Below are 57,671 nucleotides of genomic sequence, written 5' to 3' on the forward strand. Positions count from 1 at the left end.
TGGCGCCGCCGCATCGCGAATAAGCGCCCTACCCCGCCGGGCCATCCGCCAGCATCTCCATCCCACTATCACCCCGCCCCCAGCCCTAAAACACCACCGCCCCTCCCCATCACATGCTTGATGCGAACCGGCACGGCATCAGATGCCTGATGCTTCGCTTCGGCGCGCGGTGAACGTCTCTGTCCGGTTGACGCGGCAAGGACGCGGGTCCTAGGCGAAGGCATTGAAAGCAGGAGAAGGGCCATGGCAGAATTGGACAAGAAGCAGGAATCCGGTGTCGCCTTCATCACCGGCGTCATGGGCGAAGCGTTTGGGACAGCATTTCGCGATGCGGCCGAAGCCGACCGCTTTTCATCCGACATCACGCGAATGGCCGCCGGTTGGGCCTTTCACGACGCCTGGCAACATGACGGCATCACGCGCAAGGAAAAGAGTATCACGATCATTTCGGCCCTGATCGCGTCGCGTCAGCCGCTTGAACTCAAGAACCATGTCAAGATCGGCATAGCGAACGGCCTTACGGCAAAGGAGCTCGAGGGGATCCTGGTTCAACTGACACCCTATGTCGGTTTTCCCTGCATCGCATCGGCACAAACTGCGGTGATCGAGGCGATGCGCGAGGCAGGCGTTTCGCCCGACGGCGTCGAGACGTCCGAAGAACGCGGGCTCCTCTGAGCAAGCCATGGCGTCGCTAGCTCCTGGCAGCCCGCATTTCTCGGGCCTCACGCTTTCGCTGGAGCATAGCCTGCCAGCTGTGATCGCGCATGTGGCGCGCCGGCACGAGGACCGGACGTTCATCGTTGAGGCGGACGGCAGCCGCACCAGCTTTGGAGCCTTCGAAGTGCAGGTGGCCCGGCTCTCTGCAGCACTTGTTGCGCATGGCATCGAACATGGAGACCGCGTCGCGATCTGGGCGCCAAACGGCCGCGAATGGATCGTCGCAGCGAGTGCGATCGAAAGCATCGGCGCGATCCTCGTCCCGATCAACACGCGCTTCAAAGGGCGCGAGGCCGGCTTCGCCTTATCGAAGACGCGCGCAAGCGCGCTGTTCACGGTCGGCGAATTCCTCGGCAACAACTACACTGCAATGCTTCGCGAGGCTTGCGGCGACGCGCTCGGCGACACGCCCTGCGCCGGTCTTCCCGCGCTCCGCCATATCGTCGAAATGGATGGCGACGCTTTCGAGACGTTCCAGGCGACCCGGTCCGACCCATCCGTGGTCGCGGCGCGGATGGCGGCGGTTCGCCCACAGGATATCGCCGATATTCTTTTCACCAGCGGCACCACCGGCGAGCCGAAAGGCGCGATGCACAACCATGGCCAGGCGCTTTGGATGCCGGCGGTCTGGAACGAGGCCAATGACCTGCGGGCCGGCGACCGCATGGTGATCGTCAATCCCTTCTTCCACAGTTTTGGATACCGGTCGGGGTGGGTCTCCGCGCTCATCGCCGGCATTACCGTCTATCCAATCGCGTCATTCGATGCTGCCAATCTACTTGCCTTGATCGATCGGGAAGCCATTAGCGTTCTCATGGGTCCTCCGACCATCTTCTTTTCGCTGATGGAACATCCCGGTTTCGCCGATCATGATCTGTCATCGCTTCGCGTCGGGCATACCGGCGCCGCCAATGTGCCGGTCGATTTGATCCGCGCCGCGCGCGAGCAATTCGGTTTCGAAATCTTCCTCACCAGCTTCGGACAGACCGAGTCGACAGCGCTCGTGACCGTTAACCGGCCGGGCGATAGTTTCGAGACGATCGCCAAGACCGTCGGCCTTCCCCTGCCCGGCGTCGAACTTCGGATTTCCAGGAGTGATGGAGGCCAGGCGCCGCAGGGCGAAAGCGGCGAACTGCTGGTTCGCGGCCCGAACGTGATGCAGGGTTACTTCGAAGAGCCAGAGCAGACCGCGGCGACGATCGATGCTGAAGGATGGCTCCACACGGGAGATGTCGCCTGCATCGGCGTAGATGGCAGACTGCGGATCCTCGACCGGCTCAAGGATGTGGTCATCGTCGGAGGCTTCAACGCCTATCCCGCAGAAATCGAAAACATGCTCCGGCAGCACCCCGCGATCGCCGACGCTGCAGTCCTCGCCTGGCCCGACGAACGCATGGGTGAGGTTTGCGCTGCGGTCGTCATTCTTGCGCCGGGCGCCGACCTGTCGCTCGCAGAATTATCGGCCTGGAGCCGGGAGCAGATGGCGAACTACAAGGTGCCGCGCCATTTGTTCATGGTCTCGGAATTCCCGCGGACGCCGCTTGGGAAGGTACAGAAATTTGCCCTGCGCGAGCAATTGGCCGATATCTGAGAATGGGCGTGCGCGCCGACCTGCAGCACAAAGGAACATTGCCCGGCGGGTCGCGCCTTCGGCGCGAGAAGCGAGGCTGAGGAAGCTTCGTCGATCGACGCGTGGCCGTCCTCGTTCTGCTACAGGAAAGCGCGAGTGACGGCACGCCGGGCTAGGGCAGCAATTTCTCGAGCTCGTGCTGCGCCGCGGCCGCGCCAAAGCGTGCCGTATAGGCTGTGTTGACTTGTTCGGTTTGGAACCGGACCTCATTGATCATGAAGATGAAAAGACCCCAGACGATCGACCGCCTGTAATCGAGCCAGGCGTCTTCGCGATCCAGTCGCGGGCCGCCGTGCGTCTCGAGCTGTCCAAGATAATATTCCAGGAGTTCGCGTTCCCAACGCGCCCGGTCCTCAGGTGTGAGGGCACAAACGATATGATAGGCGATTTCGTGGTGCCATGCGGTGCGCGCGACCTGCGCATCGAAGAAACCCGGGGTTCCGTCTTCGGCAATATAGAGATTTCCAAGATGCGTATCGCCATGGATGAGGCAGTGCGGCTGCTCCGCCTGAATTTCCCCAAGCCTCCGCAGTGCCGTTTCCATCCAGACACGATCCCGAAAACGCTCTGGCACCGCCGCGGCGCGCGGGAGAGCCATATAATGTTCCCAGATTTCGGGCTGCAGATAGGTCTTCATATAGTCGAGACCCCACGTATCGAAGCGGCTTGCGATATCGGACCAGCGTCCGCCAGGCTGGAAATGCCCCGTCTCCCAGGTGGCGGCGTGATACGCTGCCATCCCGTCAAGCCTCCGGGCGATCTGTTCGAAGCTCTGCGGCACGAGCGGATCGCAAAACTCGAGCCCCGGACGCTTCAAATCCTCCAATATCACGATGGACTGGTGCGAGCCCGGGTCGGAACCCGCGAAATGGCACAGCGGCGTCACCATCGGGATCAGGGGCGCGATGTCGGCGTAAAAACGCGCTTCGTTTGCGTACATTGCCGCAAGGCCGGGGCTATGGTCCTCAAATCCGCCCTTCACGATCAACGTCGGGCCGAGTGCCTCGCGTCCCGGCCCCTCGCATTCGATGCGGACCCGGACTTTCGTCGATGTTCCGAAAAGAACTGCGACAGTCTGCGCGTGCGTCACGATGAGGCCCGGATACTGCTCGCGGAGCGCGGCGCCGAGCCAGCCGGCGTCGATATCACAAATGCGCAAAGGCAGCGGTAGCGCCGGCGCCGTCGATCTCGTCATGAGGGAAATCCTCCAAAAGAAAGGGCCCGAACGTCCCCCAAAACGTTCGAGCCCTGACTTCGGCGCTGCCGGCGAAAGTCCCGCGTTGCCCCCGGGACTATCCCGATACGAAGATCAGAATTTATATCCGACCTCGATGCCGTACATCCGCGGCTCGCCATACACGCTGCTCTGGAAACCCAGCCCTTCCGCGATCAGGCCAAGGACGCCCGTCCGGTAGGTTTCGTCGAGCAGATTGTTGGCGAAAATCGCGACACGCGCGCCCGAACCGCCAATGTTGCCCAGTTCTGCCCGGACATTGACGAGCGAATAAGCCGGCTGCAGGCCCTCGACCTCGAAATCGTCCAGGAAGATCTTGCTACGCCAGGTGTAGTTGAACGTGAAGTTCAGCTCTCCAATCTTCGGATCGAGCGGCGGCGTGATCGTCGCGGTGGCGCCAGCCTGGTGCTTCGGGACGCCGCGCTGGGCGATTTCCGGGCCCAAGGTCGAGGTTGCGCTGCCCGCGAGGATCTTGACCTTGGTGAGCGAGTAGAAGCCGGTCAACGAGAAATTGTCGGTGCTGAACGTCGCTTCGAATTCGCCGCCCTGGTTACGCTGCTTGGCCGTATTGTCGATGATCGTGAACACATTCCCGTTCACGAACGTCGCGCGCTGCTTCTGCACGTCGCTACCGTCCTGGCGGAAGATCGCGGTGCTGGTGGTAAGCCGTCCCGCGCCAAGCCGGGTGTTAGTCTTGAGGCCGATTTCATATTCGTCGACGAACTCGGGAAGGAACGGCTGCAGCGTCACGAAGCTCGTAGCGCGGGTCGAGAAGCCACCGGCGCGAAAGCCATGCCGGAACGAAGCGTAGGTCGTGATCTCGGGGCTCGGCTCCCACTGCACCGTCGCGTCATAGGTCAACTCCTTGAACGATTTGCTGTTCGTGAAGCTGCAATCGGCGAAAGCTACGGTCTGGACGCCGGCGGTCGCGGCATCCGTGTCGAAGCTGCAGCGGCCGATGCTGCCATCGGGGTTGGGCCGGTTCGGCTGGCTCGGCGATACGGTGATCTTGCGCTTGTCATAATTGTAGCGAAGACCGCCCGAAACGCTGAACTGGTCGGTGATATCAAAGGTGCCGGCGATAAAGGCTGCCGCGGTACGCGAATAGCCGACCCCGGGGTTCGCGGTCACGAACAGGGTTGCGTCGGTCGTGCGGGCATTGAGGCCGGCGCCGACGATATTGAGTTCGGGGAGCGTATTCGCAAGCGAGCCGTCCCTTCCCTTTTCCTCGAAGTAGAAGGCGCCGAGGATGAAATCGAGACGGTTTTCGAATGCCTGGCCCTGGAGCTGCAGTTCTTCGCTGATGTTACGCGTCTTGGAGAATTGGAATGGCGTGATCAGGAAAGCCGGAATACCGTCATAATCCTGCACCATTTCGCGGCTCTGCTCACGATATCCGAAGATATTCTTGAGGGTGAGCGCGTCCGAGAGTTCGATCGTCGTCTTGTTTGTGATACCCCAATTCTCGATCTCTTCGCGCGGACCGCCAAAGACATCGAGATTGCCGCCGTCACCCGCGCCGATATTGAGCGTGAAGCGGCGCTCGCGGAAAAGACGGAGCGCCTCGGCGGCTTGCGCCGGGACATTGGCATCGATGCGCCCGCCCAAACGAAGGCCCTCATAATTGCTGATGACCGACGGCAGGCGTATGGCCGTCAGGAAAGCAGCCGTGCCCTTTTCTTTCGACTTGTAATAGTCGCCTATGGTCAGCGAGCTGATGCCGTCGCGCGGTTCCCAAAGGATCGACCCGCGGATCGTGTCGAAATTCTGGTTGTCGAGGCGCAGGCCCGAGACATCGCGCGCCCAGCCGTCGCGCTTGTGCGTGAGGCCGGCGATGCGAACGGCAAGCGTGTCGCCCAGCGGCACATTGACCATGCCGTACAGGTCCATCATGTCGTAATTGCCATACTGGCCGCGGATTTCGCCTTTGAATACGCCAAGCTCTGGGTGGGCAGGTTCGACGAGAACGGCGCCACCGGTCATGTTGCGGCCGAACAGGGTGCCCTGCACGCCCTTCAGGACCTGGACCGATTGAATGTCATAAAGGCTCTTGCCGAAGCCATAGGGGCGCGGCTGCACGACTTCCGCAAAATAAGTCCCGACCGGAGGATCGGTGAAAAGCTGCGTTTCTTGCGTGCGCTGTCCGCGAAGCGAAAAGGCGACGGTGTTGCGCTGGCTTTGCGAGCTTGTGATCGAGAGCGACGGGGTGCGATATTGCAGCCCCTGAATGTCGGTGACGCCCGACCGCTCTAGGCTCTCACCAGAGATGGCAGAGACCGAAATCGGCACGTCCTGAAGGGCTTCTTCACGACGGCGAGCCGTCACGATGATCTCGCCGCTGTTATCGCTCGTCGCCTCGTCGGCGGTCGGAGCAGTCTCTTGGGCGTGCGCGGGAACGGCAAAGCCGACCAGCGCGCAGGTGGTGATCAGAAATGAACGATAGGCCATGAGCATCCCTCCATGAACGACAATCAGACGGCGATGCTCTCGGGTCGGCATCGTCCGCGTCGTGCGTCAGCTACCGCCATTTCGGTGCGGACAAAATAGCGCGGACCCAAAGTGGCGCGTCTCATCAGATACGCGATGATTCCACTGCCGATCGGACGGATTCCGCTACGATAACGTGGCTGGCAGCAGGATTTTCAGCGTCTGTGTGCACGCCGGTTGCCCCGCTTCGCCAAACTTCGAGCGGCTGCCCGGACCGGGGAGCGGCTCGCGCGTTACTGTCGGGATCAAAAGGATCTCCTACGCCCGGCGGCGGCCGATTGCCGCTGCGGTCCTGTCATGCGAAAAGGCTGTCCGCAAAACGATCGACATGATCATTGAGGTCACCATATTGCTTTTCCAGCACCATCAGCCGGCGGAAATAATGGCTGATCGCATATTCGTCGGTAAGCCCGTAACCGCCATGGACCTGAATGCCGCTGCGCGACACAAGTTGGCTGGCTTCGCCGATGACAATGCGCGCCGCGGACAGAGCTGCTTTGATGTCGGCGTCGGCATTCGCCAACGCATGGTAAAGCATCGAACGCGCCTGGTGCCCCGCGACGAACATCTCGGCCATCATATGCTGGATCGCCTGGAACGAGCCGATCGCCACGCCGAACTGCTTGCGCTCCTTCACATAAGCGCCGCAAATCTCGATCGCGGCTTCCATCGCACCGACAGCCTGCGCCATCAGCGCGATCGACGCCCGGTCGATCGCGTCGGCGAGAATATCAGCCGCCCGATTGCCCCCGGCCAGCAGCGCCGAGGCCGGCAGCGAGACGTCGCTAAAGCCAATGTCGGCGGCGCGCGTGCCGTCGATCAGTGGATAGGCGGATATTGCGACGCCCTCACCATCGGCGGGCACGAGAAAAAGGCCAAAGCCAGGCTCGTCCTCAAGTTTCGCACATACAATGACATTCGATGCGCTCGGAGCATCGAGAACGAGAAGCTTGTCGCCAGACAGGCGGTATCCATCGCCGGAGCGAACCGCCTTCGAAAGCACCGCATCGGCCCCCTCGTCCGCGAGCGCACCGAAACCCGCTTCCTGATAGGCGACCGCCAGCCGCGTCTCGCCGCTGGCCAGGTCGCCGAGCAGCGCCGCCGCACTTGCATTTTCGGACGTTTCGCGAAGGATGTGCCCCGCGAGAACCACCGAGCTTGCGTAGGGTTCGGTTGCCAGAGCGCGGCCCAGGGCGATGTTGAGCAGCGCAACATCCTCGATCGTGCCGTCGAGACCTCCCGCTTCCTCGGGCAAGGGCAGCGCCAGCCAGCCGAGTTCGGCGAACTGCGCCCAGCGCGCGTCATCGAAACCAAGCGCACCATGCCGTTGGTCGCGCCAATATTCGACGCCAGCGCCTTCGGCGAGAAGCCGTTCGGCGCTGTCGAGCAACATGGTCTGAATATCGGACTTGGCAAAATCCATTTCGCAAATTCCTGTCAGAGTCCGAAGGCGAGCTTCGCCAGAATATTCTTCTGCACTTGTTTCGACCCGCCATAGATGGTGGCTGCGCGGTTGATCAGCGCAACGGTGGTACGGCCCGGAACATAATCGGGCCACGCCTCGGTCGGCGCGGGCGGCGGTGTCGGTGCGCTGTCGAAAAAGCGGAGAGATTTCTGGCCGAGGAGATCGGCCTGAAGCATCGTGACCTCCTGCTGCAGTTCGGAGCCACGGATCTTGAGCACGGACGCGGCCGCTGCCTCGGGCGTCGCGAGCTCTTCATGCGCGAGGACGCGCAGCACCGACCATTCGAGGGCAATGAGATCGGCTTCGATGCGCGCAATCCGTGCACGGATCGCCGGGTCCTCGCAGGCGGGCTTCCCGCCACGCAATTCTCCGCGCGCGATATCCTTGGCACGCGCAAGTTCGCGCTTGCTCCAGTAGATGAAGCTCGATGTCGTTCGTTCGTGCTCGAGCAGGAACTTGGCGTAGGTCCATCCCATTCCCGCCTCGCCCACCAACTGGTCGGCCGGCACTTCGACATTGTCGAGAAAGACTTCGCACAGATGGGCTTCCCCGTTGATCTGCGGAATCTGCCGGACCGTGATGCCGGGCGTGTCCATCTTGATAACCAGGAACGAGATGCCGCGTTGCGGCTTGACGCTCTTGTCGGTGCGGACGAGGAAAAAGCCCCAGTCGGCGTGCGCCGCGCCGCTTGTCCAGATTTTCTGGCCATTCACGATATAGGTATCACCGACGAGATCGGCGGATGTGCGCAGCGATGCAAGATCGGATCCCGAGCCCGGCTCCGAAAAACCCTGTGCCCACATTGTTCCGCCTTCGCGGATCATCGGCAGGAAACGCTCTTTCAGATAGTCGGAGCCATAGGTGTAGATTACGGGGCCGAGCATATGCGTGCCGCCCCAGTCGAATTCAGGGGCGTCGAGGGCGTATAGTTCCTCGTTGAAAATGAACAATTGCATCGGGGTCCAACCGCACCCGCCATGCTCGACCGGCCAGTGTGGCACCGACCGGCCATGCTCGTTCAGAATGCGCATCCATTCGAGCAAGTCGTCGACGTCGGCATTATTGGCGACCTTGCGGCGTTGCCGCTCGCGCATATCGGCAGGAAGGACGTCGAGCAAAAAGGCGCGGATTTCCTCGCGGAACGTCTCAAGCTCTGGCTCCAGTCGCAGGCGCATCTCACGGCTCCCTAAAGGACTATCGGTAAAGTCTGAAGGTCGTCATGGCTTCAGCCGCACGGCCGCGCAAGGCGCGCCGCTCTCCCATCACCAATGCGATGCCTTGCCGCGATGCCGAGTTCTTGCCGCGCGTTAGCGCGCCGAGGCAAGAACGAGGTCGGATCCCTTCTCGGCGATCATCACGGTAGCGGCATGCGTGTTGCCCGAGACCACGTTGGGCATCACCGACGCGTCGATGACGCGCAGGCCCTCGACGCCGTTGACCTTTAGCTCGGCAGAGACGACGGCGTCAGGGCCGCTTCCCATCGCGCAAGTACTTGCCTGATGATAGCCGGTCGAGCCACTGGCGCGCGCGAATGCCAGCAATTCATCGTCGCTCTCGAGCGACGCGCCAGGCGTCAGCTCATGGTCGTAATAGGGAGCGAGTGCGGGGCTCGACAGGACGCGCCGCGACCAGCGCAGTCCGGCAACCTGCGCGCGCTGATCGGCGGCCTCGGCAAGAAAGTTCGGCCGGATCGAGGGCGCGTCGCGAAAGCTGGACGACTTGATATGGATCGATCCGCGAGACTGGGGCCGCATCACATAGCCGCCCACTGTCATGCCCGGCTCGCGCTCCATCACCATGACACCATTCTTGGCCAGCCCGTCAAAGTCGACCGTTGCCGGGGAGGCAAAAAATTGAAGATCGGGAAGATCAAGGGCCGGATCCGACTTCAGGAAGGCCGTAAGGTTCGAGCCGCCGAGGCTGAGCAATCCAGACCGTGAGAAGGCGAAGCGCGCGATCTGGCCCGCGAGACGTAGACCGCGCGACATTTCGTTGAATCCCGCAGTGCCCGGTTTCATGCGGGCGCGGATCATCGTGGCATAATGGTCCTGAAGATTCTCGCCGACCCGCGGCCGGTCCACAACCACGTCGATGCCGAGCTCGCGTAGCAGCCGAGCATCGCCGATCCCCGACAGTTCGAGGAGCTGCGGCGAATTGATGGCTCCACCTGCAAGAATGACCTCGCGCCGGGCCCGGGCCACAGCGCGCTGGCCACCGCAATAATATTCTACTCCGATTGCGCGGCCCTGCTCGATGAGGACCCGCGATGCATGCGCCCCGGTAATCACCTGGACATTGGGCCGTTTCATCGCCGGATGCAGATAGGCGGCGGCGGCCGACACCCGGAGTCCGTCCCGCGCGTTCAGCCGCACGCGTGCCACGCCTTCGCGCGTCGTGCCGTTGATGTCGGTGCTGACGGGAGCGCCAGCTTCTTCGAACGCCTGCGTCATGACATCCAGCATGGGGTGTTTCATCGGAATATCGCTGATATCGAGGCGGGCATCGTTGGCATCGTCCGGCTCGCCATTCACCCCCTCGCCATGTTGACGTTCGATCTTCCGGAAATAGCGCTCGGCCTCTTCCCAGCCCCATCCAGCAAGACCGAGTTGGCGCCAGCCGTCATAATCCTCGGGCAAGCCGCGAACCCAAAGCATACCGTTGATCGACGAAGAGCCGCCAAGTATCTTGCCGCGCGGAAATGCGTGCTGACGCCCGTCACTGCCGGGGTCGGGTTCGGTCATATAGTTCCAATTGACGCGCGGGTCCTTGAGCATCTTGGTGAAACCCGCGGGAAGGTAGATGTTGATATTGCTGATGGCCTGAGCGGGATTGAGCAACTGTCGCGACGGGCGATCGTCGACCCCTGCCTCGATTACGAGGACCTTGTACCTGCCATCGGCGCTCAGACGGTTCGCGAGCACGCATCCCGCTGAGCCTGCGCCAACGATCACGAAGTCGGCCTCGACAGCGGCGCTGGCGCCCACATTGTTTTCCGTCATGCCTAGAACTCCTCCACGAGGCTTTTCTTTACTGCCCTTGCGAAGAACAATGATTCTTGCGTTGCGCAAGGGAGAACATCACCCTTGTGATGGCTTCGCGCGGGTCGTCGAAATTAGGGCCGTTCGCGCGCTATGAGACCCCAACATAAGGAAATGGGATTGGGATGACGGAAATCTTCTCGCTTCACGGGCGAACCGCCCTCGTCACCGGCGCGTCGCGCGGCCTCGGCCGCGCCATCGCGCTGGGTCTTGCCGATGCCGGCGCCAAACTGATTGTCGCCGCCCGCGATGCGGGGCTGCTCGAGGAAGTCGCCGATCTGATCCGCTCGCGCGGGGGTGAAGCGCGGACCCTCGCATTCGACCTCTCGGACCTGGTATCCGTCCAGGAAGCGGCCAACAGTCTGGCTGCGGACGGAGCGACGGTCGACATCCTCGTCAACAATGGCGCGATCGGCGGCTGGAGCCCGCTCCACAGTTCGACGCTCGACGACTGGGAGACGATGTTCGATATCAATGTGTCGTCCATGTACCTCCTCTGCCGCGAGCTCTCCAAGGGGATGGCCGAGCGGCGCTGGGGCCGCATCATCAACTTCGCGTCCTATGTCGCCGGCACGGGAAGACCGAATCTTGCTGCCTATACCGCCAGCAAGCACGCCGTGCTCGGACTGACACGCGCGATTGCGGCTGATCTCGCACCATATGGCGTGACGTGCAACGCGATCGCGCCCGGCTTCTTCGACACCGACATGGCGGCGCCGACCGTCGGCCATCCGCAGCGCGCGAAAATCTTTCGCGACGCGATCGCGCTGGGCCGTTTCGGCGACCCGTCAGAAATCGTCGGCCCCGTCCAATTCCTTGCCTCGGCGGCCGCGGGCTATGTGACCGGCGCCATGCTTCCCGTCGATGGCGGCGTCGCGAACATACTTTCGCTTCCCGTCGTCGTCGACACCTGACCCCTCCCCTCCTGCAGACCAAAGGACAAGTCCATGGCCGCCTCGCTTCTCAATCTCGCCAGCCCCGACCGGCTCTTCATCGGCGGCGAATGGGCACTGCCCACGGGCGGCGAACCGATCGCCATCATTTCACCCTCTTCCGAGGAATTGATCGGCCATGTCGCCGGCGCGACGACGGCCGACATGGATCGCGCCCTCGCGGCCGCGCGCCACGCATTCGACAACGGCCCATGGCCGCGGATGAGCGGCGCGGAACGGGCACCCTATATTCGCCGGATCGCCGAAGAGATGGGCAAGCGCGCCGATGATTTCGCGCGGGCGTGGAGCCTTCAGGTTGGAATGCCTTACGCGCAGACGACGATGACGGCGCCATATATGGGGGGCTATTTCAACTATTATGCCGATCTTGCCGAGCAGGGGTTCGAGGAGGTCCGCCCCTCGATGACCGGAGAGCATGCGATCGTCGTACGCGAGGCCGTGGGCGTCGTCGTTGCGATCGTGCCCTGGAACGCGCCGCTGGCTACGCTCGCGCTGAAGGTCGCCCCTGCCCTCGCGGCCGGTTGCACGGTGATCGCCAAGCCCTCGCCCGAAACGCCCTTAGAGGCCCTCATCCTTGCCGAATGTATCGCGGCAGCGGGCGTGCCCGACGGCGTTTTTTCGGTACTGACCGCCGACCGCGACGTCTCGGACTATCTGATCCGCCAGCCCGGCGTCGACAAGGTGAGCTTTACGGGCTCCACCGCTGCAGGCCTGCACATCGCCTCGATCGTCAGCGCCCGAAGCGGGCGGATCACTACAGAATTGGGCGGCAAGTCGGCCGCAATCATTCTCGACGACGCCGACGTTGGAACCGTCATCGGCGGAATCATGCCGAACCTTGTTGGCCTGTGCGGGCAGCAGTGCGCCGCGTTCAGCCGCATCATTGTCCCGCAATCGCTCAAGAGCCAGGTCACCGAAGCGCTCGGCGCCGCGATGGGGCATGTCGCGGTCGGCGACCCGTTCAGCGAAGCGACCCAAATGGGACCCCTCGTCACCAGCAAACAGCGCGATCGCGTCCTTGGATACATCGAGAGAGGCAAAGCCGCTGGCGCGCGCCTGGTCGTAGGCGGTGCGCGACCTGCTCACCTCGACAAGGGTTGGTTTGTCGAACCGACGCTGTTCGCCGACGCCGACAATAATATGGAAATCGCGCGCGAGGAAATCTTCGGTCCGGTGGGCACGATCATAAGCTACTCGACCGAAGAGGAAGCCATCGCGATCGCCAACGACAGCGATTATGGCTTGTCGGGCGGCGTCTTTACACAGGATCCGGACCGGGCGTATGCGGTGGCACGCCGCGTCCGAACGGGCAATTTCGGCCATAACGGGCGAGTGATCGACTTCTCGGTCCCCTATGGCGGTTTTAAGAAGTCCGGCGTCGGGCGCGAGGGCGGCGTCGAGGGACTTCACAGCTTTACCGAGGTCAAAGCGATCTTCATGGCGGCGTTGCCCCGTCATCTGGAACCATGAGCGGGCCGGACGCGATCCGGCCGGACGACTGGCCCGAGAATTACGGGCCGGCCTCCGCCTGGTGGGCCGTCGCCGTGTTCATGATCTTCCAGATCGTCTCGATGATCGACCGGCAGGTCATGTCGGTTCTGATACCCGAAATGCGCGCCGACCTGGGCCTGAACGATTTCCAGATCAGCCTTGTTCAGGGCCTGGCCTTTGCGCTCTTTTATGGCGTGATGGGACTGGTGATCGGCGGTCTGGTCGACCGCTACTCGCGCCGCAAGATCATGTTCGCCGGGATCGTGGTCTGGTCGATCGCAGCCGCAGGCACAGGTCTTGCCCGAAACTATATGCAGCTTTTCGCGGGCCGCCTCCTGGTCGGAGCCGGCGAAGCGGCGATATCGCCCGCGGCCCAGTCGATGCTATCCGGCATTTTTCCGCGCAACCGGCTCACCACCCCGATCGCCTGCGTTACCGTCGCGGGAGCACTCGGCATATCGATAAGCTACGCGCTCGGCGGCTATCTGCTCGAGCTGTTTACCGCGCAGCCTCTCGGCGGGCTGTTCGCCGAGCTTGCGCCCTGGCGCCAGGTCCTTGTGGTTACCGGGCTCCCCGGTGTCCTGATCGCCTTCCTCGCCTTCACGGTGCGAACGCCGGTGCGCAAGCGCGATGCGCCCGACACGCGGCAGGGCGCAAGCTGGGGGCACTTCTTCGCATTTGTCCGCGTGCACAAGAAGCCGGTGATAGGCCTCGTCGTCGGATCGGGCCTCATGGCGCTCGCCATCCAGGGATCGATGATCTGGACGCCAACCTATGCGCGGCGGGTACTGGGAATGGGCGCCGGCGACGTCGGCGGCGGCATGTCGATCGCGGTCGCGTTCGGGAGCGTCGTCGGCGGGCTCGCGTTCGGTCTCTTGATGGACCGGCTCTACTCGCGCGGAATAAGGGATGCTTCGCTTCGCCTCGCCGCGACCTTCGGGCTGATCATTCCGCCGATCGTGGCAGCGGCAATTGCCTATGGCGATCCCACCTATCTTTTTGCCTCTTTCGCATTGATGATGTTCACCATGGGCGCGACATTCGGCCCCATCATGGCCGCCATCCAGATGCTCGCGCCGCCCGAGATGCGCGGCCGCTTCGCGGCGCTCGCGGTCTTGTCATCCAATTTCTTCGGGTATGCCGCGGGACCAATGCTGATCGGCTTTCTAACCGACTATGTGTTCGCCGATCCGATGAAAATCGGGTTGTCGATGATTTGCTGCCTTTTGCTCGCCGGCCCGGCGGCCACGATGCTGTTCTGGTCTGCCCGTCGCGGCTTTCTCGAAAGGCTTGGCGATGCGGCGTAGCGCGACAGGCATCGGGACATCCCGCGCGAGCCCGCGCCTGAATTCCAAAGGATGGATGAGATGACGACGACGATACCAGCCCTCCTGCGGGACGCAGCGCGCCGCTTCGGCGACCGCGCCGCGCTTTCTTCGCAGGCCGATGGCCCGATCAGCTACCGCGAACTCGACCGGCAGGCGGATCTCGTAACGCGCGCCCTGATGGCCGACGGTGCACTTCCCGGGGATCGCGCAGCGATCTGGGCACCGAATATGTGGGAATGGGTCGCGGCCGCGGTCGGAATACAGCGCGCAGGGGGCGTGATGGTGCCGCTCAACACGCGCCTCAAGGGCAACGAAGTTGCTGACATCGTGCGGCGCGGAGGCATCAACCGCCTTTTCCTGATCGGCACCTTCCTTGATCGCTCCTACCCTAAGATGCTTCGCGACGAGCCGATGCCCGGCTTGAAACGCAGGATCATTTTGCGCGCCGCGCCGGGGGAAGCTGGGCCCGGCGAGCAGGGATGGGACGATTTTCTCGAGAAAGCGGCTGAAACCGACGAGGCGGCGCTTGCCGAGCGCGAAGCTGGGGTGACCCCCGCTAGCATCGCCGACATCATGTTCACATCGGGGACGACAGGGACACCGAAAGGAGCCGTATTCGACCACCGGCGATCGCTCGGCGGTGGCCGGGCGTGGGCGGAGATTTCGGGCCAGACGCCCGACGACCGCTACTGCGTTTTCGGACCTTTCTCACATAATGCGTCCTATAAGGCTGGCTGGGTCGCGGGCTTGATGACCGGAAGCACGATCTACTGGCCCGAGGCCTATGACGCTGTTTCCATTCTCGACCTGATCGCGAACAACCGGATCAGCGTCATGCCCGCGCCGCCGACGGTGTTCCAGGAGGTGATGAACCATCCCAACTGGCAGGACTGGGATATTTCTAGTTATCGGTTCCTGTCGACCGGCGCGACGGTCGTGCCGATCGAGCTCATGAAACAGCTGCGCCGCGAGACCGCAATCGAGGTTATCTCGACCGGCTATGGCATGACCGAGTGCTGCGGGTCGGCGACGCACACACGCCCCGACGATCCTCTCGAACGGGTCGCCTTTACCGTGGGCACCCCCATTACTGGCACAGAGATCATGATCGCTGGCTCCGATGGTCGGCCCGCCGAGGCGGGCGCGCAGGGCGAGGTCCTCATTCGCGACGACAAGCTTTTGATTCAATATCTCGACAATCCCGAAGCGAGCGCATCCGCGTTCGACGCCGATGGCTGGCTCCGGTCGGGGGACGTCGGCTTCCTCGATACCGACGGATATCTGAAGCTGACGGACCGGCTGAAAGACATGTATATCGTGGGCGGCTTCAACGTATATCCCGCCGAGATCGAGAAGCAGCTGAGCGGACTGCCCGGCATTTACCAGTCAGCGATCGTGGGGGTACCCGACCAGCGTCTTGGCGAAGTGGGTCATGCCTTCATCGTGCGGGCTCCGGGCTCGACCGTGACGAGCGACGAGATCGTCGCCTGGAGCAAGGTCAACCTCGCAAATTACAAGGTTCCCCGGGGGGTGACCTTCGTCGACGCCTTGCCGATGAATTCGACCGGGAAGGTCATCAAATTCGCGCTTCGCGAAATGCTGAGATCGGCATGAAACACGGCTCCTCGCGCTATCCGAGTGGACACCCGCGATGACTGTCACTCCCTTTCACATTGCTGTTCCCGACCAGGTCCTCGACCGGATTTCGCGCAAGCTTGCCGATGCCCGCCTTGGCTATGCGCCAGAGGATGCCGATCCCTGGGCGCATGGCATGAGTGCCGACTATCTTGGCGACTTCGTCGATTACTGGCGAGCGAGCTACAATTGGCGCGAGCAGGAAGAGGCGCTCAACGCCTGGCCGCAATTCAAAGCCGAGATCGACGGCATCCAGATACATTTTTATCATATCCGTGGTCGCGGTGACCGCCCCAAGCCGATCCTCCTCACCCATGGCTGGCCAGGCTCGGTGGCAGAGTTCCAGGTCGTCATGCCGTTGCTGGCAGGCGAGGGCTTCAGCCTGGTCGTCCCCTCGCTACCGGGTTTCGGCTGGTCGGGGCGTCCCGCGAAGCCGATCGGACCTGTGGCTGTCGCCTCGCTCTGGCGCCGGCTGATGACCGATGTTCTCGGCTATGAACATTTTTTCGCGCAAGGCGGCGATTTCGGTTCAGCCGTCACTGTGCAGCTCGCATTGAACCACCCCGACGTCGTCGACGCGATCCACCTCAATTTTTTCATGCCGCCGCAACCTGGTGCGGACGCCGACGCCGCGCTCCTCGAATATTGGGGCAAGGTTCGCCAGACGATGGAGGCGGAGAGCGGTTATCATCACGAACAGGCGACCAAGCCTCAGACGATCGGGCTCGCGCTCCACGACAATCCGGTCGGATGGGCGGCATGGGTCTTGGAGAAATTTCATGGCTGGGGAGACACCGGCGGCAACATCGAAAGCCGTTTCTCCAAGGACCATCTCATCACCAATTTGATGACCTATCTGGTGAGCGACACGATCATCTCGTCGTTCTGGATGTATTATGCATCCGGGCGCGAGCCGCGCACAACTGGCCCGGTGACGGTGCCCACCGCCCTCGCCCGCTTCCCGGCGGAATTTTATCCGATGCCCGACCGCGCGCTCGCCGAGCGGCAATATGCCGTGGCACAGTGGACCGAGATGAAGTCGGGTGGACATTTTGCGGCCATGGAAGAGCCCGAGGCTTTCGCGGAGGACGTCATCGCCTTTTTCAAAAGTCGCTGAGTGCGTCCGATTGTTCAATATGATTGAAGAGAGCATAGAGAAATTGCCCGATTATCCGGTGGGGCCAAGCTGATATGCCTTATGGGCTCGCGGACAACGACGGTCCGGAGCCAAGGAGAGGAACTGGACATGACCACCAACGCTTCCGTTCGCGAGCGCATCACCACCCGCCCACTGGCGGAAAAATTCGGCGCCCAAATCATCGGCTTGGACCTTTCACGGGAGCTCGACGACGCCGAGATCGAGCGCGTGCGCTCGATCTGGACGGAGGCCGGCATCGTGCTTGTGCGCAATCCCCATCATGACGATGAGGCTCAAATGCGGCTCAGCCGCGTTTTCGGCGAGCTGGAAGCCGCAGCGACCGCGGATCTCAACGACCCGATCAACAAGTTCATGATGAGCCTCGCCTATGATCCTGAAAATCCGACGGCGCGCCCCGCGCCCTTTTACAATGTTGACGGCATCGACCGCGCGGGTTGGCTAGGATGGCACTGGGACCAGTCCTTCATGCCGACGATCGTTCGCGGTGCCGTGCTCCGGATGACGGTCCCGGCGAGCGAAATGGGCGAAACCGGATTCATCGACGCGATCGGTGCTTATGACCGCCTTTCCGACGCCTGGAAGCAACGGATCGAAAACCTCGAAGTTGTTTACGAATTCAACCCCGATTTTTGCTCGGGACAGTTCGGCTTCCCCAAGGATATCCGACGGCTCGACATGCCCGTTAAAGGTTCGAGCTACGACTTTCCCCCGGTGGTCCATCCGCTGGTCATCATTCAGCACGAAACGGGTCGGAAAGTCCTGAAGCTGTCGCCGATGCATGCGCGTTATATCCTCGGCATGGACCGCGCCGAAAGCGATGCCTTGTTGACCGAACTCGCAGAACATCTGGTCGACCCGCGCTACGCCTATTTCCACAATTGGCAGACGAACGACATGCTCGTGTGGGACAATTGGCGCGTCATCCACTCGGCGAACGGCGTGCCGCTACACTGCGAGCGCGTCGCGCGGCGCACGACGATCATGGGTGACTATGAAGTCGGCCGCTATCTTGACGAGCATCTCGACCGGAACCGGACCGTCAAGCGGCTTGTCGACTGAGCGGCCGCGTCGATCCTCGCTGCGAACCATCACGGAGATGATGAATTGCCCGTCCGATAGCGAACGCACGGACGGGCGGTTAGCGTTCGGACCGTGCGCGGCCGAGACGCACATGACCGGGAGATTAAGATGACACGTTTGGCGGGCAAAGTCGCGCTGGTGACCGGTGCAGGGCGTAATATCGGGCGCGCCGAGGCCCTGATGCTCGCCAAACAGGGGGCCCGCGTCGTCGTCAACGATGTGCGCGCAAGCCCATATGACGCCGAGCCGGGCGATGACAGCTTCGCCGACAGCGTCGCGCGCGAAATTCAGGAGGCCGGCGGCGAAGCCGTCGCCATAACGGGGAGCGTAGCGACGCGGAAAGGCGCTGAAGCCGCGGTCCAGCACGCTCTCGACAGCTTCGGCCGGATCGATATCCTCGTGAACAACGCCGGCATCGTTCGGCCCGCCCGCATCGACAAGATGAGCGATGACGACTGGTTCGCGTGCCTGGACGTGAGCTTGACCGCCAGTTTCTATACGGTGCGTGCCGCGGCGAAAAGGATGATCGAACAGCGCGGTGGGGTCATCATCAACACGGGGTCCCCCTCGGGCTTCGGCCACTGGGGAATGGCGAATTATTCGGCCGCGAAAGAGGGTCTGCTCGGATTTACCCGCACGATCGCGCGCGATCTCGGCGAGTTCGGCATCCGCTGCAACCATGTGCGGCCTGTATCGCATATCACGGGAACCTTCACCCCCGCGGTACAGCAAACGATTGAGGAATCGGCTCGGCTGGACATTCCCTTGCTCTGGAACCGACCGATGTCATCGCCCCGAATGTCGGCGCTGCCCGAGCATGTCGCGGCACTCGTTGTCTGGCTCTGCACCGATGCGGCATCTCATATAAGCGGCCGCGACTTCTTCATTCAGGGTGACGAAGTCGCCGTGCTGCCCGAGCCGGAGGCGATCCGGACCAGTATCAACCCCGGTGGATGGACGCTCGACGCGTTCGACGATCCTGCCAATCGCTCCTATCTGTTTGGCGACATCCAGAACCGGTTCATCGGCACGAGCTGAACCGTCGTCCCGATTACGGGCCATTTTTCCTGAATATCCGGCCGAGCGTCGTCGGCGACGGCCCTTTCCCGGGCTGCCCCAACCGATGGGCCCAACGCTTCCGCGCCGCGCATCAAGCCTTTTCTCTGCCCGCCATCGTGCTATGTAGCAAACACTTACAAAGCGCTTAGGTGATGGGAGCAGCGATGATGGATTCGGTCAACGACAAGGTCCAAGACGTACTGGACGAGCTTGTTGCACAAGGGCGGGAAATCGGCGTTCAAGTGTGTGCGTGGCTCGGCGAACACCAGATTGTGGATTGCTGGGCGGGCGTTGCCGATCCGGCCACCGGGCGCGCCGTGGACGGCGACACGCTGTTCAACGTCTTTTCGGTGTCGAAGGCGGTGACCGCGACCGCCCTGCACATCCAGGCAGAACGTGGTCTCGTCGACTATGATGCGCCGCTCGCGGATTACTGGCCCGAATTCGCGCAGGCCGGCAAGGCCGATGTCACGATTCGCCACGTCCTCGGCCATGTTTCGGGCGTCCTGCGCATGCCGGCAGATGTCACGCCCGAGCTCATGACCAATTGGGACTGGATGTGTAGCCGGATCGCGGAGATGCCTGGCGAATATCCGGCAGGCAGCTGCTCCTCATATCAGTCGATGACCTTTGGATGGCTCCTCGGGGAAGTCGTGCGGCGGACCGATCCGAAGCGCCGGCCCTTCGGTCAGTTCATCCGCGAGGAGATTGCCGAGCCGCTCGGCGCAACCGATTTGTGGATGGGTATTCCAGGCGCCGCCGAGCCCCGCGTTGCCGTGCTCGACGATGTCGCCGTCTATGTGATGCCCGACGGGAATATGATGCGTGCCGCGCAGCCGGTCGTCGTCGATCTGATGCCCGATCCGTTCGAGCGCCCCTATGTACGCCGGGCCTGTATTCCTGCCGTGGGCGGGATCTTCAATGCCCGCAGCGAAGCGCGGTTCTGGGCGATGCTCGCAAACGGCGGGGCCCTTGGCGGGGTCCGGCTTCTGTCGGAGGAGCGCGTCGCGAGCTTCGCCGCGCCGCGTCCTCATTTTGATGATATCGATCCTGTCTTCTTCGGGATGGTCGTTCCGATCGCCTGGTCGGGGTTCTGGCTGGGGGGCGCCGCGGCCCCGCCCGTCTCGGCACCGCGTAACATGCGGGCCCTGTGCCACCCGGGGATGGGCGGCTCGATTGGTTGGGCCGATCCGGACCTCAAACTCGCAGTCGCCTTCTGCCATAACCGCATGTTCGACACGATCGAACTCGCAGAGGACAGCCGGACCTTGATCGGCGACACGATCCGGAGAGCGATTTGACCTGGGACTATATCATCGTCGGAGCCGGGTCGGCCGGCTGCGTTCTTGCCGACCGCCTGTCGGGCAACCCCGCCAACAAGGTGCTTCTGCTCGAAGCCGGCCCCGCGAACCGAAGCCCCTTCATTCATATGCCCCGCGGTGCGGCGAAGCTCTATTCCGATCCGCGACACGTCTGGCACTTGCAGACCGAGGCGCATGGCACGATCCCGTCCGAGACCTGGATTCGTGGGAAAATGCTCGGCGGCTCGTCGTCGGTAAACGGCATGATGTATTTTCGGGGCCAGCCCGAAGACTATGACCTGTGGCAGGAACTTGGGGCCAGAGGCTGGGGATGGGACCGGATGGCCGCGGCCTTTCGCGCCATCGAAGGTCATGAGCTGGGCGAAGCGACAGTGCGCGGAGGGAGCGGTCCGCTTCGCATCTCCCAGGAACCCGCGCGGACGCCGCTCACCAATGCCTTCATCGCTGCCGGCGAGGAGATGGGCCTGCCCCGGGTGGAAGATCTCAACCAGTCGGGACGCGAAGGCGTGGGCTATACGAGCCGGACGATTTGGAAAGGCAAAAGACAAAGCAGCGCGGACGCCTTCCTGCGGCGCGCACGCGGCCGGCCAAACCTGCGGATCGTCACCGGCGCGACCGTCGACAAGGTCATCTTTGAGGATAAGCGGGCCGTCGCCGTCGAAGTGCTGGTGGGCGACCGTCCGGAGCGCTTCCAGTGCGGCCGCGAAATCATTCTCGCGGCCGGCGCGCTCATGTCGCCCCAAATACTGGAGCGCTCCGGTATCGGCAGCGCGAAGCTGCTCCGCGCGCTCGGCATCGATGTCGTGGCTGACAGTCCCGGCGTGGGCGAACATATGCTCGAACACCGCCTGCTGATGATGACCTACGACCTCAAAGGTCCTTACAGCGAAAACGCCGGTCTGCGCGGGCCCCGGCTCGCGTTCAACGTACTGCGCTATTACCTTTCCGGCGGCGGTCCGATGGCGTCGGGTTATGGAGCGGCCGGCGCCTTCGCCACCGTGCTCGCCGAATCGCGAACTCCCGACATCGAGATTCTGCTTTCGCCTGCTGCTGCCTTCCCGGACAACAGCGGCCAGTTGAGACCCGACCCGAAACATAGCGTCACCTTGTTCGGCTATCCGCTGCGCTCGCGCAGCGAAGGATCGGTCCATATCGGGGGCTCCGCGCTCACCGATCCGGCCCGCATTCAGGCGGGCTATCTCACCGACCCTTATGACTGCGCGGTAACCGTCGCGATGCACCGCTATCTCCGGCGCTGGATGCAGCAGCCCGCGCTCGCCGCGATCATCGCAGGCGAACGCGAACCGACGCGGTCGCTTGAGAGCGACGACGATATCCTCGCGGCCTTCCGTGAGATCGGACAGGCCGGATATCATGCGTGCGGCACCTGCCGCATGGGAGACTTTCCCGATGCCGTGCTCGACGAACGGCTGCGCGTTCGTTCGATCGACGGTTTGCGGGTCGTCGATGGTTCGATTATGCCGACGATGGTATCCGCGAACACCAACGGTCCGATCATGGCGTCGGCATGGAATGCGGCAGACATGATCCTGGAGGGACGAAATCGCTGAGTCACGCAATGGCGCCAAGAGTGCCACAAAAGCAGCTTCGACACCGCCGGCAGCGGAAAAGGCTCCGCGACGGCGGCGGCGGACCCGCGAAGACGTAAGCGGACGTATTCGCGATGCGGCGCGGATCCTGTTCGCGGAGCGCGGCTTTGCGGCCGCCACCACGAAAGACATCGCGCGCCTCGCCGATGTGAGCGAAACGCTGCTGTTTCGCTACCATGGCGACAAGGCGACGCTCTATAACGAGGTGGTCACCGAGCCTTTCGCGCGCTTGATGGACGATTTCGTCCGCCGCAATCCCGATCCCACTGCTCCCGGCTTTTCCGAAGCGGTGTCACGCCCGCTCACACGGCAGGTCTACGAGGTTTTCGAAGAAAATAGCGCGATGTTTCGCGCGCTCTTTACGGGTCAGCACCCGGCCGGCGGTGATGCGGCACCGAGCTTCAAGGGCCTTGCTCATTTCTTCGAGCAGTCGGTTGATCAGGTATCGCGCCGTTACGAGAGCGCCGGGCAGACGCCGACGTTCGATCTGGACATCGGCGTCCGGCTTGGGCTCGGAATGATTTGCGCGAGCGTCCTATTGCGCGATGCGCTCTTTCCGGACTCGGTCCCGGACCGCGAAGCCCTCATCCGCGCGCTCGAAGACATCATCCAGGCCTCTCTGGGCGGGCCGGCACCGGATTGACTCCGCTGCCGCATTCGACTTATGCAGTGATTACTACATAAGGAGAATCAAGTGGTAGACGAGGTGGAGATTCAGGATTTCGACGATCCGGACTATGACCCGTTCGAGTCAGACGCGATCAACTTCGGCACCATCCTCGACCCCTATGCCGATATCGCACGCTGGCGCGCCGAAGCTCCGGTGCTCGAAGGTGACTACCGGCCGCGGGTCGGACTGACCTCGTCGCTTTACCCTGACCGGAAGGCGTTCACCGTCGTGGGAACGGGTGAAATTCTTGCTGCACTCACCGACACCGAGCGTTTCTCGAACGCAGCCTATAAATTCAACCTCGGGATTACCTTCGGTCAGGGCAGCATCAGCACGATGGACAATCCCGAACACGGCCGATGGCGCCGCATTTTCCAGAAAATCTTCCTGCCGCAATATGTAAAACAATGGGGCGGATCTATCGTCGATCCTGTCATTTCCGGACTGATGGACCGCTTCGTGCCCCTGGGACATGCGGATCTCGTCGATGCGTTTACGATCCGATACCCCTTCGAGGTCATCTACCGTCAGCTCGCTCTTCCTGACGCACATGTGAAGATCTTCCAGCGCCTCGCCCTCGGCCAGACCGACTATGTGAATGCGGACAGGGCAATCGAAGCAGGCGAGAAGCTCGGAGCCTATTTTTCGGCGCTCGTCGCCATCCGCCGACAGACTCCGGGCGACGATCTCGTCAGCCTGCTTGCGACGACCGAAGTCGACGGCGAATATCTGCCCGACCTGGTGCTGATCTCGTTTCTCCGGCAGCTGATGAACGCAGCGGGCGACACGACTTATCGCGGCACGAGCGTCCTTCTCACGGCCCTGCTCGCAAACCAGCCGCAGTTTGCAGCTCTCCGCGAGAATCGGGACCTGATCCCGCAGGCGATCGAGGAAGCGCTCCGCTGGGACGGCCCTGTCGCGGTTCAGCTCCGCATGGCCAAGGTCGACACCGTCCTCGGCGGTCTCGAAATCCCCGCGGGCTCGCTGCTTGACGTCGTGGCGGGGGCTGCGAACCGCGACCCCGCGATCTATGCGGACCCTGATCGGTTCGATATTTTTCGCGAGCGGCGGCCGCATTTTTCCTTTTCTCGCGGCCCGCATATTTGCGTCGGGCAGCATTTGGCGCGTGTCGAAATGACGCGCGCGCTGCACGCCATTCTCGACCGGCTTCCCGGGCTTCGCTTCGACCCGGACCATCCGGTACCCGAAATCAGGGGGTCGATGATGCGTGTCCCCAAACATCTCCATGTCCGCTTCGATGCGTGATGCCATTTTGACCGAAAGGAAGATTATATGCCTTCGATAACGGTAATAGCCCGCGATGGCGCCGAGACTGTCATCGAAGCGGAGACAGGGCTTTCGCTCATGGAGGTAATCCGCGATGCAGGAATGGACGAACTTCTGGCGCTCTGTGGAGGCTGCTGCTCCTGCGCGACATGCCATGTCCGGATCGACCCGGATTTCGCGGCCGGCCTCCCACCGCTGGGCGAGGATGAAGACGAGTTGCTCGACAGCTCGTCGCATCGGGCCGCGACGTCGCGGCTCTCCTGCCAGATCATTCTCAGCGACGCGCATGAGGGCCTGCGCGCCGCCATCGCGCCCGAGGACTGAGGGACGTGTCGATGACCAAGGTCGCACGCCCCGATCATGTTCCAGCGGACCTCGTCCGCGACTTCGATCTCTATGACATCCCCGGCGCCGCCGAGGACGTCCAGGCGGCCTACGCCGCGATCCAGCAATCGTCGCCCGACATCTTCTGGACGCCACACAACGGAGGCCATTGGGTCGCGACGCGCGGCGAAGACATTGTTGCGATGCAGCGCGACTACCGGCACTTTTCGCACCGGCATATCCTCATCCCGCCCATGCCCGAGGGCACGCCGCGACAAATCCCGCTCGAAATGGATCCGCCCGAGCATAGCCGATACCGCCGGCCGCTGACGCAGGCGCTGATGCCGGCGATCGTTGCGGGCCTGGACGAGGCGGTGCGCAAGGTCGCCACCGCTGCGATCGAACGGGTGTGGTCTAAAGGCGCCTGCGAGTTCATCGAAGATTTCGCCAATATCCTGCCGATACACGTCTTTCTCGAGCTTGTCCGGATACCGATTGCCGACAAGGCAGTGCTGTTGCCGCTCGCCGAGGACGCCGTGCGCGGGCGCGATGCCGAGACACGCCTCGCGGCGCATCAAGCCATGGGGCTCTATCTGCTCGACAAAGTGCGCGACCGGCGGCGCGATCCCGGCGACGACCTGCTCAGCCGGATCGTCAACGTCGACACAGGCGGCGCCAGGATTTCAGAAAGCGAGGCCGTCGCCTACGCGACCCTCGTCCTTTTTGGAGGCCTCGATACGGTCGCTGGAATGCTCGGGTTCATTGCACGCTTCCTTGCGCTCAACCCCGGCCACCGCGCGCAACTCGTCGCCCGCCTGGATGATGATGCCTATCTATCGCGCGCAGTCGAGGAGCTGATCCGGCGCCACGGCCTTGCCAACACCGCCCGGATGGTTGCCGAAGACTATGAGTTCAAGGGGATCGGTTTTCGCGCAGGCGACCGCATCCTGCCCGCCAACCTCTTCGTTGGTCTTGACGACCGGCTGAATCCAGCCCCGCTCGCCGTCGACTTCGAGCGGGAGAACGGAGTGCATGCCGCATTTGGCAACGGCCCCCACGCGTGTCCGGGAGCCATTTTGGCACGCCGCGAAATTCGTGTCTTCCTGGAGGAGTGGCTGCGGCGCATTCCCGATTTTGCCATTCGGCCCGGCTCCACGCCGCGCCTCGCCACCGGCATGGTGAACGGCGTATTAGAGCTCGAACTCGTCTGGCCCCCATAGCCTGCCGGTTCGGGCGCCTCCGTAATCTCGTGACGCTGCTCGAACGCCCAAACAGCGGCAGGTCGGCGAACGCAAGCAGATCGACAGCGAGACTACCGGGACCAGTGGACGCTTCGGGATGTTTCGGACGGATTCAGGGGTCCGGCGTTCCGATCTGGCGGCCGAATCATCACCCATCTGAAGAGTTGAGGCAGCTAGGCGCTTTTGCTTGGCTCGGAGAAGCACGTGGTTCACCGTTCCGGCAGGCAGCGGACCATTCAAGCCGCGTTCGTGAAAGCCGAAAAGGACAAGGTAATGGCCGACTATGATCTGATCATCTGGGGCGGGACCGTGCACGATGGCAGCGGTGACGCTCCGTTCGTGGCAGACGTCGCGGTGAAGGATGGCGTTATCGTTCAGGTCGGGACCGTCGAAGGCAGCGCCAGCGAGGAAATCGACGCTGCTGGACGCATCGTGACACCAGGTTTTGTGGACGTGCACACCCATTATGATGGACAGATTACCTGGGAAAACCGCCTTGCCCCCTCTTCCGACCATGGTGTCACGACTGTCGTAATGGGCAATTGCGGCGTCGGCTTCGCGCCCGTGCGCGACGGCGACCAGCAGCTGATGATCAAGCTCATGGAAGGCGTCGAGGATATCCCGGAAGTAGTGATGGCCGAAGGCGTGCCGTTCAACTGGGAAAGCTTCCCCGACTATCTCGACGCGCTCGACAAGCGCGAGGCCGATATCGATTTCGCGGCGCAATTGCCGCACAGCCCTTTGCGCGTCTACGTCATGGGCCAGCGCGGCGCCGATCTCGAGCCGCCGACAAAAGCCGATCTAGCCGAAATGCGCCGCCTGACGCGCGAAGCCATTGAGGCGGGCGCCCTCGGCGTGAGCACGTCGCGAAGCTATACGCACCGGTTCCGCGACGGCCGTCTTGCCCCTTCGGTTTCGACCGAGGATGAGGAAATCCTGACGCTGGCGGAAGGGCTTCGCGATGCCGGCACCGGTGTGTTTCAGATGGTCCCGAGCTACGACGCGACGGCGAAGGAGCGGTTCGCGCTGCTCCGCTCCATCGCAGAAACCTCGGGACGCCCGGTGTCCTTTACCTTCATGCAGACACCGCAGGCGCCCGGCGACTGGCGCGAAACCCTCGCCGACCTCGATCAGGCGAAGGTGGACGGGCTCGATATCCGCGGACAGGTGATTCCGAGGCCCACGGGCGGTCTGCTCGGACTCGAGCTTTCGCTTCATCCTTTTTCGCTCAACCCGAGTTTCAAGGAAATCGCAGATATTCCACTCGAGGACAAGGTCGCACGCATGCGCGACCCGGAGTTTCGCCGTCGCCTTCTCGCGGAGCAGCCTGAAGATCCGCACGATTTCTTTAAATATGTCGTCTCCGATCTCGATGCGATGTTCGTACTCGGCAATCCGCCCAACTATAATCCGAGCGACGATGAAAGCATCGCGTCGCGGGCCCGCGCGATGGACGTCGATCCGAAGGAGCTCATCTACGACGCCCTCCTACAGCGAAACGGTCATGAAGTGCTTTATCGGCCGATGGGCAACGCGGAGGGCGATCGCTTCGAGAGCTCGGGACGCGACCTGATCAAGCAGGACCGCACCTTCCCCGCGCTGGGCGACGGGGGCGCACATTACAGCATGATCTGCGACGCCGCCTACACAACCTATTTCCTGACCTATTGGGTGCGGGACGCGAAAGCCGATCGCCGGATCGAGCTACCCTATGCCATCCGCAAGCTCACGTCTGAGCCAGCCCGCGCCGTGGGTCTCAATGACCGCGGCCTGATCCGCGCCGGCTACAAGGCCGATCTCAACGTGATCGATATCGAGCGCCTTCATCTTTATGCGCCGCAGGCAGCTTACGACCTGCCGGGCGGCGGTCGCCGACTGACCCAGCGGGCGGACGGATACGAGGCAACAATCGTCAGCGGCGTCGTGACTTACCGAAACGGCCGGTCGAGCGGCGCGCTTCCCGGACGGCTGGTGCGCGGCGCCAAACCCGCGCCCGTGCGTGCCGCGGCATGAGAGGAAATTCTCCGTGACCGACGCCAAGCTCACCGATGAACTTGTTGCCTTCCTCCACGAACAGAAGGATCGGGCTGACATCGCCGCATGCCTGCTGCGATACACGCGCGGGGTAGATCGGCACGACCGCGCGTTGATGCTTTCAGCCTATTGGCCCGACGCCTACGACGAACATGGGGTGGCGGAGGGCGAGCCGGAACCCTTTGTGGATTGGGCGCTCGGCTGGCACGCCGAGAATCAGACCAAGCATCAGCATATCATTGCGAACTCGACGATCGATATCGACGGCGATGTCGCGCATGGCGAGAGCTATTATATTTTCTGGGGCGAGAACCGCGAGGGGCCGCCCACACTCGCATTTGGCCGCTATGTAGATCGCTACGAAAAGCGCGGCGGCGAATGGCGCATCGCGCATCGCGTCTGCGTCAATGAGCTCAGCGGTCAGTTCGTCGCGCCACCTCTCCCGCCCGAGTGGCGCGAGCTTCTGTTCAAGTCGGGTCCAAACCGCCGCGATCCCGGCGATATCTCCTACCTCCGGCCGCTCACGCGCGACCGGCCGACCGGCTGACCTTATCCAAGCCGAACGACAACAATCTCACTCAAAGGAAGTTATATGAGCTCGCGTAACATCATCGTGACGGGCGGCTTTGGTATATTGGGCCGCGCGGTCGCAGACGCTTTTGCCGCGCGCGGCGACCGGGTCGCGCGGGTCGATTTCGCGCCCGCCCCCGCGCCCGCCACCGGCAATGGCACCGGCATCGACCTGGGCGGCGTCGATCTCACCAATCTCGACGACGCGAAGAAAGCCGTCGCGACCGTTGCAGCTGCCTTTGGATCCGTCGACACCCTCGTCAATATCGCAGGCGGATTCACATGGGAAATGCTGGCTGACGGCGGCATGCAGACTTGGAACCGGCTTTACGCCATGAACGCCGCGACATCGGTCAATATGACGCAGGCCGCGCTTCCGGAACTGGAAAAGGCCGAGGCGGCGCGGATCATCAATATCGGGGCCGCGAGCGCAATCACTGCGGCCGCCGGCATGGGCGGCTATGCGGCCTCGAAAAGCGCCGTTCACAAACTGACCGAAAGTCTCGCTGCCGAACTCGCGGGCAAGGACATCACCGTGAATGCGGTGCTGCCCAGCATCATCGATACGCCGACGAACCGGACCGACATGCCCGACGCCGACTTTGGCGCTTGGGTCCAGCCCGCCGCTATCGCCGACGCAATCCTGTTCCTCGCGTCGCCGGCGTCGCGCGCAATAACCGGCGCGCTTATCCCCGTCACGCGCGGGGGTTAAGCTCAAGGAATCTCGAAAAGGGCGGCGGCTCCCATGCCGCCGCCGATGCACATGGTGACGACGGCGCGGCGGGCCTTGTAGCGTTTCGCTGCGAGAAGCACATGTCCCGTCATGCGCGATCCCGTCATACCGAAAGGATGACCGAGCGCGATCGCGCCCCCATCGACGTTGAGGCGCTCCTGGGTAATTCCAAGACGGTCGCGGCAATAGAGTGCCTGGCTCGCATACGCTTCGTTGATTTCCCAAAGATCGATGTCGTCGACAGTGAGGCCATTGCGCTCGAGAAGTTTCGGCACCGCGAAGACGGGTCCAATGCCCATTTCGTCTGGCTCGCACCCTGCGACCTGCATGCCCTTGTACAAGCCGAGGATGGGAATTCCGCGGCGCGCGGCCTCGTCGGCATCCATGAGGAGGCAGACGCTGGCGCCGTCTGACAATTGGCTGCAATTGCCCGCCGTGACCGTACCGCCTTCGAAGAGCGGCCTCAGCTTTGCCAATCCTTCGAACTCGGTACCTGGCCGGTTGCACTCGTCACGGACGAGCGTGACGTCTTCCTGCCGCTCCACGGCGAGCGACTTGTCGACGACATTGCGGACTGTCGTGATGGGCACGATTTCGTCGTCGAAGAAGCCCGCCTCCTGGGCCGCCGCAGCGCGGGTCTGGCTCGTCACCGCAAATTCGTCCTGCGCTTCGCGGCTCACGCCATAGCGCTCCGCGACGATGTCGCCGGTCAGATTCATCGGCATGTAAAGTTCGGGTTTATGTTCTTGGAGCCACTCGTCCTTGTTGCGGAAATTGTTGCGGTGCGGATCGACCAGCGACACCGTCTCGACGCCGCCCGCGATATAGGTGCCGCCCTCGCCGGCCCGGATCCGCTGGGCTGCAAAAGCGATCGTCTGCAAGCCCGACGAGCATTTCCGATCGAGCGTGACGCCGCAGACGCTGACCGGGAAACCGGCGCGCAAAGCCGCTTGCCGTGCGATATTCGATCCGACTGCGCCCTCGCATCGCGCGGATCCCAAAAGCACGTCCTCGATTTCGGCCGGATCGATGCCCGCCCGCTCGACAGCCGCCGCCAGGACATGCCCCGCAAGGCTCGCACCATGGATATTGTTGAGCGAGCCGCGATGCGCCTTGCCGATGGGCGTTCGCGCAGTGGCGACAATGGCGGCTTCTTTCATCTTCTGCGTCCCCAAAATTGTACGTCGGCAAAGTCTAGGCGGGAGGCGGCCTCCATTCCATGCCCCCGCTCGTCCATCACATTTCCGATGTTTTGGCGTCGCCTTGACCTTGCAGTGGCCGGCCAGCAAGACGGACAGCGAGCGGCAAGCGCCGACTTCCAGCCGAGAGGAAACCCAGATGATCAGCGTCGATAAGCAGCAGCAAATTGCAATCGTCACGCTCAACCGCCCCCAGACCAAGAACGCCATCACGCACGAGATGCGCGGCGAACTCTATGGCGCCTTCGAGGCGATTGCGATGGACCCGGACGTCCGCAGCGTCGTCTTGACCGGCGCAGGTGGCGATTTCTGTTCGGGAATGGACGTGAGCGCCATGGGCCGCGGCGGAGTAACCGGTTCGATGGACCGCATGCACACGCTCAACCGCATCGCGCGCGCAATTTATTCGATCAAGAAGCCGACCATCGCCGCGGTTCCCGGCATCTGCGTCGGCGTCGGATTTTCCTATGCACTGGCGTGCGACATCGTCCTCGCCTCCGAGAACGCCAAGTTCGCGGCGATTTTCCGGAACATCGGCCTGACGCCCGACGGCGGTCTCGTCTGGCATCTGCGCCAGCTTCTTGGCACGCAGAAGGCCAAGGAACTTGTCTATTCGGGCCGCATCGTGCGCGCCGACGAAGCAGTCGCGCTGGGCCTTGCCTATGAAAAGGTTGCGGACGACCAGCTTCTCGACCGTGCCGTCGAACTTGCGACAAGCTTCGCAGCCGGACCGACGATCGCGATGGGCCTCGCTAAGCGGCAGTTCGATCTCGCCTGGAACAACAGCTTCGAACAATATCTCGATATGGAGGCGACGATGCAGCCGATCGCGAGCCGCACCGAAGACCATGAAGAAGGTCTCGCCGCCTTCCGCGAGAAGCGCAAGCCTGCCTTCAAGGGCGAATGAGATCATGCTCGAACCCGAAAATGAATGGCGGCGACATCTCGAGGATGGCCGCTTCATGATTCAGCGCAGCCCGTCCACCGGCGGCCACGTCTTCTATCCCCGGGTCCTCGAGCCGGGCACCGGCGCGGTTGACCTCGAGTGGGTGGAGGCCTCCGGCAAGGGTGTCGTCCACGCGGTGACTGTTGTCCGGAAGAAGGACCCCGCCGACAGTTACAATGTCGTCCTCGTCGACCTCGCCGAAGGGCCGCGGCTGATGAGCCGCATTGACGATATCGATGTCGACAGCGTCCGGATCGGAATGCAGGTCGAAGCGCGCATCGTCGCGGAGGAAGGCCGGGCTTTGCTGACCTTCGTTCCGGCATGAGCATGCGTCACGGGTTCCCGCGTGGCCGCGCCGCTATCGTCGGCGCGGCGACCTTCGGCATCGGCAAATGTCCCGGCGTTGCGGCCGTCGACATGGCAGCCGAAGCAGCCCGGCTTGCATTGGCCGATGCGGGTATCGCTCTCTTTGAAGTCGACGCCCTCTATACGTCGGCGCCATATGAAGCGCTTGGCGGGCTCGAACTCGCCGAATATCTGGGCCTGACCCCGCGGGTCACCGATTGCAACCGCACCGGCGGATCTGCCTTCGAAGTCTACGTCCAGCAAGCCGCATTGGCTCTGGATTCGGGACTGATCGACTGCGCTCTGATCGTTTATGGCTCCAACCCCGCGAGCAATCCGCCCCCCGGGGTCGGCATGACGCGGCAAAGTCCGTGGGAAGCGCCTTATAGACCGCTCGCTCCGCTTTCTTCTTATGCGCTCGCTGCAAGCCGCCACATGCATCTTTACGGTACAACGCGGACACACCTTGCCGAGGTCGCAGTCGCAGCACGCGCTTGGGCAGGCCTTAACCCGGAAGCCGCGGTGCGCGACCCGCTGTCGATCGACGATGTTCTCGGCGCGCGCATGGTTTCGGATCCCTTGTCGGTCCGTGACTGCTGCCTGTTCAACGACGGCGCCGCAGCTGTCGTGCTCGTCCGCGCCGACCGGGCCAAAGATACAGCGAAACAGCCAATCCATATCCTCGGCGCAGCGCATGCGGTAACGCACCGGGAGATCAGCTCGATGCCCGATCTCACCGTGACGGGGGCCGCCATCTCGGGCCCGCAGGCATTCGCGCAAGCCGGCGTGACGCCCGGAGAGATCGACTTGGCCATGTTGTACGACGCTTTCACGATCACGCCGATCCTCTTTTTGGAGGATCTAGGGTTCTGCGCCAAGGGAGACGGCGGGCCTTTCGTGTCGGGCGGCAATATCGCGCCCGGCGGCGGGCTGGCCGTAAACACGAATGGCGGCGGCTTGTCGTGCGTGCACCCCGGCATGTACGGACTCTTCCTGCTCGTGGAGGCGGTCCGCCAACTTCGCGGCGAGGCCGGAGCGCGGCAGATTGGCGGCGCCAAGCTCGCCATTGCCCATGGCAATGGCGGCGTTCTCTCGAGCGAGGCGACCGTCGTACTGGGCACGCGGGAGGTTTTATAACCGTGGCGTCGCCGCCCGTAACGATTCTGCCGATGGCGGGACCATTTGGGGCAGTTGTCGACGGGCTCGATCTTTCGACGCAGCCCGACGAGCGCACAGTCGGCGCGCTCATCGATGCGTTGCACGATCACCAGATACTCGCGATCCGGGGACAGGCGATCAGTCATGCGGATTATGTTGCCTTCGGGCGACATTGGGGAACGCCGCTTAGCTTCTTCCTCGCGGCCCATAAGCGCGATGACCATCCCGAGATGATCCGGATCACCAACGCTGCTGCGACGCCCGAGCGCTATCGGGATGGAGCCATGCATTGGCATTCGGACAGCAGCTACGAGGATGTTCCGGCTAGCGTGACCCTGCTTTATGGGGCGGAAGTCCCCAGCGTGGGGGGCGAGACGATGATTGCGAGTTCCGCGCTTGCCTATGATGCGCTCGATGCAAAAATGAAGGACCGGATCGACGGGCTTATGGCTCTTCACTGTCTTGGCGGATCGCCGCCCCTGCCGGACGAAAAGATACCCTTCATTCCGGAAAGTACGGCGCTGCATGGCATCAAGCGCCACCCGCTCGTCATGCCGCACCCGGTTACCGGGCGCCGCTCGCTTTTCACGTCGGCTACCGCGTTCGGCATCGACGGAATGGATCGCGACGAAGGCCGCGCATTGATTGCGATGCTGCGCGCGCACATCACCGAGGCGCGCTTCGTCACGCGGTATAAGGTCGAGGTCGGCGATATTTTTCTCTGGGACAATTACCAGACGCTGCACAGCGCGACGCCGATCGAATATTCGGACGAACCGGGCAAGCGGCGTCTCCTCTATCGGATCAGTACTAAGGGTACGCCGGCCCTGCGTCCCGGGACCTACTGATCTCCCACCCGAGCGGCAGGCTCACCGCAACCGATCACGAATGCGATCAATCGTTCACGGCCTGTTGGGCTGCTGGCCAGCTTGGCGCTGGGCCACCAGAGTGGGGGCTCCACGCAGGAGCGAGAACTATGGAGCGCTGGTCGAATTACGCCGATTTGCTCAAAGGATGCGAGGAGATGGTCGAACGGCTCGGTCCGCGCCGCGACGAAGCGCTCGAGGCGCGGCTGTTCCAGCAGTTCGCCATGAACCTTTCGCAGGGTTATTTCCTGCTGTTCCAGTCGACGCCAGAGCATCCCGAGTTCGCGCCGTTCGAAAACTCGGTTTTTCGGGCGCAGCCGAACCCGGACGCGGTCTATTATTATGCGCCGATCGATAGTGGCGGTACGTACCGCGTAACGGGCGAGCGCGGCAATGCACCCGTTGCGGGGATTGCGATAGGAAATCGCATCATCGGGATGGATCCGCTGCCGGGCAAGGGGCTCGGGAATGTCGATATCGACGACCTCACGCTTGACGCCGATGGATGCTTCGACCTGATCTTTTCTGCCGCGCGGCCCGATGAGTACAGCGGCGACTGGATCGCGTTGCCAACCGATGCCGATTTTCTTCTGCTTCGCCAGTTTTCATACGACTGGGGCAAGGAGCGCGACGTGCGGATCGCGATCGAGCGGCTCGATGCCCCCGCTGTACGCCCCCCTGACACGGCTTCCGAAATCGATGCCCGCCTGCGGCACCTGTTCGGCGGCTATGTGCGTAATCTTACGGGCATCTGCCTGGAAGCCGTGCACCGGTGCGCCGAAGGGGGACATATAAACAGCTTCAACCTGACCAGCTTCGAGGAGCTCGGCAACGGGCAGAGCTGGCCCCAAGCATATTGGGAAACGGTGTACGACATCGACGCGGACGAGGCGCTTTTGATCGAGACCGCTCTTCCGCAAAATCGCCCCTATTGGAATATCCAGGTCATCGACGCGCTCTGGAACCAGAGCGAATATGTCTACCGCCAATCGAGTCTCAACGGCCTTCAGGCGAAGATCGATGAAGACGGCCGGTTTCGAGCTATTTTGTCGCACCAGGACCCGGGCATCGCGAACTGGCTGGATACCGGTGGCGATCTCTATGGCATGCTGATCGGCCGCTGGTATCGCTGCTCCGACCATCCCCTACCGACAGTAAGGAAGATCAAGTTCGCGGACATCGCAGCCGAAGTTCCCGCTTTCGTAGCGAGACTTTCGCCAGAGGAACGGGGCGTGGACCTTCGCAAACGCCGCATCGGGTCGCAGCTTCGCCGCAAATGGTGACATCGGTTGGGCGCTGCGGGCTTGGGCCGCCAAGCAGGGCCAGCCGTGCTATCGCCTATGTGATGAGCAACGGCACGACTTGCGTCCGCGCTCCAAAGGATTAGCAGCGCCCAAACCCCGAGGGAGAATCGTTATGAAAATCCTCGTCCCCGTCAAGCGGGTGCTCGATTACAATGTGAAGCCGCGGGTCAAATCCGACGGTACCGGCGTTGACCTTGCGAATGTCAAAATGTCGATGAACCCGTTCGACGAAATCGGCGTCGAAGAAGCGATCCGCCTGAAGGAAAAGGGCGTCGCGACCGAGATCGTCGCGGTTTCCGTCGGCCCGGCCAAGGCGCAGGAAACGCTGCGCACCGCGCTGGCGATGGGCGTCGACCGCGCGATTCTGGTGCAGACCGACGATGCGGTCGAGCCGCTCGCGCTCGCGAAGATTTTCAAGGCGATCGCCGACGCCGAACAGCCCGGCCTTGTCATCCTTGGCAAGCAGGCGATCGACGATGACAACAACCAGACCGGCCAGATGCTTGCGGCACTGACCGGCTGGGCGCAGGGCACCTTCGCCAGCGCGGTCAATGTCGAGGGCGACAGCGTCAATGTGACGCGCGAAGTCGACGGTGGCCTCGAAACGGTGAAGCTCAAGCTCCCCGCGATCGTCACCACCGACCTTCGCCTGAACGAGCCCCGCTATGCCTCGCTGCCGAACATCATGAAGGCGAAGTCGAAGCCGCTCGATACGAAGTCGCCCGCCGATTACGGCGTCGACACCGCGCCGCGCGTCAAGACGGTCAAGGTGTCGGAACCGCCCGTCCGCTCGGCTGGCGTCAAGGTCGCCGATGTCGATGAACTGGTTGCCAAGCTGAAAGCGCTGGGAGTGCACTCATGAAAACTCTGGTTTGGGTCGAACATGACGGCAAGGCCGTCAAGGACGCCACGCTTGCGGTGGTCACTGCCGCGTCGAAGCTTGGCGAAGTCCATCTGCTTGTCGCCGGTTCGGGCGTCGATGCGGTTGCCAAGGAAGCCGCTGCCATCGCCGGCGTCGGCAAGGTGCATGTCGCCGACAACGCCGCTTTCGGTCACAATCTGCCCGAAAATATCGCGCCGCTCGTCGCCGACCTGATGGGCAGCCACGACGCGTTCCTCGCGCCCGCGACGACCACCGGCAAGAATATCGCGCCGCGCGTCGCCGCGCTGCTCGACGTGATGCAGATTTCGGAAATCCTGTCGGTCGAGGGTCCGAAGACCTTCACCCGCCCGATCTACGCCGGCAACGCAATCGCGACCGTCGAATCGTCGGATGCGAAGCTGGTCCTCACCGTTCGCGGCACCGCGTTCGACAAGGCCGCGACCTCCGGCGGTTCGGGCACCGTCGAAGCCGTGGGCGCGGGCAGCGATGCCGGCATCTCGAGCTTCGTCGGCGCCGAGATTGCCAAGCAGGATCGTCCCGAACTGACCTCGGCGAAGATCATCGTCTCGGGTGGCCGTGCGCTGGGTTCGAGCGAGAAATATCAGGAAGTGATCGTCCCGCTCGCCGACAAGCTTGGCGCTGCGCTCGGGGCTTCGCGCGCTGCGGTCGATGCGGGCTATGTCCCCAACGATTATCAGGTCGGCCAGACCGGCAAGATCGTCGCGCCGCAGGTCTATTTCGCGATCGGCATTTCGGGCGCAATCCAGCATCTCGCCGGCATGAAGGATTCGAAGACGATCGTCGCGATCAACAAGGACGAAGACGCGCCGATCTTCCAGGTCGCCGATTTAGGCCTCGTCGCCGATCTGCTAACGGCCGTACCCGAGTTGACGAGCAAGATTTAGGAGCCAGCATGATTCGTGCCGAGGAGTGGATCGACCCGGCGAGCGGGCAACCGCACGTCGGCGCAGCGCTCGGCATGCTTTTGACCGCGCAGGCTGCCGCGACCCCGGACGGCCCCGCGGCATCCTTCGGTGATCGGACATGGAGTTTCGCCGAGCTCGATGCGGCGGCCAACCGGCGCGCGCGCGATATGGTGGGTGCCGGCGTACGCGCGAATGATCGCGTGATCCTCGCCATGCCGAACCGTGTCGAGTATCTCGAATGCGCCTTCGCCTTATGGAAAATTGGCGCGATCCCCTGCCCCGTGTCGCAGAGATTGGCCAGATCGGAATTTGCGGAAATCCTGACTCTTGCCGACGCCGCAATGGTCGTCGGCTCGCCCCACTTACCGGTGCCTGCTTCGCGGCTGTATAACATCGACGCGCCCATCGACGACACAGTCGATGCGTCTCCGATGCCGCCTGCCGTTTCCCAGCCGGGCAAGATCGCCAACAGCGGCGGCAGCACGGGGCGACCGAAGCTCATCGTTGACCCGCGCCCTTCGAGCTGGGGCACGGACAAGGAAGGGTGCCGCCGTGGCCCGCGCCTGACCCTGCTCAATCCGGCACCGCTCTACCATTCCGGTCCCTTCAACACCTGCACGATGGCTCTTGCGCAGGGGACACATATCGTCTGCATGGAAAAATTCGAGGCCGAGCAGTGGCTTGCCCTCGTCGAGCGGCACCGCGTCACTTACGTCTATATCGTACCGACGATGATGTCGCGCATTGCCCGGCTGCCCGAAGCGGCGACGAGAAGCGCGGACCTTTCTTCGATCCAAACCTTGCTCCACATGGCGGCGCCCTGCCCGCCCGATATCAAGCGCTGGTGGATCGATCGCCTCGGGCCCGGCCAGGTCTGGGAAGTTTATGGCGGCACCGAACGGATCGGGGTGACAACGATCAGCGGTAGCGAGTGGCTGCTTCATCCAGGCTCGGTCGGCCGCCCACCTCCAGGGCAGGATATACTGATCATCGGCGAGGACGACGCTCTTCTGCCAGTGGGTGAGATCGGCGAAATCCGCTTTCGGCGCTCGGCCGAGGCCGAGGCGGGATATGCCTATATCGGTTCCGAGAGCCGTGCCGCTAGCGGGACCGATGGCTTTGGCGACCTCGGATATCTGGACGCTGATGGCTATCTCTATGTGGCGGACCGGCGGACCGATATGTTCACCGTCGGTGGTTCGAACGTCTATCCAGCGCAGGTCGAGGCGGTCATCGAGGCGATGCCCGACGTCGCGTGCTGCGCCATCATCGGGCTCCCCGATCCTGACATGGGCAATCTCATCCACGCCATCGTCGAACTCGCGCCCGGCAGTCCGACACCAGACCCGGAAAATTTTCTCGCGAGCGCCGCGGACGTTCTGACCGGATTGACCCGTCCCCGATCGGTCGAATTCACCCAGGAGCGAATTCGCGACGATGCCGGCAAGGTGCGCAGATCAGCACTCCGCGAAGCGCGGTTGGCCTGACCTCCGACCCCGGAAGATCAGTCGAACAATTCGGGTGATGCCAACCGGTCAGCGATGAAGCGGCAGAAGCGCGCGGCGTCGGCGCCGTTGATCACTCGATGATCGTAGCTCAGCGAGAGCGGCAGCATTTGGCGCCAGGCGACCCCGCCGTCCTCGGTCGGGACTGGAACAGGACGCGCCCTGGTGACGCCAAGGATCGCGACTTCGGGTGCGTTGACGATCGGGCTGAAGCTCGTCCCACCGATATGTCCGAGCGACGTCAACGTGATGCAGCCCCCCGACATCTCCGCCATCGAGAGCCCCTTGGTCCGCGCCTTCTCGGACACCGCCAACAACTCGGCCGAAATTTCAGCCGCCGATTTCCTGTCGGAATCGCGGATAACCGGCACGAGCAACCCGCCAGGTGTATCGACCGCAACGCCGACATGCACATATTTCTTGGTGACGATTTCGCCGCTAGCAGGATCGAGCGAAGCATTGAACTGCGGATAGGCTGCGAGCGCATCGGCCAGCGCCTTCACGAGGAGCGGCACGGGGGTAAGCTTTGCGCCGCCACTGGCCGCGAGCGCCTTGCGGCGCGCTTCGAGCTCGGTCACATCGGCGTCGTCGTTATGCGTGACGTGCGGAATCGCGACCCAGTTGCGGCCGAGGAACGACGCAACGAATTTTTGGATGCGGCTCAGCGGCTTGCGCTCAATCTCGCCGAATTCGGTGAAATCGACCTGCGGCCATGGGGCGATATTCTGAAGCAGTTCGGTCACCGGTTCTTCCTCTTCGGTACGCGCCGACAGGCAGCGGGCAATCGAAATGGCGGCCCGGCGATGCGGCGGAGTGCAGCGGGCGGTCGGACGGTCAGCTTATCGCTTCCGCCGGCCAGCCGCGTCTGGTTGATTATTCGATGATCGCCAGGACCGCGCCGACCTCGTAGGTCTCCCCGATCTGGCCGACGATCTTGAGCTTGCCTGTAGCCGGGCTATCGACTTCCTGTGTCGATTTCTCGGACTCGAATGCGTAGAGCGGCTGCCCTTCCACCGCTTGGCCGCCATCCTCGACGAGCCATTCGGCGAGTACGCCATCATTCATCGAAAATCCGACTTTCGGCAGGATAACTTCAAATGCCATGGGAAAACTCCTTGTCGATCAATTGGTGAAAAGCGCTTTGACCGTTGCGACGATTTCGGGTGTCTGCGGCGCGAACGCGGTCTCGAGCGGCTTCGAAAAAGGAACCGGGCAAAAGGCCCCGCCAAGACGCTTGATTGGCGCCTTGAGCCTTCCGAACAATTCGTCGCCCAGCACCGCGGCGATCTCGGCTCCGACACCGAACGGCGTAACAGCCTCGTGCACGATAAGAGCCCTGGCCGTCTTCCTCACCGATGCGAGCACCGCTTCGCGGTCCCACGGCGCAATCGTGCGAAGGTCGATGAGTTCGGCAGATATTCCGGCCTCCGCTAGCTCTGCCACTGCGGGCATCGCTTCCTGGATCATGCGCGCATAGGCGATGATGGTGATATCATTTCCTGCGGCGACGATATTGGCCTTGCCGATCGGAACCCGGTAATCCGTCTCGGGGGCATCGGCCGGCGACCAATAGGTTGGCAGGTTCTCGATAAACAGTACGGGGTCCGGATCGTCGATCGCCGAACGCATGAGGCCGTAGGCGTCCTTTGGGCTCGACGGCGCAACAACCTTGATGCCCGCTGTGTGCGCGAACCATGCTTCGAGATAGTCGCTGTGTTGGCCGCCCGAGGAGAAGCCCGTTCCGGTCATGGTGCGAATGACGATCGGAACGTGGGTTTGTCCGCCCGACATGAAGCGCAGCTTGGCCGCGTGGTTCACAATCATGTCCATCGCGACCGTCGTGAAGTTCATTAGCATGATTTCGGCGATCGGCTTGAAGCCCGCCAGCGAGGCCCCGATTGCGGCACCAATAATCGCCTGCTCCGAGATCGGGGTCGAGCGGACGCGCGCGTCGCCGAACCGTGTCGAAAGCCCCTTGGTGACGCCGACCACCCCGCCCTCTTCGGGATCGGCGACATCTTCGCCGAGCAGCAGAACTGTATCATCGGCCTCCATGGCATCAGCCACGGCCGTGTTGATGGCCTGCAGAATGTTCATCTGCTTCGGCTTTTTCTCGGCAGTATCGGTGCTCATCAGACCAACTCCTCGGCGAAAATGTCGCGCTTCAGTTCCTCGACGCCCGGGAACGGACTCTCGAGCGCGAATTCGACGGCTTGGGAAATCGCATCCTCGATCTCCGCTTCGATGCTGGCGAGTTGCTCCTCGGTAGACACGCCGCTTTCGATCAGCAGGGCCCGGAACCTAGGGACCGGGTCGTTGGCAATCGCCTCCGCCTTCCGGGCCTTGTCCATATATGTATCCTGGTCGCCGAGCACATGACCGTGGAACCGATAGGTCATCGCCTCGATCAAGGTCGGGCCCTCGCCTGCGCGTGCACGAGCGATGGCCTCATGCGCAGCCGCGTACATGGCAAAGGGATCGTTTCCGTCGACCCGCTCGCCCGGCATGCCATAGGCTGCGGCACGGTCGGCGACGATGACGTTGCTCGTTTTGTCATAGGCGGTGTGCTCGCCCCACTCGTTGTTCTGGCAAAGGAAGATCACCGGAAGCTTCCACACGGCAGCGAGATTGAGCGATTCATGAAATGCGCCGATATTCGCCGCGCCGTCGCCGAACGTCGCGACCGTGACGCGCCCGTCACCCTTCAGCTGCGAAGCCCAGGCCAGGCCATTGGCGATCGGCATCGAGGATCCGACGATTCCGGTCGTGACCATCACACCCTTGTCGGGATAGGTCAGATGCATCGGACCACCCTTGCCCTTGCACGTGCCGGTCGTCCGTCCCGCTACTTCGGCCCACATGTCCTTAAGCGGAAACCCCTTCGCAAGCATGTCGTGCGTGCCGCGATAAATGGTGCACAGATAATCATCGTCGGTCAGATTGACGAAAGTTGCGCTCGGGATGACCTCCTGGCCTCGCGGACTGTAATAAGGCATCACGAGGCGCCCTGTCATAATGACCTTGCGCGAGCGCTCGTCGTTCGCCTTGATAAGCGCCATCCGGCGGTAAATTTCCACCTGGGTCGCAGCGTCGGGAATGGCTCGGTTGCTCATAAAGTCGACGTCCTTTCGAGGTTCGTCAATTCACCTGTATCTATGCGGTCGAGGCATTCGCCATTTTTACCCGGCAGGAAAGGCCCTGAGCGCGAAAGGTGGCAGGATATCGCGGATGTGAACGATTCAGCATCAAATGGCACTCGCAGCCGCCGAAGCGGAAGCGGTGTGGCGGTTCAGTCAGGCGTTCCGCCACGCGCCCGCAATGATATGCGTCCCTTGCCGAATGGGGCGTCCCGGTTGGTGAGGGCCTCCTTGAGGCCTTTGTCAGCCATGTCCTGCTTGAAGCGGGCGCGCCGCGGTCCCTGGCTCAGGTGCGCGCGCGCGTCGAGCTCCGCCGCGTAGCGCTGCGACTGCTTGGCCCCGGCCAACTCCATCTGCATGTTGATGACCCGCTTGTGGGTCGCAAGAATCTCCGCATCGACGCTGGCGATCCGGCGGACGAGGTCATCGGCTTCGCGGTCGAGGTCTTCGGGTGCGTAGGATTCGAGCACAAGACCAATTCTCGCCGCGTCCAGCCCGCTGATCGTATCGCCGGTGAATAGCATCCGCTTCGCCCATTGAGGACCGCAATGGTAGAACCAGAGGTTGGTGGGCGGGGTACCGTTGGCGCGCGCGGCCGGGAAGCCGATTTTCGCATCGTCGGCGGCAAGAACGATATCGCATGAGAAGGCCAGGTCGGTTCCCCCGGCGAGGCAATTTCCCTGCACCTTTGCGATGACGGGTTTGTGCAGGTCGAGCATGATCAGGGTGAGATCCTGCTGCCGCTCGAGATTCCAGATATCGTCATCGAGCGTTCCGGCCCGCGTCCGGTAGAGTGCCGGGTCAAAAGGCGTGTCTGCAGCCTCCTTGCCGCCATAGCTGTCGGTCAGGTCGTAGCCGGCGCAAAAATCCTTGCCTTCCCCCGACAGAAGGATGGCGTTCACATCGCGGCGATCGTCGGCCTCCAACAGAGCTTCGTGGAGTTCGCGCAGCGTGGCGGACGAGAGGGCATTTCGCTTCTCGGCACGATCGAGCGTGACCCGCGCAATGCCATCGCCTGCCGAAAAGCTTACGCAGTCGGTCGACTTCAACCATTTCATCGCCACGGGCCGTCTCCTTGCAGTCGCTGCGGAGCGCCAGCGCCCCGCGACATGAGGGCTTAGCATGTCGCCGCGCCGCGCAAAGGCCTGTCCGTGTCGGCGCGCCCACCATCAGACTGCCGATGCCTTCCCGGTGCGACCCACCCGAACATTGACAGGCCCGCCCGGCCGGCCGGTAATGCCATCGCATAGGAGCATACTCGCTCCGGGCGAACGAGGAGCGCATGATGGCGAGACTAGCTGGCAAAGTGGCGATCATCACCGGCGGCAGCCAAGGCATCGGCCAAGGCATTGCGCGCGTCTTTGCCAGCGAGGGCGCGAAGCTTTTGATTACGGGTCGCACGCCAGAGACCCTGAAGGAAACCGCCGCCGCCATTCGCGGCGTCGGCGGTACCGTCGAATGGATTTGCGGCACGGCAGGCGTACGGGCCGACGCCGAGGCGACGGCCCGAAAAGCCATCGAGCTTTTCGGTGCCATCGACATTCTCGTCAACAATGCGCAGACGTCGCGGCCCGGTACCCCGTTCGAGGACAACGACGACGCGCTTCTCGACCTCACGCTTCGCTCCGGTCTCTACGGCACTTTTCATCATATGCAGGCGGTCCTTCCGCACATGAAAACGAGTGGCGGATCCATCATCAATTTCGGTTCGCGTGAGGGCATAATGGGAGGGGTCGGTTTCGCAGCTTATGCCGCGACGAAGGAAGCCATTCGCGGCCTTTCCCGATCGGCGGCGCGCGAACTGGGCTGTCACAATATCCGGGTCAATGTCATTTGCCCGGCGGCGCTGAGCCCGATCGCTATCGAATATCTCGACAATCATCCCGAGGAAGCCGAGGCGTACCGGAAGGATATTGCGCTCGGTTATTTCGGCGACTGCGAAGCCGATGTCGGCCGCGCCGCTCTCTTTCTCGCCAGCGACGACAGTCGGTACGTCACGGGCCAGACAATCAATGTCGATGGTGGCCAGGCGATGCTCTGACCAGATAAGACGTGTCGCCGATCATCCACCACATATGTGAAGAGGTCGCGCAGCGCGTGCAAAACGCATTGCCCTCTCGAAGACGATGGGCGACCCTCATTCGATGCAACAATCCCAAGACATGGCGTTAGCGCCCGATGTGAAAGTTTCGCAGGCGCGGCTGATCGCGGAGGAATGGAAGCGCGCATGGCGTCCAGGCGTCGCTGCTCTTGCCGCGGGCTCCTTATGTTACTCGCTTTTTCCCGCCGTCTCGAGCCTGTTTGTCGAGCCGCTCGAACAGCAGTTCGGCTGGACCCGCGGAGAAATCGCTCTCGTCCACAGCTTCGGTCTCGTCACGGCCTTCGCTGCGCCGGTTATCGGTCGGCTCACCGATCGTTTCGGCGTCAAGCCGATCTTGTCGATCGGCATTCTACTCACGATATTCGGTTACGTCCTGCTGGCCCTGATGAAAGGGTCGCTTAGCTATTATTACGCAGCCTATTTCATATTTTCGGTAGCCGGCCTCGCGACGACCGGGATCACGGTGACCCGCGTCATCAGCGGCGCGTTCGATCGGACACGGGGCACCGCGCTCGCAATCAGCCGCTCGGGCCTCGCCGTTGTCGGCGCGCTGATGCCCATGCTCCTCTTTCCCGTGCTCGTGCGTTATGGGACCGCGGGCGGCTATCTGTTGCTCGGCGCATTCATGATGAGCATCGCCTTCCCGCTCGTGCGCCTCTGGTTGCCCAAACATCAGGCCGTCACGCGGACCGCGTCGGGCGCCGCCCATGGTCACGCCGACGGCTGGCGCGAACTGCTGTCGAAGCCGAAGGTCCGTATTCTAATCGCGGCGTCGGTCTTCAACTATGTGCCCGTCGTCGCACTGATGTCCCAGCTCAAGCCGCTGGCTGTCGAAAAGGGCCTCGACACGGTCGCCGCGGTCGGCGCGCTTTCGGTAATGGGCGCAGCGGCTGCTTTCGGCGCGCTTTTGAGCGGCGTTCTCGTCGACCGCTATTGGGCGCCGGCGGTGGCATTCATCCTGAATCTCGCTCCGGCGATGGGCTGTCTGCTGCTCTTGCAGGCCGACGTTCCGCTATGGATCTTCTATTGCTCGGTCCTTCTCGTCGGTCTCGGTCAGGGGGCAGAGATCGACATAGTCGCGTTCATGATTGCGCGGTATTTCGGTCTCCGCAGCTACGCGACAATCTACAGCCTGTCGACGCTCGGCATCGCACTGGGCGTCGCAGTGGGAAGCAGCTTGATCGGGCGAGCGTATGACGAGTTCGGCAATTACGACATGGCGCTGATGGCAACATCGGCCTCATTTGCCATCGCGGCCCTTTGCTATCTCGCAATGGGGCGCTATCCGGAGCAAGTTCCGGACTGAGTGCGGCCGTCATCGGCGCGGCGAGGACACCCGCCGCCCGCCTAAGCCATAAAGTCCGCCGCATGGCGCGCTGCCCAGTCGGCAAATCGCGTCGGGGAAATGCCCGCCAGCGCCATTTCGTCCGGGCGCGCGGGGTAGTTGACGCGGTTCATCCACAGCTGGGTACGGATCCATCCTGAACTGAGCCCGCGCTCGACCAGCTGCTCGGGTGACACAGCGACGGCCCGGACCGGTCGGCCGCTGACCCTCGCAATGATCCCCGCCACCTCAGGCAAGGTCTTGAGATCGCCCGCCAGTTCAATCGCCTTGCCCGCAAAGCTGGATGGATTCTCAAGCGCAGCGGCAGCCATCGCCGCGATATCATCCGCCGCGACAAGAACGAGCCGAACATCCGGGTCGATCGCGGTTCGCAATTCGCCCGCAGGAAGATCGGGAAACATCCATGACGACTTCGGCGCGATGAAATTCTCCATCATGAATGCCGGCCGCAGGATCGTGAGCGCCTCGAATCCGGCGACGCGAAACATGTCTTCGGCATCGCGCTTGCTGGTCCAATAATTTCGGTCCCAGAGATCAGTTTCCCACTCCGGCATCTGGTCGATGGAACCCGCGTGGGACACCGAGCTATGCACGACGCGCGACACGCCCGCCTCACGCGCGGCCGCAGCCAGCGCGCGCGCCTGCGACCGCTCGCTGTCGGGCGCGGCGGGCGCGGGTGCCATTTGCACGGAGAACAGCCCATCCACATTCGTCAGCGCGGCCCGCAAGGCCTGCGCGTCGTCGAAGGGCGCAAGCGCCAGATCCGCGCGACACGCCGCGAGGTCGCGCGCGGCAGGGCTGCTGGAATTGCGGACAAGTGCGCGCACCTGATGCCCGCGGCCGATCAGCGCCCGTGCGAGCGCGCTACCCTGTGATCCACCCGCTAAAGTGATCGCGACTTTCAAGACTCCATTGCTTCATGCAGCGGCCGCAGCAAGGCTTCCTGCGCGGTCGAGGCAATGAGGCGCCCCGCCCGGTCGAAGATGCGTCCCATGGCAAGACCCAGGCCGCCGCCTGCCGCGGGACTGTCGGTGTCATAAAGGAGCCACTCGTCGCAACGCGCGGGGTGGTGAAACCACATCGCATGGTCAAGACTGGAGATGAGCAGTGCGGGGCCGTTGGTTGGAACGAGATGCGGGATCGCGCCGACCCCTGCCAGCCAATAATCGCTCGCATAAGCCAAAAGGCACTGCTGCTCGCGAAGGTCATCGACTCCCGCCGCATCGGAAACGCGAAACCAGAACGCCCGCCGCGCAGGACCGCGGCGCAGCAGATACGCCTCCGGCGCGACAACGCGCATTTCGACCGGCAACGCGGCGCTGAAGTTGCGAACGATCGCAGGATCGAGAGTCGCGGCGTTGGACCGGACATAGTCCTGGAGCGGCGGCAAGCTCTCCGGCGCGGGTACGTCGGGCATAACTGGCTGTTGATGCACGAACCCCGGCTCGGCCTCGTGAAACTCGCACATCAAGGTGAAGATCGTGCGCGTGCCTTGCCGCGCCATGACCTGGCGGTTTGCGAAGCGCCGGCTGTCGCGCAAGGTCTCGACCGCATAAAGGATCGGCTCGTCGGACCGACCAGAGGCCAGAAAATAGGCGTGGAACGACGTCAGCGGCAGCGCATCGCAGCTCAGCACAGCCGCGCGGAGCGCCTCGCCGATCAGTCGGCCGCCATAAATTCCCCCATAATTATTCGGGGCTCCTGCCCGTCCGGTAAACGCGCCGTCTCCGCTTTTGGAAAGCGCAAGCAATACGGCGGGGTCAGAGCCCGACGCGCTCGCCGTTTCATATTCCGCATAGGCTCCGCTGGCGTCGGCCATGCGATCAGGACGAAAGGCCGAGCGCTCGGCGCGCGGCTAGGACGGTATCCATCTCTTCGAGACCGCTCTTCGGTATGGTGAAATTCGAAAGATCTTCAATCTGCTCGATATGCTCCAGAATATCCTCGCAGCTCGGCGCCTCGCCTCCGGGCGTGTACCAACCTTCGGTCAGGCCGACAAAGATGCGCGAAAATTTACCCCCGAGCGCTGAGTACATATTCTGGGAACTGCTGCAATCGCGGCTTGCCAGATAACATCCGAGCGACGCCACGAACTCAGGCTTCATTCCGTCCCGATAATGCTGTGTACGCTCGCCCGCGGCCTTGAGAAACGCGATGTCCGGTCGCTCGGAAAGCGGGGTTCCGCCAAGCCTTCCGCCCTGCGCGTTGGGGAAGAGCGTGTTGACAGCGACGCCGTCCGGCGCCTCCTGCGCGATGACGTTCATCAGGCCGATGAGCGCGGTCTTGGCCGACCCGTAATTGGCGCGGAATGGATTGCCGAAAATGCCCGACTGCGAGCTGACGAGGACGAGACGCCCATATCCCTGCCGAACCATCTGCCGGTAGGCGGGTTGGCAGACGTAAAATGCCCCCTTGGCATGAACGGCGTATACCGCCTCGATGTCTTCTTCGGTCAGTTCGCCAAAAGCACCGTTGCGCTGGTTGCCGGCATTGCTGATGACGATGTCCACCCGGCCGAAAGCGGACATGGCGGCCTCGATGATGGCTTCGCCGCCTTGTGCAGTAGCAACGCTGTCGTAATTCGCTACGGCACGCCCGCCAGCGGCCTTCAATTCCTCGACGATCGCGTCGGCATATTCGCTCGACGTTCCCGCACCGGTCGTGCTGCCCCCGAGATCATTGACGACCACGGCGGCGCCGCGGCTCGCCAGTTCGCGGCAGAAGGCTCCACCGAGCGCGCCACCGGCACCGGTAACCACGGCGACCTGGCCGGTGAAATCAATTCGCGACACTATGCTCTCCTCTAATGGTGATGACGTCGCCGGCCTCAGACCGCCCAGACAAGAGGAAGCTTCTCGACGCTGCCGTTCACGCCGGTCCGGAAGCGCGGCGGGTCATTCGGGTCCAGCGCAAAATCCGCAATTCGCGGCAACCACTCTTCGAGCAATATCTTGATTTCGATGCGTGCCAGCATCGATCCGGGGCAAACATGCGGGCCGGCGCCGAACGCGGTCTTGGTATTGGACTTCCGCGTGAAATCGACGCAAAGCGGGTCGTCATAGTCGCGTGGATCAACCGCGCCAAAGGGCGTCGCGAGCATGACCTTGTCGCCTGCCTTCATTGCGACGCCATGGAAATCCATGTCGGCAACGACGGTGCGGCCAGGGTTGGTAAGCGCGAAGCGACGCAAAAATTCTTCGGCCGCCGCGCCGGAGATGGACGGATCCTCTGCGAGCTGGTGCCGATGCGCGGGCGATCCGGCCAGGAAGTGCATGATGTGCCCCATCATCGAGGCCACCGTGTCGAGGCCGCCGATCAGCAGCAATGTTGTGACCCCGACCGCCTCCTGCGTCGTGATCGGGCGACCGTCGACCTCGGCCGTTGCAATCTTGCTGATCAAATCGGCTCCCGGATTAGCCACGCGTTCGACGACGCGTTTTGCTGCATATTCGAACAGGAGAGCGAGCTTCTCTTCCTTCGGCGCGTCAGCTGCGACTTGTGCGTTGGCCAACGGCAAAAGCACCAGGCGGTCCTCTTCGGGGATATCGACCATCTTCATGAAAATCTTGATCGGGAGGTGCTGGGCAAAGTCGGTGACGAATTCGCAGCGGCCACGCGGACGCATCTCCTCGATCAGCTCGATCGCGAGCGCGCGCGCCTCCTTCTCGCGCTCCTTGAGCGCCGATACGATGAAAGCCGGGGCGAAGAGCTTGCGAAAGGTCTGCTGTTCGGGCGGATCGGCCTCGATCGGCGCCAACCGGGGTTCGCCCGGCTGCCGGACCTTGTCGACCGATGCGCCTTGGCTCGATGTGAAGCGCGAGGGATCCGCGAACGCTTCGGCAAGATAGTCGCGCCGGGTCAGTATCCAGTGGCCGCCATTATGGGGCGACCAGAAGATGTCGGGGACTTGGGTCTGCAGCGCCGCATATGGTTCATGATAATATTGCTCGCCGTTCATGGGGCGATAGCCATCGAAGTCGACGACGAGCTCGGCCGGGACATGGTCCGCGATGCGGCCCTGCTGGGGCGGCGTTGATGTCATGTTCTGCATGGTTCGAGGCTTATCGGTCCCGATCGCCAGCGTCGAGAGATCGGGACCGCTCAGCGCACGAACATCATCATTGTGATGGAGTGCTCGAACCGGATCGGGCGGAACCCGAACCGCGCGGCGGCTCGGTGGCCTTGAACAGCATGCGCGCAAGGGCAAACTCCTGCGCTTCGTCGACCGGCGCTTCGCCCGGGAAGAACCATTCGCGAAACAGGACGGCACCAGCCAGCATGCCGAAGGCGTGACGTACGACAAGGCCGGGCTCGACGTCGAACTCCCAACCGGCGCGAATGAACGCTTCGCGCATGCGCGCCTCGGCCGCGGCGAAATAGCCATCAAGACCGTGCAGCGCGTCACTGTCCATATCGCCGCTCGATTTAACGAGCGCATGGAGGAGATCCGAATTTTCGCGCAGGAATGGGTAAAGAAGATGGACGAAATGCGCGCTGCGTCCTTCCCGATCCGCGTCGATGCCCGAGTCGCTCGCCGCGATCAGTGCCGATAAGCGATCGTTGAACGGCTCGATGACAGCGGCGGCGAAGAGCTGAGCTTTTCCACCGAAATTGTTGAAGATCAGCGGTTCGGCGACCACGGCCCGATCGGCGATCTGGCGCGTCGTGGCCCCAGCAAAACCCCGTTCTGCAAACACCGCACGTGCCGCCGAGATGATGAGCGATCGGATTTCACCCGATCCCCGACGCGCCCGCCGTACCGGACCAGTTTCGCCGCCTTTCGGATTAAAATCAGCCATTCGCGCCCGCCTACCTGTCATCGCCTGTCGAATCCCCATTGCGTACCCCCACCAGAATACGCTAAATAGTATTTGCTATTCAAGCCGCATCGCAGAGTCGGCATCAAGGAGAGGTTCCAAAATGAACGCGAGCTATGACATGATCATCCGTGGCGGCACAATCGTCGATGGCAGCGGCGGCGCCCCGTTTGTGGCGGACGTTGCGGTGAAAGATGGCCTCATCGTCCGGGTCGGCACCGTCGAAGGAAGCGCCAACGAGGAAATCGACGCGGCGGGCCAAATCGTCACGCCGGGCTTCGTCGACGTCCACACCCATTATGACGGGCAGATCACCTGGGAAAACCGCCTTGCTCCCTCGTCCGACCATGGTGTCACCACCGTCGTGATGGGCAATTGCGGAGTCGGGTTCGCGCCCGTGCGCGACGGCGACCAGCAGCTGATGATCAAGCTCATGGAAGGTGTCGAGGATATCCCGGAAGTGGTCATGGCCGCGGGCGTCCCCTTCAACTGGGAGAGCTTCCCCGACTATCTCGACGCGCTTGAAAAGCGCGAGGCCGACGTGAACTTTGCGACGCAGATCCCGCACAGCCCCTTGCGCGTCTATGTCATGGGCAAGCGCGGCGCGGACCTCGAACCTCCGACGGCAGACGATCTGGCCGAAATGCGCCGCCACGTCGCCGAAGCGGTCAAGGCGGGCGCGCTTGGCGTCGCAAGCTCGCGCAACCTGTTCCACCGCTTCCGGTCGGGCGCGCTCGCTCCGTCGGTTCTCACCGAGATCGACGAAGTGCTTGCGCTTGCCGAAGGCCTGCGCGATGCGGGCAGCGGCGTGTTCCAGTGCAATCCCAATCTCGATAATGACGCCGAGATCGAACTGGACCTGTTCCGGTCGATCGCCGAGCGCACGGGCCGCCCGGTTACCTTCAGCCTGATCTATATGCCGACTCAGTCGCAAAACTGGGACAAATATATCGAAGGGGTGAAGCGCGCCAATGCGGACGGGCTAGAGATTCGGGCGCAATTCATGCCGCGCCCAATGGGCGTGCTTTATGGGCTCGATCTCAGTTTCAACCCTTTCTCGCTCAATCCGAGTTTCCGCGCGATCGCGAATCTTCCTCTTGCCGAGAAAGTCGCGCGAATGCGTGATCCAGAGCTGCGCGCCCGTCTTCTCGCGGAGGAGCCGGAAGACCCGAATCCTGCGTTCGTCGGGTTGCTCAAGTCGATCCGCGACCTGTACCGGCTGACCGATCCTGCCGATTATAATTTCGCGCCCACCGATAGTCTGCAGCACCAAGCGGCGGCCGCGGGAACCGATCCCCGGGAAATGATCTATGACGCACTTCTCGAAGATGACGGCCGAGCGATCCTTTGTTCCTATTCGAGCGAAGTTCAGGACTATCTGGAATCCAGTCGCGATCTCATCGGGGCCGACGAGTTCGTCGTCGCGCTCGGCGATGGCGGCGCACACTATGGAATGATCTGCGATGCGGCCTATACGACCTATATGCTGACCAGCCGCCTTGGCCACGATGGGCTCGATCTGCCGACTGTCGTCAAGTCGCTGACCAGCCAGCCCGCCAAATCGGTCGGTCTTTGCGACCGCGGTCGCATCGGTGAAGGATATCGCGCCGATATCAACGTCATCGACCTCGATCGGCTGACGCTGCACCGTCCCCAGATCCGGACCGACCTTCCCGCAGGAGGGAAGCGCCTGTCGCAAAAATCGGAAGGTTATGTCGCGACGATCGTCAGCGGTGTCGCCACCTATCGCGATGGTTTTCCAACGGGCGCGCTTCCCGGCCGGTTGCTGCGCGGCGTGCGCGGGACGCCGCAGCCCGAGCCGCAGGTGGTGCGCGAACTCGCCTGATCGCGCGCTATCAGGCGTCCGTGGCGCTACAGGCAGCGAGCATGCTCGACCAGGCGTGCAGCCGCTGCCAGAGAAGCGCGCGCGTCGATGCGAAATTATGCATATGCGCCATGCGCGGTACGATGAAGATCGAAATATCGTCGCACGTTGAATAGGCAGCGGCCTCGGCCTTTGGCTGCGGGCAGGTGTCGCGTTCGCCGTTGGCCACGAGCACTGGCACCTGCACGCGTGCCGCGTCGGCGGCAAAGGCACCGGGCAGCATCATCTGAACGGCGCAATGCGGGATGGTGACACTGCCGAAATCGGGCGCGGTCTTACGCACCGGATAGCCACCCTTCATGTCCTCGTGGAGGATCTCATCGGGCACATCCTCCCAGTGGAAAGCGTAACGATAGTCGACGCCTGCATGGTCATGCTCGATATGGTTTGTCACGCGCCCGTCTCGGACCGCCTCGAACCGTCGCACTCCGTGCTCGAAGGCGGCGGTATCGCGTTGAGGCAACGCCGTATGGATCGCGCTTACGCCGCACGGTGCGATAGCATCGAATGTCGCAAAACGGCCTTGGGCGAGAATGGTTACCCCGCCGCCCATCGATTGTCCCATGCCGACGCGAAAGGGAGACACGGCGGGAAAATCGTCGATCACCGTGCCGTTATTCAGCTCCGCCGCTATCGTTCGCACACAAGCGTCATGCGTTGTGGCGAGCGTCTGGAAATCGATGCGGGAAAGATCGGGAATACTGCTCTCGCCGACGCCCAGATGATCGATCGCAACATAGATCACACCCTGCGCGGCGTGCCATTCTGCCTCGCTATATCCTTCGTGCCCGGCAAAGTGCATATCGAAATAGCGCCTCGAATAGCCTCCCCCTGGACAGGCGAAGATCGCCACGGGTCGAGGAGCGAGGCGCGCGGGATCCGGGAGGTAGAGCGTCACCGCCATGCTCATGCTGCCACCAAGGGCCGCGGCGCTCGTCACGTCGATCCGCCTTTCGATCTTTTGCATTTGTCACTCCCGACGGCGGGCTGCCGCCTTCTCCTGTCGTAACTGATCGCATGCAACGGCCCCTGGCCACTATCGGGCAAGGTCCAATCATCAGGGACATGATGGAGGGCCGCGCGCTATCGATCGCGGCGGCGGTCCCGCCTATCAGCCGTCTTTCTCCGTAGCCGAGGAAGATCCAGCCGATGCGCGCAGCCTATATCGTTTCACCGGTCCGTACGCCCGTGGCAAAATATCTGGGCGGCCTTGCCGACGTGCCTGCTGAGCGGCTTGCCGAAAAGGTCATTCGTGCCGTCATCGAACGCAGCGGTGTCGATCCGCATGCCGTCGAAGATGTGGTTTTTGCGCAGAGCTATGCGAATGGCGAGGCGCCATGCATCGGCCGCTGGGCGGCGCTGGCGGCCGATTTACCACTCGAGGTCGCCGGTCTGCAGATCGACCGGCGCTGCGCCGGCGGCCTGACCGCGGTCGCAACGGCAGCGGCGATGGTCCAGAGCGGGATGGCCGACGTCATCGTCGCGGGCGGCGCCGAGAGCATGAGCAATGTCGAATATTACACGACGCGCATGCGCCGCGGAACGCGCGCCGGTTCGGCGACGCTGCATGACCGCCTCGAGCGCCAGCGCGAGAGATCGCAACCGGAAGAGCGTTTCGGTCCGATTTCGGGCATGATCGAGACCGCGGAAAATGTCGCTGCGGAGTATGGGATCGGGCGCGCCGAGGCCGACGCCTATGCCGTGCGCAGCCATCAGCGGGCGGCCGACGCATGGGCGCGCGGCGCATTCGACGCCGAGATCGTCCCGGTCGTGGTCGCCGGCCGCAAAGGCGAAACGGTTGTCGATCGCGACGAGGGCATCCGCTCCGACGCATCGATCGAAGCGATGGGAGCTCTCAAGCCGCTTCTGAAAGACGGGGTCGTGACTGCGGGCAATGCGAGCCAGCAAAATGACGCCGCGGCCGCCTGTCTCATTGTTGCCGAAGACCGTCTCGCCGATCTCGGCCTGACGCCGATGGCGAGATTGGTCGGCTGCTCGGCCGTTGGGTGTCACCCCGGTACGATGGGTATCGGGCCCGTCCCCGCGGTCGAAAAACTGTTCCGGCGGACGGGTCTTGGCTGGTCGAACATCGATCTTGTCGAACTGAACGAGGCTTTTGCTGCGCAGGTGCTTGCCGTGGCAAAAGGCTGGGAATGGAATGAGGCGGACAAACTCAACGTTAACGGCGGCGGTATTTCGCTTGGTCACCCCATTGCCGCGACAGGGGTGCGGCTCCTTGTCTCGATGCTCCACGAGCTGCAGCGGCGCGAGGCGCGTTACGGCCTCGAAACCATGTGCGTCGGCGGGGGCCAAGGCGTTGCGGCGATTTTCGAACGTGCCTGACTCCCCGTCGTTTTAGCCCGCATGTGCGCCGCCGCCCGCCACTTCGATACCGCGTCCGGTAATCATCTGCGCCTCGTCGCTGGAGAGAAATAAAACGGTCGCGGCGATTTCCTCGGGTAGCACCGCACGGGCGATCATCTGATGCTCGCCCGCAATCGCCGCCTGTTCCTCGGCACTGAACATCGCGGCGACGATCGGGGTTGCAGTCAGCCCCGGGAGGACGCTGTTCACGCGAATGCCGTCCTTCGCATATGCGCAGCTGGCATATTGACTGAGGTGGATGACCCCCGCCTTTGCCGCCGAGTAGGAGGGCGGCGCCGACGACGTGAAGATGCGCCCGGACATTGAGGCCGTGTTGACGATCGTTCCTCCGCCGATATCTCTCATCACCGGGATTTCATATTTCATCGCAAGAAAAGTGCTGGTGAGGCAGATGTCCATGGTCCACTGCCAGTCTTCAAGGCTGAGGTCCTCAAGCGTGCCCGGCCGTGACAGTCCGACATTGTTGAACGCGTGGCGCACCGGCCCGAAGCGCGCGCAGGCTGACTCGATAAGTCGGCGGACAGCCCCTTCGTCGGTTGCATCGGTTTCGATGAACTCGGCGGATCCGCCAGACGCGCGGATCTGATCGCGCACCGCCCCTCCCCTCCCCGGATCGATCTCACCAATGGTCACTTTCGCGCCCTCGCGCGCGAAGGCTGTCGCGGTCGCTGCGCCGATGCCCGATCCTGCTCCCGTCACGACCACCGATCGACCGAGAAAACGTTGGTTACCGCTCATTTTTGTCTCCCGCCCGCTGAACTGTCACCGCATCGGGGCTTCCGCCGCCCGACGCCCAAAAGTCGGACCAATGCTCGAAGTCGCCGGGAAGTGCCGGCGGGTTCGGATGGGCGTCCCAACCCGTGAAGGGCGCGCGGGGCCGCTCCTCCCAATCGGCGGCATACCAATGCTTCTCGCGCCGGCGCACGAAGAACCACTCGCCTGCCTCGCGCCGATATTCATCGAAATAGGCGATCGCCATTACGATCCAGCGACCGCGATCTTCATGCTCGGCGCGGCAGTAGACGACGCCGGTTGCCGCATCGCGGTCCTGAAAGACGACGCGATGACCGCAGATCTGGTGGACCGATCGATAGAAAGTCCGCAGCATCGGATCGATGAGGCCGCGCAGCACATCGCGCCCGGAGCCATGGTGACCGCAGGCAACGTCAGGCACGAACAGGCCGGTCCAGGTGTCGAGATCGCGCCCGTCAACCGCCAACGCATAGCGCATCGCCAATTGTTGGATTGCAGCCTGTGACTCCAGGCGATCGATCCTGTCCTCCACGCCGCTCACGTCAGCCGCTCCAGATTTGCAGGATCAAAGGCGAGAAAAGGCTCGTCGCGCGTGGCACGCGTGAACCAGCCTGGATCGTTGAGGATTGCCCGCCCGACGGCGACAAGGTCAAATTCGCCGCGCTCGAACCGCTCCAGAAGCAGCGGCAGATTGTCGGTCGAATCCTGGCTCGCGTCGATATGTTTCGCCCCTCCGCCCGCTTTCCCGAGCGCCACCCCGCCCACCGTCATCGAGGGCTTGCCCGTGAGCTTTTTTGCCCAGCCTGCGAGATTGAGGGTCGAGCCTGTAAAAGCGGGCGTATCGAAATAGCGCTGACTTGCGTCGAAGAGGTCGACCCCTGCGTCCGCGAGCGGGCCGAGGAGTGCACCGAGACCGTCGGGATCGCTGGCGAGCATCGCGCGATAGTCCTGCATCTTGAACTGCGAAAAACGGAATATGATTGGGCGCTCAACGCCGATCTCGTCTCGTATGGCGCGGACGACAGCGGCCCCGAACGCCGCTCGCCGGGGAGCGGTCCCGCCCCAGTCATCATCGCGGCGGTTGGTATAATCCCATAGAAAGCTGTCAATCAGATACCCGTGAGCGCCGTGTATCGCGATCCCATCCGCGCCATGCACCACCGCATTGCGCGCGGCGAGCGCATAAGCGGCCACGATATCGGAAACGTCGGTTTCGCTCATGGGCGCCTGCGGTAGCATCGCCTGCTCGCGCCCTTCAGACCGAAAGGAGATGACCCCGTCGGCAGGGCCCCAGATTCCGGAGGGCCGCATGGCCGCGCCCGACGCCGTCCCCGCATTTTCGACATTCCACATCGGGCCCTGGTGCCAGAGCTGCGGAATGACGCGCCCCCCTTCGCGATGGACCGCATCGAACAGCGCGCGCCAGCCAGCGAGCGCTTCGTCGCCGTCTAGGCGCGGTATATCGGGGTGATCGACCGCCGAAGTATGCGGGATCGCAACGCCCTCGGTAATGAGAAGCCCCAAGCCCGTCGCGGCGCGACGCGCGTAATAGGCTGCCACATCGGGGCCGGGAACGCCGGCCGGTGAGCGATACCGCGTCATCGGGGCCATGACGAGGCGGTTCGGAAGCGTGAGCCCACGCAGCTTCAACGGCGCGAGAAGCGGTCCCAGTCCCATGGGTCAGCGGCCCGTGAAGTCGGGGCGCCGTTTCTGAATGAACGCGTTGCGCTTTTCCGTCGTGTCGCCCGTCGACTGGCTCATGAAAATGGCGCGGTTCTCGAGCTCGATCGCGGCGGCAAGGCTCGGGGCATCGGCGTTGATATGGAGCGAGCTCTTCGTCAGCGAAATCCCGATGGGGCTGTTGACGATCACGGCGTCGGCTAGACGCATCGCCTCGTCCATCAGCCCGCCATCGGCGACGCAGCGCAGCACGAGGCCGATCCGTTCGGCCTCTTCGGCGAGCACGGCGCGCCCGGTGAGCATGAGTTCGGCGGCGCGCTGCTGCCCGACCAGCCTTGGAAGCAGATAGCTGAAACCGAGTTCGTGCCCAGTGCCTGCATTGTGAAACGCGTTGACAAACTTGGCCGAACGCGCCGCGACCGTCATGTCGGCCGCGAGCGCGATCGCGTAGCCTGCGCCGGCCGCGACGCCGTTAACCGCGCAGATGACAGGTTGCGGCAAAGCACGCATGAGGATCGGTATCTGGCCGAGCCGGTCCATGACGCGGCGCTGGAATTGCGCCTTGCCGAGCTCGGCATCGACCCAGTCGGGGGCGCCAGCGGCGCGAATGTCATGTCCCGCGCAAAATCCGCGGCCGGCACCTGTGAGGATGACGACGCGCACATCATGATCGTAGCGCACCGCCTCGAGACGATCGATCAGCTCGCCATACATGGCGTAGGTCAGCGAATTCAGCGCGTCGGGACGATTGAACGTCAGACGGCACACCCCTGCGGCCGGTGTATCCTGCAGAATGTCGCTCATGTTTGTTGTCCCGTGCCTTGCGATCCGCCGCAAGCCTGTGTGGCGCATCGCCCTTGAAAAGGCGAGCCTTGCACGGCCGGTATCGGGGAACGGCTGGGCCATATCACGGTTGTGAACAGCCGCACTTGTCCCTTGTCTTATCCATCCAGTCCGACGCAAGGGTGATCGATTGTTCAATGACAAGGTGCGACATGGGCCGACTTCCGCTCGACAACATCCGCGTACTCGATCTCACGCGCGTTCTCGCTGGGCCCTTCGGCTCCCAAATTCTCGCGGACCTCGGGGCCGACGTGATCAAGATCGAGCGCCCGGTGGTGGGCGACGACGCGCGCATCTTCGGCGAACCCTATCTTCGCGATGCCGACGGCAAGCCCACCCGCGACAATGCCTTCTACATGTCGGTGAACCGCAACAAGCGCTCGGTCTCGCTGAATATTGCGAGCGCCGAAGGCCAGGCCCTGATCCGCGAGCTCGTCGACTCCTGCGACGTCGTCATGGAAAATTACAAGGTTGGCGATCTGAAGCGCTACGGTCTCGACTATGAGAGCCTGAAGGCGATCAAGCC

At 62.9% G+C, this 57,671-nt stretch carries 52 protein-coding genes (1 of these 52 running past the window's edge); 31 read left to right on the forward strand and 21 right to left on the reverse strand.

The window, feature by feature from the left end; translation table 11 throughout:
• Window positions 1-243 precede the first annotated feature (243 nt).
• Window positions 244-675, forward strand: a complete 432-nt coding sequence (locus V8J55_RS21370) for a carboxymuconolactone decarboxylase family protein (protein WP_336447596.1) — start codon at window positions 244-246, stop codon at window positions 673-675.
• 7 nt (window positions 676-682) lie between these two features.
• Window positions 683-2,308, forward strand: coding sequence for an AMP-binding protein (locus V8J55_RS21375; protein ID WP_336447597.1), 1,626 nt, complete (start codon window positions 683-685; stop codon window positions 2,306-2,308).
• A 151-nt stretch (window positions 2,309-2,459) separates the two neighbouring features.
• Here V8J55_RS21375 and V8J55_RS21380 read toward each other — a convergent pair whose 3' ends face one another.
• The 5 genes from V8J55_RS21380 to V8J55_RS21400 form a co-directional block, all read right to left on the reverse strand.
• The gene (locus tag V8J55_RS21380) at window positions 2,460-3,542 is read right to left on the reverse strand and encodes a phosphotransferase (RefSeq protein WP_336447598.1); all 1,083 of its coding nucleotides are present in this window, start codon (window positions 3,540-3,542) and stop codon (window positions 2,460-2,462) included.
• Window positions 3,543-3,656: 114 nt separating this feature from the next.
• Window positions 3,657-6,029, reverse strand: coding sequence for a TonB-dependent receptor (locus V8J55_RS21385; protein ID WP_336447599.1), 2,373 nt, complete (start codon window positions 6,027-6,029; stop codon window positions 3,657-3,659).
• A 334-nt stretch (window positions 6,030-6,363) separates the two neighbouring features.
• Window positions 6,364-7,491, reverse strand: a complete 1,128-nt coding sequence (locus tag V8J55_RS21390; RefSeq protein WP_336447600.1) for an acyl-CoA dehydrogenase family protein — start codon at window positions 7,489-7,491, stop codon at window positions 6,364-6,366.
• A 14-nt stretch (window positions 7,492-7,505) separates the two neighbouring features.
• Window positions 7,506-8,708, reverse strand: coding sequence for an acyl-CoA dehydrogenase family protein (locus tag V8J55_RS21395; RefSeq protein WP_336447601.1), 1,203 nt, complete (start codon window positions 8,706-8,708; stop codon window positions 7,506-7,508).
• 132 nt (window positions 8,709-8,840) lie between these two features.
• Window positions 8,841-10,601 (reverse strand): GMC family oxidoreductase, encoded by a 1,761-nt coding sequence (locus V8J55_RS21400; RefSeq protein ID WP_336447602.1) that lies wholly within the window; start codon window positions 10,599-10,601, stop codon window positions 8,841-8,843.
• A gap of 95 nt (window positions 10,602-10,696) precedes the next feature.
• Here V8J55_RS21400 and V8J55_RS21405 point away from each other — a divergent pair, with 95 nt between their 5' ends.
• The 16 genes from V8J55_RS21405 to V8J55_RS21480 all read left to right on the forward strand — a co-directional run bounded on the left by V8J55_RS21405 (window position 10,697) and on the right by V8J55_RS21480 (window position 29,046).
• The gene (locus V8J55_RS21405; protein ID WP_336447603.1) at window positions 10,697-11,485 is read left to right on the forward strand and encodes an SDR family NAD(P)-dependent oxidoreductase; all 789 of its coding nucleotides are present in this window, start codon (window positions 10,697-10,699) and stop codon (window positions 11,483-11,485) included.
• A gap of 33 nt (window positions 11,486-11,518) precedes the next feature.
• Complete coding sequence (locus V8J55_RS21410; protein ID WP_336447604.1) at window positions 11,519-12,994, forward strand: aldehyde dehydrogenase; 1,476 nt, start codon at window positions 11,519-11,521, stop codon at window positions 12,992-12,994.
• Entirely contained in the window at window positions 12,991-14,322 is a 1,332-nt protein-coding gene (locus V8J55_RS21415) for an MFS transporter (protein WP_336447605.1), read from the forward strand. Before V8J55_RS21410 ends, V8J55_RS21415 begins: the two co-directional genes overlap by 4 nt.
• A gap of 60 nt (window positions 14,323-14,382) precedes the next feature.
• Window positions 14,383-15,957, forward strand: coding sequence for an AMP-binding protein (locus tag V8J55_RS21420; protein ID WP_336447606.1), 1,575 nt, complete (start codon window positions 14,383-14,385; stop codon window positions 15,955-15,957).
• Between the two features lie 37 nt (window positions 15,958-15,994).
• Window positions 15,995-17,095, forward strand: coding sequence for an epoxide hydrolase family protein (locus V8J55_RS21425; RefSeq protein ID WP_336447607.1), 1,101 nt, complete (start codon window positions 15,995-15,997; stop codon window positions 17,093-17,095).
• Between the two features lie 129 nt (window positions 17,096-17,224).
• The gene (locus V8J55_RS21430) at window positions 17,225-18,196 is read left to right on the forward strand and encodes a TauD/TfdA dioxygenase family protein (RefSeq protein WP_336447608.1); all 972 of its coding nucleotides are present in this window, start codon (window positions 17,225-17,227) and stop codon (window positions 18,194-18,196) included.
• A 129-nt stretch (window positions 18,197-18,325) separates the two neighbouring features.
• Complete coding sequence (locus tag V8J55_RS21435) at window positions 18,326-19,255, forward strand: SDR family NAD(P)-dependent oxidoreductase (RefSeq protein WP_336447609.1); 930 nt, start codon at window positions 18,326-18,328, stop codon at window positions 19,253-19,255.
• Window positions 19,256-19,443: 188 nt separating this feature from the next.
• Window positions 19,444-20,577 (forward strand): serine hydrolase domain-containing protein, encoded by a 1,134-nt coding sequence (locus V8J55_RS21440; RefSeq protein ID WP_336447610.1) that lies wholly within the window; start codon window positions 19,444-19,446, stop codon window positions 20,575-20,577.
• Window positions 20,574-22,169 carry a GMC family oxidoreductase gene (locus V8J55_RS21445; protein ID WP_336447611.1) on the forward strand — a complete coding sequence of 532 codons (1,596 nt, stop codon included), beginning with the start codon at window positions 20,574-20,576 and terminating at the stop codon, window positions 22,167-22,169. The genes V8J55_RS21440 and V8J55_RS21445 overlap by 4 nt, the downstream gene beginning before the upstream one ends.
• Window positions 22,170-22,275: 106 nt before the next feature.
• The gene (locus tag V8J55_RS21450; protein ID WP_336447650.1) at window positions 22,276-22,851 is read left to right on the forward strand and encodes a TetR/AcrR family transcriptional regulator; all 576 of its coding nucleotides are present in this window, start codon (window positions 22,276-22,278) and stop codon (window positions 22,849-22,851) included.
• Between the two features lie 51 nt (window positions 22,852-22,902).
• Window positions 22,903-24,144: a cytochrome P450 gene (locus V8J55_RS21455; protein ID WP_336447612.1), complete on the forward strand. Its 1,242-nt coding sequence runs from the start codon at window positions 22,903-22,905 to the stop codon at window positions 24,142-24,144.
• Between the two features lie 27 nt (window positions 24,145-24,171).
• Window positions 24,172-24,489, forward strand: coding sequence for a 2Fe-2S iron-sulfur cluster-binding protein (locus V8J55_RS21460; RefSeq protein WP_336447613.1), 318 nt, complete (start codon window positions 24,172-24,174; stop codon window positions 24,487-24,489).
• Between the two features lie 11 nt (window positions 24,490-24,500).
• A complete protein-coding gene (locus V8J55_RS21465; RefSeq protein ID WP_336447614.1) occupies window positions 24,501-25,709 on the forward strand; it encodes a cytochrome P450 in 1,209 nt (402 codons plus the stop codon).
• Window positions 25,710-26,003: 294 nt separating this feature from the next.
• Window positions 26,004-27,743: an N-acyl-D-amino-acid deacylase family protein gene (locus V8J55_RS21470; protein ID WP_336447615.1), complete on the forward strand. Its 1,740-nt coding sequence runs from the start codon at window positions 26,004-26,006 to the stop codon at window positions 27,741-27,743.
• 13 nt (window positions 27,744-27,756) lie between these two features.
• Window positions 27,757-28,311: a nuclear transport factor 2 family protein gene (locus tag V8J55_RS21475; RefSeq protein WP_336447616.1), complete on the forward strand. Its 555-nt coding sequence runs from the start codon at window positions 27,757-27,759 to the stop codon at window positions 28,309-28,311.
• Window positions 28,312-28,356: 45 nt separating this feature from the next.
• Window positions 28,357-29,046, forward strand: coding sequence for an SDR family NAD(P)-dependent oxidoreductase (locus V8J55_RS21480; protein ID WP_336447617.1), 690 nt, complete (start codon window positions 28,357-28,359; stop codon window positions 29,044-29,046).
• A 2-nt stretch (window positions 29,047-29,048) separates the two neighbouring features.
• On the opposite strand, the gene V8J55_RS21485 is transcribed toward V8J55_RS21480, so the two are convergent.
• Window positions 29,049-30,227 carry an acetyl-CoA C-acyltransferase gene (locus V8J55_RS21485; RefSeq protein WP_336447618.1) on the reverse strand — a complete coding sequence of 393 codons (1,179 nt, stop codon included), beginning with the start codon at window positions 30,225-30,227 and terminating at the stop codon, window positions 29,049-29,051.
• A 178-nt stretch (window positions 30,228-30,405) separates the two neighbouring features.
• Between V8J55_RS21485 and V8J55_RS21490 the strand changes: the two genes are divergently transcribed.
• The 8 genes from V8J55_RS21490 (at window position 30,406) to V8J55_RS21525 (ending at window position 38,181) form a co-directional block, all read left to right on the forward strand.
• The gene (locus V8J55_RS21490; protein WP_336447619.1) at window positions 30,406-31,173 is read left to right on the forward strand and encodes an enoyl-CoA hydratase/isomerase family protein; all 768 of its coding nucleotides are present in this window, start codon (window positions 30,406-30,408) and stop codon (window positions 31,171-31,173) included.
• A gap of 4 nt (window positions 31,174-31,177) precedes the next feature.
• On the forward strand, window positions 31,178-31,537 hold the full coding sequence (locus V8J55_RS21495; protein ID WP_336447620.1) for a Zn-ribbon domain-containing OB-fold protein: 360 nt from the start codon (window positions 31,178-31,180) through the stop codon (window positions 31,535-31,537).
• Window positions 31,534-32,694, forward strand: a complete 1,161-nt coding sequence (locus V8J55_RS21500) for an acetyl-CoA acetyltransferase (RefSeq protein ID WP_443030845.1) — start codon at window positions 31,534-31,536, stop codon at window positions 32,692-32,694. Before V8J55_RS21495 ends, V8J55_RS21500 begins: the two co-directional genes overlap by 4 nt.
• Before the next feature lie 32 nt (window positions 32,695-32,726).
• On the forward strand, window positions 32,727-33,563 hold the full coding sequence (locus tag V8J55_RS21505) for a TauD/TfdA dioxygenase family protein (protein WP_336447622.1): 837 nt from the start codon (window positions 32,727-32,729) through the stop codon (window positions 33,561-33,563).
• A 128-nt stretch (window positions 33,564-33,691) separates the two neighbouring features.
• Complete coding sequence (locus V8J55_RS21510) at window positions 33,692-34,864, forward strand: DUF1214 domain-containing protein (RefSeq protein ID WP_336447623.1); 1,173 nt, start codon at window positions 33,692-33,694, stop codon at window positions 34,862-34,864.
• A gap of 133 nt (window positions 34,865-34,997) precedes the next feature.
• A complete protein-coding gene (locus V8J55_RS21515; protein WP_336447624.1) occupies window positions 34,998-35,747 on the forward strand; it encodes an electron transfer flavoprotein subunit beta/FixA family protein in 750 nt (249 codons plus the stop codon).
• Window positions 35,744-36,673 (forward strand): electron transfer flavoprotein subunit alpha/FixB family protein, encoded by a 930-nt coding sequence (locus V8J55_RS21520; RefSeq protein WP_336447625.1) that lies wholly within the window; start codon window positions 35,744-35,746, stop codon window positions 36,671-36,673. The genes V8J55_RS21515 and V8J55_RS21520 overlap by 4 nt, the downstream gene beginning before the upstream one ends.
• An 8-nt stretch (window positions 36,674-36,681) precedes the next feature.
• Window positions 36,682-38,181: an AMP-binding protein gene (locus V8J55_RS21525; RefSeq protein WP_336447626.1), complete on the forward strand. Its 1,500-nt coding sequence runs from the start codon at window positions 36,682-36,684 to the stop codon at window positions 38,179-38,181.
• Window positions 38,182-38,198: 17 nt separating this feature from the next.
• Here the strand turns inward: V8J55_RS21525 and V8J55_RS21530 are convergent, their stop codons facing one another.
• The 5 genes from V8J55_RS21530 to V8J55_RS21550 all read right to left on the reverse strand — a co-directional run bounded on the left by V8J55_RS21530 (window position 38,199) and on the right by V8J55_RS21550 (window position 42,394).
• Window positions 38,199-38,942, reverse strand: coding sequence for a 2-oxo acid dehydrogenase subunit E2 (locus V8J55_RS21530; RefSeq protein WP_336447627.1), 744 nt, complete (start codon window positions 38,940-38,942; stop codon window positions 38,199-38,201).
• Window positions 38,943-39,072: 130 nt separating this feature from the next.
• Window positions 39,073-39,303 (reverse strand): biotin/lipoyl-containing protein, encoded by a 231-nt coding sequence (locus V8J55_RS21535; RefSeq protein WP_336447628.1) that lies wholly within the window; start codon window positions 39,301-39,303, stop codon window positions 39,073-39,075.
• An 18-nt stretch (window positions 39,304-39,321) separates the two neighbouring features.
• The gene (locus tag V8J55_RS21540) at window positions 39,322-40,332 is read right to left on the reverse strand and encodes an alpha-ketoacid dehydrogenase subunit beta (RefSeq protein WP_336447629.1); all 1,011 of its coding nucleotides are present in this window, start codon (window positions 40,330-40,332) and stop codon (window positions 39,322-39,324) included.
• On the reverse strand, window positions 40,332-41,312 hold the full coding sequence (locus V8J55_RS21545; protein WP_336447630.1) for a thiamine pyrophosphate-dependent dehydrogenase E1 component subunit alpha: 981 nt from the start codon (window positions 41,310-41,312) through the stop codon (window positions 40,332-40,334). Before V8J55_RS21545 ends, V8J55_RS21540 begins: the two co-directional genes overlap by 1 nt.
• A 176-nt stretch (window positions 41,313-41,488) precedes the next feature.
• The gene (locus V8J55_RS21550) at window positions 41,489-42,394 is read right to left on the reverse strand and encodes a crotonase/enoyl-CoA hydratase family protein (protein ID WP_336447651.1); all 906 of its coding nucleotides are present in this window, start codon (window positions 42,392-42,394) and stop codon (window positions 41,489-41,491) included.
• 227 nt (window positions 42,395-42,621) lie between these two features.
• Here V8J55_RS21550 and V8J55_RS21555 point away from each other — a divergent pair, with 227 nt between their 5' ends.
• Window positions 42,622-43,377, forward strand: coding sequence for an SDR family NAD(P)-dependent oxidoreductase (locus V8J55_RS21555; RefSeq protein WP_336447631.1), 756 nt, complete (start codon window positions 42,622-42,624; stop codon window positions 43,375-43,377).
• A gap of 139 nt (window positions 43,378-43,516) precedes the next feature.
• Entirely contained in the window at window positions 43,517-44,743 is a 1,227-nt protein-coding gene (locus V8J55_RS21560; protein WP_336447632.1) for an MFS transporter, read from the forward strand.
• 41 nt (window positions 44,744-44,784) lie between these two features.
• Here the strand turns inward: V8J55_RS21560 and V8J55_RS21565 are convergent, their stop codons facing one another.
• The 5 genes from V8J55_RS21565 to V8J55_RS21585 all read right to left on the reverse strand — a co-directional run bounded on the left by V8J55_RS21565 (window position 44,785) and on the right by V8J55_RS21585 (window position 49,581).
• A complete protein-coding gene (locus tag V8J55_RS21565; RefSeq protein ID WP_336447633.1) occupies window positions 44,785-45,687 on the reverse strand; it encodes an NmrA family NAD(P)-binding protein in 903 nt (300 codons plus the stop codon).
• Window positions 45,684-46,601 (reverse strand): acyl-CoA thioesterase, encoded by a 918-nt coding sequence (locus V8J55_RS21570; protein ID WP_336447634.1) that lies wholly within the window; start codon window positions 46,599-46,601, stop codon window positions 45,684-45,686. The genes V8J55_RS21565 and V8J55_RS21570 overlap by 4 nt, the downstream gene beginning before the upstream one ends.
• 4 nt (window positions 46,602-46,605) lie before the next feature.
• Window positions 46,606-47,574 (reverse strand): SDR family NAD(P)-dependent oxidoreductase, encoded by a 969-nt coding sequence (locus V8J55_RS21575; RefSeq protein ID WP_336447635.1) that lies wholly within the window; start codon window positions 47,572-47,574, stop codon window positions 46,606-46,608.
• Window positions 47,575-47,609: 35 nt separating this feature from the next.
• Window positions 47,610-48,833 (reverse strand): cytochrome P450, encoded by a 1,224-nt coding sequence (locus tag V8J55_RS21580; protein ID WP_336447652.1) that lies wholly within the window; start codon window positions 48,831-48,833, stop codon window positions 47,610-47,612.
• Window positions 48,834-48,900: 67 nt separating this feature from the next.
• Complete coding sequence (locus V8J55_RS21585) at window positions 48,901-49,581, reverse strand: TetR/AcrR family transcriptional regulator (RefSeq protein WP_336447636.1); 681 nt, start codon at window positions 49,579-49,581, stop codon at window positions 48,901-48,903.
• Between the two features lie 121 nt (window positions 49,582-49,702).
• Between V8J55_RS21585 and V8J55_RS21590 the strand changes: the two genes are divergently transcribed.
• Window positions 49,703-51,445 (forward strand): N-acyl-D-amino-acid deacylase family protein, encoded by a 1,743-nt coding sequence (locus tag V8J55_RS21590; protein WP_336447637.1) that lies wholly within the window; start codon window positions 49,703-49,705, stop codon window positions 51,443-51,445.
• 10 nt (window positions 51,446-51,455) lie between these two features.
• On the opposite strand, the gene V8J55_RS21595 is transcribed toward V8J55_RS21590, so the two are convergent.
• The gene (locus tag V8J55_RS21595) at window positions 51,456-52,451 is read right to left on the reverse strand and encodes an alpha/beta hydrolase (RefSeq protein WP_336447638.1); all 996 of its coding nucleotides are present in this window, start codon (window positions 52,449-52,451) and stop codon (window positions 51,456-51,458) included.
• 182 nt (window positions 52,452-52,633) lie between these two features.
• Between V8J55_RS21595 and V8J55_RS21600 the strand changes: the two genes are divergently transcribed.
• Window positions 52,634-53,827, forward strand: a complete 1,194-nt coding sequence (locus V8J55_RS21600) for an acetyl-CoA C-acetyltransferase (RefSeq protein ID WP_336447639.1) — start codon at window positions 52,634-52,636, stop codon at window positions 53,825-53,827.
• A gap of 12 nt (window positions 53,828-53,839) precedes the next feature.
• Here V8J55_RS21600 and V8J55_RS21605 read toward each other — a convergent pair whose 3' ends face one another.
• From V8J55_RS21605 to V8J55_RS21620, 4 genes are read right to left on the reverse strand one after another with little or no spacing between them, the layout of a single operon-like run.
• A complete protein-coding gene (locus tag V8J55_RS21605) occupies window positions 53,840-54,607 on the reverse strand; it encodes an SDR family NAD(P)-dependent oxidoreductase (RefSeq protein WP_336447640.1) in 768 nt (255 codons plus the stop codon).
• Window positions 54,597-55,163: a nuclear transport factor 2 family protein gene (locus tag V8J55_RS21610; RefSeq protein WP_336447641.1), complete on the reverse strand. Its 567-nt coding sequence runs from the start codon at window positions 55,161-55,163 to the stop codon at window positions 54,597-54,599. The genes V8J55_RS21605 and V8J55_RS21610 overlap by 11 nt, the downstream gene beginning before the upstream one ends.
• Entirely contained in the window at window positions 55,160-56,299 is a 1,140-nt protein-coding gene (locus tag V8J55_RS21615) for an oxidoreductase (RefSeq protein ID WP_336447642.1), read from the reverse strand. Before V8J55_RS21615 ends, V8J55_RS21610 begins: the two co-directional genes overlap by 4 nt.
• Before the next feature lie 3 nt (window positions 56,300-56,302).
• Entirely contained in the window at window positions 56,303-57,106 is an 804-nt protein-coding gene (locus V8J55_RS21620; RefSeq protein ID WP_336447643.1) for an enoyl-CoA hydratase/isomerase family protein, read from the reverse strand.
• Window positions 57,107-57,297: 191 nt separating this feature from the next.
• On the opposite strand from V8J55_RS21620, the gene V8J55_RS21625 reads away from it, so the two are divergent.
• Window positions 57,298-57,671: the start of a CaiB/BaiF CoA transferase family protein gene (locus V8J55_RS21625; protein ID WP_336447644.1), read on the forward strand. 856 nt of this gene lie beyond the right edge of the window; the window shows 374 of its 1,230 coding nt (coding positions 1-374); it begins with the start codon at window positions 57,298-57,300; its stop codon lies beyond the right edge, outside the window.

It is taken from the genome of Sphingopyxis sp. CCNWLW2 (assembly GCF_037095755.1).
Taxonomy (GTDB): domain Bacteria; phylum Pseudomonadota; class Alphaproteobacteria; order Sphingomonadales; family Sphingomonadaceae; genus Sphingopyxis.

Excerpts from the sequence above, each read along its gene's own strand:
- V8J55_RS21370 (WP_336447596.1), top strand. The coding sequence starts at position 244 with ATGGCAGAATTGGACAAGAAGCAGGAATCCGGTGTCGCCTTCATCACC.
- V8J55_RS21375 (WP_336447597.1), top strand. The coding sequence starts at position 683 with ATGGCGTCGCTAGCTCCTGGCAGCCCGCATTTCTCGGGCCTCACGCTT.
- V8J55_RS21380 (WP_336447598.1), bottom strand. The coding sequence starts at position 3,542 with ATGACGAGATCGACGGCGCCGGCGCTACCGCTGCCTTTGCGCATTTGT.
- V8J55_RS21385 (WP_336447599.1), bottom strand. The coding sequence starts at position 6,029 with ATGGCCTATCGTTCATTTCTGATCACCACCTGCGCGCTGGTCGGCTTT.
- V8J55_RS21390 (WP_336447600.1), bottom strand. The coding sequence starts at position 7,491 with ATGGATTTTGCCAAGTCCGATATTCAGACCATGTTGCTCGACAGCGCC.
- V8J55_RS21395 (WP_336447601.1), bottom strand. The coding sequence starts at position 8,708 with ATGCGCCTGCGACTGGAGCCAGAGCTTGAGACGTTCCGCGAGGAAATC.
- V8J55_RS21405 (WP_336447603.1), top strand. The coding sequence starts at position 10,697 with ATGACGGAAATCTTCTCGCTTCACGGGCGAACCGCCCTCGTCACCGGC.
- V8J55_RS21410 (WP_336447604.1), top strand. The coding sequence starts at position 11,519 with ATGGCCGCCTCGCTTCTCAATCTCGCCAGCCCCGACCGGCTCTTCATC.
- V8J55_RS21415 (WP_336447605.1), top strand. The coding sequence starts at position 12,991 with ATGAGCGGGCCGGACGCGATCCGGCCGGACGACTGGCCCGAGAATTAC.
- V8J55_RS21420 (WP_336447606.1), top strand. The coding sequence starts at position 14,383 with ATGACGACGACGATACCAGCCCTCCTGCGGGACGCAGCGCGCCGCTTC.
- V8J55_RS21425 (WP_336447607.1), top strand. The coding sequence starts at position 15,995 with ATGACTGTCACTCCCTTTCACATTGCTGTTCCCGACCAGGTCCTCGAC.
- V8J55_RS21430 (WP_336447608.1), top strand. The coding sequence starts at position 17,225 with ATGACCACCAACGCTTCCGTTCGCGAGCGCATCACCACCCGCCCACTG.
- V8J55_RS21435 (WP_336447609.1), top strand. The coding sequence starts at position 18,326 with ATGACACGTTTGGCGGGCAAAGTCGCGCTGGTGACCGGTGCAGGGCGT.
- V8J55_RS21440 (WP_336447610.1), top strand. The coding sequence starts at position 19,444 with ATGGATTCGGTCAACGACAAGGTCCAAGACGTACTGGACGAGCTTGTT.
- V8J55_RS21460 (WP_336447613.1), top strand. The coding sequence starts at position 24,172 with ATGCCTTCGATAACGGTAATAGCCCGCGATGGCGCCGAGACTGTCATC.
- V8J55_RS21465 (WP_336447614.1), top strand. The coding sequence starts at position 24,501 with ATGACCAAGGTCGCACGCCCCGATCATGTTCCAGCGGACCTCGTCCGC.
- V8J55_RS21470 (WP_336447615.1), top strand. The coding sequence starts at position 26,004 with ATGGCCGACTATGATCTGATCATCTGGGGCGGGACCGTGCACGATGGC.
- V8J55_RS21480 (WP_336447617.1), top strand. The coding sequence starts at position 28,357 with ATGAGCTCGCGTAACATCATCGTGACGGGCGGCTTTGGTATATTGGGC.
- V8J55_RS21485 (WP_336447618.1), bottom strand. The coding sequence starts at position 30,227 with ATGAAAGAAGCCGCCATTGTCGCCACTGCGCGAACGCCCATCGGCAAG.
- V8J55_RS21490 (WP_336447619.1), top strand. The coding sequence starts at position 30,406 with ATGATCAGCGTCGATAAGCAGCAGCAAATTGCAATCGTCACGCTCAAC.
- V8J55_RS21495 (WP_336447620.1), top strand. The coding sequence starts at position 31,178 with ATGCTCGAACCCGAAAATGAATGGCGGCGACATCTCGAGGATGGCCGC.
- V8J55_RS21500 (WP_443030845.1), top strand. The coding sequence starts at position 31,534 with ATGAGCATGCGTCACGGGTTCCCGCGTGGCCGCGCCGCTATCGTCGGC.
- V8J55_RS21505 (WP_336447622.1), top strand. The coding sequence starts at position 32,727 with ATGGCGGGACCATTTGGGGCAGTTGTCGACGGGCTCGATCTTTCGACG.
- V8J55_RS21510 (WP_336447623.1), top strand. The coding sequence starts at position 33,692 with ATGGAGCGCTGGTCGAATTACGCCGATTTGCTCAAAGGATGCGAGGAG.
- V8J55_RS21515 (WP_336447624.1), top strand. The coding sequence starts at position 34,998 with ATGAAAATCCTCGTCCCCGTCAAGCGGGTGCTCGATTACAATGTGAAG.
- V8J55_RS21520 (WP_336447625.1), top strand. The coding sequence starts at position 35,744 with ATGAAAACTCTGGTTTGGGTCGAACATGACGGCAAGGCCGTCAAGGAC.
- V8J55_RS21525 (WP_336447626.1), top strand. The coding sequence starts at position 36,682 with ATGATTCGTGCCGAGGAGTGGATCGACCCGGCGAGCGGGCAACCGCAC.
- V8J55_RS21535 (WP_336447628.1), bottom strand. The coding sequence starts at position 39,303 with ATGGCATTTGAAGTTATCCTGCCGAAAGTCGGATTTTCGATGAATGAT.
- V8J55_RS21540 (WP_336447629.1), bottom strand. The coding sequence starts at position 40,332 with ATGAGCACCGATACTGCCGAGAAAAAGCCGAAGCAGATGAACATTCTG.
- V8J55_RS21545 (WP_336447630.1), bottom strand. The coding sequence starts at position 41,312 with ATGAGCAACCGAGCCATTCCCGACGCTGCGACCCAGGTGGAAATTTAC.
- V8J55_RS21550 (WP_336447651.1), bottom strand. The coding sequence starts at position 42,394 with ATGAAATGGTTGAAGTCGACCGACTGCGTAAGCTTTTCGGCAGGCGAT.
- V8J55_RS21555 (WP_336447631.1), top strand. The coding sequence starts at position 42,622 with ATGGCGAGACTAGCTGGCAAAGTGGCGATCATCACCGGCGGCAGCCAA.
- V8J55_RS21570 (WP_336447634.1), bottom strand. The coding sequence starts at position 46,601 with ATGGCCGACGCCAGCGGAGCCTATGCGGAATATGAAACGGCGAGCGCG.
- V8J55_RS21580 (WP_336447652.1), bottom strand. The coding sequence starts at position 48,833 with ATGCAGAACATGACATCAACGCCGCCCCAGCAGGGCCGCATCGCGGAC.
- V8J55_RS21585 (WP_336447636.1), bottom strand. The coding sequence starts at position 49,581 with ATGGCTGATTTTAATCCGAAAGGCGGCGAAACTGGTCCGGTACGGCGG.
- V8J55_RS21590 (WP_336447637.1), top strand. The coding sequence starts at position 49,703 with ATGAACGCGAGCTATGACATGATCATCCGTGGCGGCACAATCGTCGAT.
- V8J55_RS21595 (WP_336447638.1), bottom strand. The coding sequence starts at position 52,451 with ATGCAAAAGATCGAAAGGCGGATCGACGTGACGAGCGCCGCGGCCCTT.
- V8J55_RS21600 (WP_336447639.1), top strand. The coding sequence starts at position 52,634 with ATGCGCGCAGCCTATATCGTTTCACCGGTCCGTACGCCCGTGGCAAAA.
- V8J55_RS21605 (WP_336447640.1), bottom strand. The coding sequence starts at position 54,607 with ATGAGCGGTAACCAACGTTTTCTCGGTCGATCGGTGGTCGTGACGGGA.
- V8J55_RS21615 (WP_336447642.1), bottom strand. The coding sequence starts at position 56,299 with ATGGGACTGGGACCGCTTCTCGCGCCGTTGAAGCTGCGTGGGCTCACG.
- V8J55_RS21620 (WP_336447643.1), bottom strand. The coding sequence starts at position 57,106 with ATGAGCGACATTCTGCAGGATACACCGGCCGCAGGGGTGTGCCGTCTG.